This window comes from Colwellia sp. BRX10-9 (assembly GCF_014077405.1).
Classification (GTDB): Bacteria; Pseudomonadota; Gammaproteobacteria; order Enterobacterales; family Alteromonadaceae; genus Colwellia_A.
In genome coordinates this window covers 57,672-115,342 of the sequence record NZ_JACGVV010000001.1, presented here as the reverse complement: position 1 = coordinate 115,342, position 57,671 = coordinate 57,672, and the positions used below count along the sequence as shown (strand labels likewise).

Below are 57,671 nucleotides of genomic sequence, written 5' to 3'. Positions count from 1 at the left end.
GCGAGCGATGCCGCTAACTGGACTTTCTACTTTGATGATTTTACCACCCCTGCTGCTGAAGAAGTCTCTGCAGGTAACTTTGTTGCCGTTGGAACTCCATATGACTTTGAAGCCACAGGTTTAGGCAGTGATTTTGTTTGGGCGGTATTTGAAAATGATGATAACCCTGCACTCGAATTTGTTGCTAACCCGGCTTCATCAACAGTGAATGACTCAACAACAGTTGCTATGTTTACCGCTAGAATGGCAGGTCAGCCATGGGCTGGTACTGAAACAACGGCGGCCAATACCACACCATTTACGATGGACGCAACCAATAGCATTGTTAAAATAATGGTTTATAAGTCTGTTATCAGTGATGTGGCATTAAAGTTCTCTGTAGGCGCTGCGGCACAAGCAGAAATCAAGGTACCTAATACTAAAATCAATGAATGGGAAGAGCTTACTTTTGACTTTTCTAGCCGTATTGGTATGGCTGAAACCATTAATATTGACTCGGTGATAGTTTTCCCTGAATTTACTGACGGCAGAGCTGCAGATACCGTAAGCTATTTTGATAATATTACTTTCGGTCATAATGAATAGTGTTGATAAAAAAATAAAACTTAGCTTGTGTTTTAATTAGCTAAGTTTTACATTAATTGTTAGTAAAATAAAAAGGGTTCTGGTTTACATTGCTAAGCCCTTTTATCTCGTTTTAATAGACTTATTTGAATAAGCGGAGAGGTTTTATGAAAATATCAAAAATGTTACTCAAGAGTGAACTCGTGTTGAATATAGGATTTGGCTTAACCGTATTGTTAATTGGCAAAATAACCCTATATTTTATCGCCTAAGAAAAGCACTAAAGGTCGTACATAATGGACAAAGCCTTTAGTAACTTTTAAATAACCCCTTTTAATCCCCGCAAAAAAAATAGAATCTAGCGATGTAAAAATCTTTCAGCGATGATGACTCTTCCCAAAATAAACAGTAAACCCAATATTTTTACCGTCAGCTAAGATATAAAATTCATTACTTTATTAACAGATAACAGCTTAAATATTATTGACTCGTCTTTATCGCCCAATGAATATTAAGTGAAACTATAGCATTTATCAGCAAGTAGTCAGCGTTAGGCATTTAATGAAAGACTGACTTAATCAGTTCGCATTATCTCATCATTAATTTATTTAGTTTTAATTGAAAGTAAACCATCATCCAACACATCTCGTACTACTTAATAATAACTTCTCGACACTATTTATTAATAATAATTAATGTTGAGGAGAGAATAAAGTTATTCGAATAAGTGGAGAGATTTTATGAAAACACTAAAAATGTTACTCAAGAGTGAACTCGTGTTGAATATAGGATTTGGCTTAACCGTATTGTTAATTGGCAAAGTAACCCTATATTTTATCGCCTAAACAAAGCACTAAAGGTCGTACATAATGGACAAAACCTTTAGTAACTTTTGCTTAAATAGCGTAAACAGCCTATCTCTTTTATTGTTTTATCTGATAACCACTTTTAAATATCCAAGTAACCGCTAATAAGCAAAAAGCTAAAAAGCCACTCATCACAAAAAAGCTTGTTAGTAAACTTACGTCAGCCACTTCATAAAAACTCCATCGAAAGCCACTAATCAAATAAAAAACTGGGTTAAATTGCGTTACTGTTTGCCAAAACGGCGGCAGCATACTGACAGAATAAAAAGTGCCCCCTAAGAAAACCAAAGGCGTAATAACAATAAGTGGGATCACTTGTAGTTTCTCAAAATTATCTGCCCAGATGCCAATAATAAAACCAAACAAACTAAAGGTTATAGCGGTCATCACTAAAAAGAACAACATCCAAAATGGATGGGCTATTTCCAGAGGCACAAAGAAATGTGCTGTTGCGAGAATAATCAATGCTAGCAAAATGGATTTTGTCGCTGCCGCACCGACATAACCGAGCAGCACCTCAAAGGAAGATACCGGAGCAGAAAGTAGTTCATAAATAGTGCCGGTAAATTTAGGAAAATAAATACCAAATGAGGCGTTGGAAATACTTTGTGTTAATAACGAGAGCATAATTAACCCAGGTACAATAAAAGCACCGTAGCTCACGCCATCTATTTCAGTAATTCTAGAGCCAATGGCAGAACCAAAAACAACAAAATAAAGTGACGTCGAAATCACTGGAGAAATAATACTTTGAAAAATAGTACGTTTAGTCCTGGCCATTTCAAACTTGTAAATTGCCGCAACAGCATAACGATTCATGTTTTTTCCCTTACTAATGAAACAAATATATCTTCTAACGAACTTTGATCTGTTTTGATATCTTTAAAGGCAATACCCGCTAATGACAATTGCTGAAGTAAAGCAGATATTCCTGTGTGTTCATTGGTGGTGTCGTAACTATAAATTAATTGCATCCCTTCATTTTGTAGCTGTAAATTGAAATCAGTCAATTGCGCAGGCATTTCAATTAACGGTTCTTTTAAATCGAGGATCAATTGCTTTTTACCCAATTGATTCATTAACGCTATTTTATCTTCAACTAAAATGAGCTGGCCGTTTTTGATCACACCAATACGGTCGGCTATTTCCTCAGCCTCTTCAATATAGTGTGTCGTTAAAATAATGGTGACACCGTCGTTGCGTAATTCTCTAACCAGTTGCCACATATCTTTGCGCAGCTCTACATCGACACCTGCGGTTGGTTCATCTAAAAACAAAATAGCAGGTTCATGAGAGAGCGCTTTAGCTATCATCACTCGTCGTTTCATACCACCGGATAACTCAATCATCTTGTTATCTTTTTTATCCCAAAGTGATAATGATTTTAGCGTTTTTTCTATAAAAGCTGGATTCGGTTTTTTGCCGAATAAACCTCGACTAAATGAAACTGTTGTCCATACTGTTTCAAAGGCGTCAGTGGTTAACTCTTGTGGTACTAAGCCAATAAGACTTCGGGTATGTCGGTAACCGGTGACGATATCTTTGCCATCAACGGTGATTTGCCCAGACGTGGCATCAACTATGCCGCAAATAGCACTGATCAGTGTAGTTTTACCTGCGCCGTTTGGTCCTAGCAAGGCAAAGATTTCAGCAGGTTTTATTGATAAGTTAATATTATTAAGTGCTTGAAAACCACCCGCATATACTTTGTTAACATCTGTGATTTTAATAATGGGTTGCAAGGTTATTTCTCATCAGTATTTGAATACTACTAAGGTATACGACATACCCTATTGATGGCTAGGAAAATCAATAAATTAGTTGCCCCGTTTTTGTATTAGCTGTATTCAGGTCTTGTTTGGCATAGCTAATATCAAACGCTTGGTTAGGTGTTACGCTAAAACGGGTTAAATAAAGTGAAATTTATATGAATAAATGTCGCTTGTTAACGTTTATATTTTTACTACTTTGTCATCATTGATTAACGTATCTGTAATCTTTATTTTATGCACTATACTGGTATAGAACAAAAAACAAGCAACTGACTTAGTTTCTTGATCATCGCAACAAAAGGATTTCACCCATGATAAAGTTTCCGCTATTGATTACAATAATTTGCACAGGACTATTACTCTTTGCCTGTTCTAAACCCGTCGAAGAGGTAGCTAAACAAGCCGTTATCGAAGAAAAAAAACCTGTCTTTGAGACCTATAGCGCAGAAGAGTTCTTTAAAACAACCTCAGTCTCTGGCTCATCAATTAATGCTGATGCCAGTGCGGTTTTGATCAGTAATGATAAAACAGGTATTTTTAATGCCTACAAAATGCCACTTGATGGCTCAGCCCCAATACAGTTAACTCAGTCAACAGTTGACTCTGTTTTTGCAGTAAGTTGGTTTCCTAAAGACGACAGAATTCTTTATACCGCAGACAAGGGCGGTGACGAATTAGATCATTTATATGTAAGAGAATTATCAGGCAGCATAAAAGACCTTACCCCAGGTAAAGACTTAAAAGCTTATTTTGTTGGTTGGCATGAAGATAATAAACAGTTTTTTGTTGCCTCTAATGAAAGGGACCCTAAGTTTTTTGATGTATACCGTTATCAAAATGATGATTATTCAAGGGATCTTATTTATCAAAATTCTGCCGGCTATTCAGTCGAAACTATCAGCCCAAATGGTCAGTATATTGCTTTGAGCAAAACGAATAGCAATGCAGACTCCAATTTATATTTAGCCGACTTAAATAAAGCAGACGAGTTAACTGCACTTATAACTGAGCATCAAGGTGATGTTGAACACAGTGCCTACACTTTTACTCGTGATAGTAAGCGGCTGATATATTCAACAGACGAATTTGGCGAATATAAACAGGCTTGGGCTTATGATATAAAAGCAAAAACACAAGCACTAAACTACGCTGCAGATTGGGACGTTAGTTTCACTTACTTCTCTAAAGATGGCCGTTATCAAGTCACTGGTGTTAATGCCGATGCGCAAACTAAAATAGAAATTATCGACCTGAAAATAAAGCAACCGTTAACACTTCCTAAATTGCCCAGTGGCGATTTACGTGGCGTAAACTTTTCAGCTGATGCCAGTTTAGTTATTTTTTATATCAATTCAGATACGTCGCCTTCTAACCTCTATGTTCATCAATTAGGATCAAAGCGTATTAAGCGCTTAACTAACACAGGTAATCCTAATATTATTGAAGAGAACTTAGTTGTTGGCGAAATTGTCCGCTTTAAAAGTTTTGATGGTTTAGAAATTCCTGGGATTTTATATAAACCCAAACAAGCCGCTACACAAAAAGTCCCTGCTTTAGTATGGATACATGGAGGCCCAGGAGGTCAAAGTCGTAAGGGTTATTCCGCTACCATTCAGCATTTGGTCAATAACGGCTACGCTATTTTTAGAATAAATAACCGTGGTTCAAGTGGCTATGGTAAAACCTTCTTTCATTTAGATGATAAGAAGCACGGTGACCATGATTTAAAAGATGTTGTCTATAATAAATATTATTTACAGACTTTAGATTGGGTCGACAAAGATAGAATAGGGGTTATTGGCGGAAGTTACGGTGGCTATTTAACCATGGCCGCAATGGCATTTACCGATGAATTTACTGTCGGTGTCAATATCTTTGGTGTCACTAATTGGGTCAGAACGCTAGAAAGTATTCCACCCTACTGGGAGGCATTTAGACAGTCTCTTTATGATGAGTTAGGAGATCCCAGTACAGATAGAGAACGTTTACGCAGTATTTCTCCAGTATTCTTCGGTGATAAAGTCAAAAGTCCGGTACTTGTTGTACAAGGTAAAAATGACCCTAGAGTATTAAAAATTGAAAGTGATGAAATGGTTGAGTCTATTCGAAGCGGTGGGACTTTCGTTGACTATTTGGTCTTTGACGATGAAGGTCACGGCTTTAGTAAAAAAGCTAATCGCATTGAAGCATCTAATAAGTACTTAAGCTTTTTAAAAACCTACTTATAGTCTGTTAACCTAAAACTCGTATGTAAAGGTAAAGTCTGTTGTAGACTTTACCTTTTTTATAAGATGTTATTGCTAAAAAAAGCTAATACAGCCTTAGCCGTATTAGCGATATAGTTTAAAAATAAACAAGCTTACTTTAAATCAAAGCGGTCTAATTGCATCACTTTAACCCAGGCTTTAATAAAGTCATTAATAAACTTTTTGTCAGCATCATCTGAGGCATACACTTCGGCAATGGCTCTTAATTCAGAGCTCGAGCCAAAGATAAGATCAACCGGTGTCGCTTGCCACTTTACCTTGCCTGAAGCGCGGTCAGCACCGATATAAATTCCAGCTGTAGATTCATCTTTAGTCCACACGGTAGACATATCTAATAAATTTACAAAGAAATCATTCGTTAAGACACCAGGAGTATTTGTGAACACCCCAAAAGATGAACCATCATAGTTTGCATCAAGTGCTCGCATACCGCCAACCAACACGGTCATTTCAGGGACATTTAAACCAAGAGAATTGGCTTTATCCACTAACATCTCTGTTGGCGATAGGTAACTTTCATCCGTATAAAAATTACGAAAGCCATCCGCTTTTGGTGCTAAATAATTAAATGATTTAACATCAGTTTGTGCTTGTGTTGCATCAGCACGGCCAGGCATAAAGGGTACAGCTACTGTTGTGCCTGCTTTTTTGGCTGCACTTTCAATAGCTGCTGCGCCACCTAATACGATTAAGTCTGCTAGTGATACTTGCCTTTTAGCTGATTGCTTATTGTATTTAGCTTGAATAACTTCAAGTGTTGTTAATACTTTATTAAGTTCGGCTGGATTATTAACCGTCCAACTATTTTGTGGCTCTAGTTTAATGCGAGCACCATTAGCACCGCCGCGCATATCGGTGACACGATGACTCGATGCTGAAGCCCAAGCCGTTCTCACTAACTCAGCAGTGGTTAAATCTGACTGTGTAATTTGCTTTTTCAGCTCAGCAATATCTTGCTTGGTAATCAGTTGATAGTTGACCGCAGGAATAGGGTCTTGCCATGTTAGCACTTCACTCGGCACTTCACTGCCCACGTATCTTGCACGAGGTCCCATATCACGATGTGTTAATTTAAACCAAGCTCGAGCAAAAGCTTTTTCAAATGCTTCAGGCTCTGCTCTAAAACGTTCAACAATTTTACGAAACTCAGGGTCTTCTTTTAGAGCAAGATCTGTAGTAAACATAATGGGTGCATTACGTTTATTAGGGATATGGGCATCCGGTACTAAGTTAACCGCAGCTTTGTTTTCAGGTGTCCACTGTTTAGCTCCAGCAGGGCTTTTCGTTAGAACCCAGTTGAAGTTCATTAGGTTATCTAAGTAATTCGTTGACCATTGTGTTGGCGTCGTTGTCCAAGCACCTTCTAAGCCACTGGTTATCGTATCTGCGCCAACACCGCTGTCACATTTGTTTTTCCAGCCTAAACCCTGTGCTTCAATATCAGCGGCTGCGGGCTCTGCACCAACACAATCACTGGGTTTTTTCGCTCCATGTGCCTTACCAAAAGTATGACCACCAGCGCTTAAAGCAACAATTTCTTCATCATTCATCGCCATACGACCAAATGACATTCTGATGTCTTGGGCAGCTAAGAGAGGATCAGGTTTACCATGGGGCCCTTCTGGATTAACATAAATCAAGCCCATTTCTACTGCAGCAAGAGGACCTTTCAATTTACCCTTTTTATCGCGACGTTTATCAGTAAGCATGGTCGTTTCAGATCCCCAATAAACTAAATCAGGTTCCCAATCATCCGTTCTGCCACCAGCAAAACCAAAGGTTTTAAAACCCATCGATTCTAGCGCTACATTGCCCGAAAGCACCATCAAATCAGCCCAAGAAATTTTACGACCATATTTTTGTTTAACCGGCCATAATAATCGACGCGCTTTATCTAAGTTAGCATTATCAGGCCAGCTATTAAGGGGTTCAAAACGTTGTTGCCCACCCGACGAACCGCCGCGCCCGTCATGTACTCTATACACACCAGCACTGTGCCAAGCCATGCGGATCATTAATGGGCCGTAATGCCCCCAATCTGCAGGCCACCAAGATTTTGAGTCAGTCAGTGTGGTTTGAATATCTTTTTTAAGTTGGGTTAAATCAAGACTGGCAAATTCTTCAGCATAATTGAATTGTTCGCCGTATGGATTAGATTCAGCGCTATGCTGGCGTAAGGGGCTAAGATTTAACATATCTGGCCACCAAAACTGATTGGTTTTTGCTTCATTGGCCGCGAATGCAGTTGTAGGTATTACCATTGCAGATAAAGCAACAGAGATTGCCGCAGCAATCGGAAGGGTTTTATTAAACATGTGCAGTCCTTTTTTATAATAATGGGTTTATAAAATGTCATCGTTAGCATAAGAACAATAAGGAGAATTGAATAGTTGATTAAATTGAAGATAATGTTCTATTTTACATAATGACTGGTTTAATATTTTCAATTAAAAATTATTGAAGACCTATCACATAGACTTGTTGAAAAGGTACCTGCCAGTGAAATTGATGCCGATATTCTTGCATTACCCTACTCTATTGAGGGATTGATCAGTTTCAATTTTTGGCAAGAAGGCTTTTATTGGGTCTGTCATAAAGATGAGTGTCCAAATAAAGTTCAGGGAATTACCAGTGAAGCGTTAGAAATTGATAAGCTGATGTTTTTAAAAGAAGGCCATTGCTTAAAAGGTCATGCCATAGCAGCTTATCGCTTGCAGCCTTCACACAAAAAGCAAGACACTGATGTTGACTCGGCGAGTCCTCATACTTTGATACAAATGGTTGCAGGAAAACTTGGTACAACACTTTTGCCACAGATAGCCTTAGAGCCATTGACCTTGAACGAGTCAGAACTTCGGGCGATTCATGTAAATGAACCCGGGCCACACCGCACCATTGTCTTAATCATTAGACTTAACTATGTCCGAACTAATGAATTAACTCTACTTAAAGATATTTTCACCAAACAATTAACTAACAAGTATAGTTAAAGCGAAATGCTGTTTAGTTTCATTAAATTAACGATAATTCGCTTCTGCTAATAACGCCAATATCTTATACTAGGCAGTCATCATTATTGAGACTGAAATGACAAATAGACAACTTTTACCACTGCTGATTTTAATGGTTATTTTTAGCCCTTTAGCCATAGATATATTTTTACCCGCTTTACCCATTATGGCTGAAGAACTTCTTGTTCCCATGAAGGAAATTCAATGGAGCATAACGATATTCATTCTAAGTATGGGCTTTGGTCAACTGATAAGTGGCCCACTCGCTGATAGATATGGTCGTCGCCCCGTTGCGATGGCTGGTATAATTATTTATGGCTTGGCTTCTCTTCTTTGTGCTTATGCAGATAACTTAACGTTTTTTCTCCTTAGTCGTTTAGTACAAGGCTTTGGTGCTTGCGCCATTGTTGTAGCCGCCTTTGCCAGTGTCCGTGATAAATACAACGCAATAGAAAGTGGCGTGATGTACTCTTATTTAAACAGTGCTATATGCTGTATTCCTGCGCTTGCACCATTACTGGGTAATGTTTTAACCGAGTATTTTGGCTGGCGAAGTAACTTTCAATTTATGACAGGATATGCTGTTTTTGCCGGTTTGATTTTGTTTTTTACCCTCAAAGAAACCAGGCCCACACATACCATACCCTCTAAAAATCTTATCAGCTTGGGGCATTTTATTACGGTGGCGAAACACCCTGTCTTTCTTTTTAATGCTTTAGTAGTAATGTTATCAATGGCAATTATTATTGCCTATGTAACGAGTTCACCTGCTTGGTTAATGGTGAGATTGGGGTTAGATCAGCAAAGCTTTGTTTATTGGTTTAGTCTCAATGCTGTCATTAATATTGTCGCTTGTTTTTTGGCTCCTCAGGTTTTAGTTAAATTTGGTGCCCGGGTGACCATAGGTTTTGGTATGGTTTTGCTGATTGTAGCCGGATTGTTAATGTTAGCTTTATTAACTTGGCAAACACCTGTCGCTTTTATGTTACCAATAATGATCAGTTCACTTGGTTTTTCATTACTGATGGGAGCTTGTGCAGGACAAGCTCTAGCACCTTTTGGTGAAAAGGCAGGTTCAGCTTCAGCGCTGTTAGGATTTGTACAAATGAGTGGTTCAGCAGTTATTGTATATTTATTACAACTATTGCCACTCAATGAAGCTGAGCAATTGGTGTTATTAATGTTGTCAATAATTCCAGTGTATTTCATCTGGAAGTTGCCTAAAGTAAAAGCCCGTATCATGTTAGATGGTTAGCAATTGGTGGTGATTTTTGATTTATTACCACGATTACCACTAAATTTAGATATACGTGACTTGAGACTCTGGCACAAGAAAGTGTAATCGCTGACAAGTATTGTATTCTCGATCAATATCAATATTTCACAGAGTAGATTAATTTTGACTTTGATAAATATAAACTAACCTTTCTTGTTATTTTTAACTACTTGCATAACGAACGCTTAATATTCGGGTAGCCAGCGTTTCAATGCCTCTTGTAGCTTGTTAGGGTTCACAGGTTTAGCAATAAAGTCGTCCATTCCTACGGCTAAGCATTTCTCTCGGTCACCTTGCATTGAATTGGCAGTCATGGCGATTATCGGAATATTGCTATTAAGTACCTTAGATTGAGGAAGACGAATTTTTTTAGTCGCTTCATAGCCATCCATTACCGGCATTTGACAATCCATAAAGACTAAATCAAAAGGTAAGTTTTGTAACGAATTTAGTGCTTCTTCACCGTTAGCCGCTATGTCGACTTGCACACCAAATTTTCTCAACAAACCTTGTGCAACTCTTTGATTGATAGCATTGTCTTCTACAACAAGAACCCTTGCTTTGAACTGCGGAAGTGCACGAGCGCTAAACGCCGTGATCAAAGGTTGCTGTTGGGAATTAACGCCAGCAATGGTCATTAAGGTATTGTAGAGAATCGACTGATCAACAGGTTTGTTTAGATATCCGTTAAAGCCAGCCGCTTTTAATCTTTCGACATCGCCACGTTGCCCTTGTGAGGTCAACATTAATAAACGAGTCGTTGAAAAAATATCGCTATCGGCTTTAATCTTAGTTGCTAGTTGAAGCCCATCCATTTCAGGCATTTGCATATCCAAAATAGCAATATGGTAAGGAGTTCCTTGTATTCTAGCTTGGGTCAGTTTTTCTAATGCCTTATCTCCACTATCTACTAGGGTATGCTCCACTTGCCACTTGGTCAGTAATAAACCTAACAAAGTCCGGTTAGTTAAATTATCATCAACCACCAGTATCTTTTGATTCTGTAAATTGTCATAAATTTTCTTGGGTCGCATGTTATCAGCATTAGCAATATTTATACTAAACCAAAATGTAGAGCCTTCTCCGTCAACACTTTTCAGTCCGATCTCGCCGCCCATCAATTCAACTAATTGTTTACTTATAGATAGCCCCAATCCGGTGCCACCATATTTACGGGTCGTTGAACCATCGGCCTGGCTAAAACGTTCGAATAGCTTGTTTTGATCCGCTAACGTTAGACCAATGCCTGTATCAGATATCTCAAAGAGTAATTTAGTGTGCTGCTTAGTCTGCTCTTGTACTTTGCAATGGACTGAAACCTCGCCTTGCTCTGTAAACTTTATCGCATTACCGATAAGATTATTGAGTATTTGTCGAATACGCCCAGAGTCTGCAATAAATGACTGAGCGGGTAAAATATTAGCCGGACAAATTAGCTCTAAACCCTTGTTATGCGCTTGAAAAGCGAGACTGGTAGCAAGGTCATGGAGCAATACTTCTAAATCAAATTCAAGTGGTTCAAGCGCTAACATTCCTGCTTCAACTTTTGAATAATCAAGAATATCGTTAATAATACTCAGTAATGACTCGGCACTATTTTTTACTGTTTTCGCAAAATTGTGTTGTTCTGGATTAAGAGCCGTATCAAGTAAGAGGTTAGTCATGCCAATAACGCCATTCATCGGTGTACGGATTTCATGACTCATGTTAGCTAAAAAAGCGGTTTTTGATTCATTAGCAACATCAGCTTGTTTTTTGGCTTCAGCTAAGCGAATAATCGTCTCTTTTTGATGGCTAATATCAGTACTGATATAAGTATAACCACTGAGTAATTTATTTTTATCGTAAAGTGGTACAATCGTAGTGTCTACCCAATAGCATTGTCCCTCTTTAGCTTTAATACGCACCTCATCATGCCAATATTTCCCCTTAGAAATCGCCGCAAAAATCTTATGCCAATAATTTTTTGACTGGTTATTAGCATTGAGAATACTATGACTTTTACCGATGAGTTCATTACGATTGTAACCAGTAATGGCGCAAAACTTATCATTGGCGTAGCTAATAATACCGTTAATATCGATTACAAGGACCAACGAATGTTCGTCCATCGCTTTTTTTTGTGCAGCCAAATCTTGTTGGGCGGTAATGCGTTTTTCTTCATTGATCACTCGTGCATCAATTTCTATTTTTAGTTTTTTATTCATGCGAAAAAACACTAAAATAATAAAAATGAGCAATGAGGCTATCGGTAATGCCCAGACGAGAATAGTTGATAATTCAGTACCCGATTGAACGTGTACCGATAACCAATTATTTGCAATAGCAGAACGTTTTTTTTCATTCATCGCAGCAAAGGTTTTATTTAAAATAGGAATAAGGGGTTCAAGCCCTTTTCTTACCGCCATCGATATTTCAAGTGTATATGGGGTAAAGGAGGTAATAATTAGATCATTAATTTTATTTTTGTTTATTTCATAATTAATCGCAGCAATAGAATCAACAAAGGCATCAATTTCACCCAACTGTAATTTTTTAAGTCCGTCTTCAACCGATAAAACATCTACAATTTTAATACTGGGGTGATCTCGACTAATCAATTCATTATAAACATAGCCTTTAATTAGGCCTAACTTCCTGCCTTGTAATGACGATAAACTTTCAGCATAGAAAGCGTTTTTCTTGCTAACAATGACGAGAGAAATTTCAAAGTAGGGTTCAGTAAAATTTATATATTCAGCTCTTTCTTTTGTATAAAAAATTGAAGACATGACATCAATATTGCCAAGTTTAAATTCCTCTAGCGCTTCCCCCCAACTCTTACCTACTGTTGGTGTTAAATTTATTTGTAGTTGTTGTTTGGCATGCAACATGTAATCTGCTGATATTCCGCTATGTTCACCCAATTCATCATTAAATTCAAAAGGAGGAAATGCAGAGTCAGTCCCCAAACTAAAAGAATTATTTTCTGACAGCCATTTTTTTTCGTTATCCGTTAAACTAGCAACAGATGATGATTTTTGAAAAAATGGTTTTAAGGTGGGGAGCCACTGTTTTTCTAATTCAATAATTTTATTAACGGGCATGTTTTCAATACCAGCATTAATTTTAGCTAATAATTCAGGTTGACCTTTTGCTATCACCCCAAAGACATTATTAGAAACAATAATCTCTTCAGAAATAGTGAATACTCCACTTAAGCCTTTTTTCGCTATTTGTGCAAAGGCATTAGGTAACTCAGCAACAACAGCCTGAACCTCATTATCTAATAACTTCTCAAGAGCATCATCAAAGTTTTTATACGTTGATTGCTCAAAACTTGCAAAGTTTTCCTTAAGGTAGGACTCTTGAAAGCTAAAATATTGACTGATTATCTTAATATCACTTAATTCTCTTAGCTTAGATTTTTTGTCAATTGAGCGATTATAAATGATACCGGTTTGTACATTATGGATAGGTAAGGAAAAATCAGCCCACTGTTGTCGTTGCTGATTCTGAAAGAGCCCAACATGTAAGGTATTCTTTTGTTTGAGCAAGGCTATACTTTCTTCAAAGGGCAATAAAACAAAGCGAATAGGAATATTGTTAGTTTTAGACCAGAGCTGCCAAAACTCAACATAAAGCCCACTAGGATTGCCATTGGGAAGCTTAAAACTAAAGGGCAAGTTATCTTCAGTGGCAACAACAGTAATAACACCTAACGGCTCATTGCCCAGCTCTTGTGAAACTGATGGAAAACTATGAATAAATGCAAAAGTTAATAGCAGATAAAAGGTAATTCTTAATTTCATATTATTAATTTTTATTCTTCATGTCGTGAGTATAAGTTAAGTATTATCTTGAATATCTTACCGGGAAATTAATAAATCTCAGTCAATAGCATTACCCGTAATATATCCATAATAGAGTCGTGTGTTGAGAACACATTTCATTAACTGATGATTAGAAAGCTTATCGTTATACAAGCGCATTCTATCAACAAAACTTAGCACTAAGTCGCTTTAAAATCAATCAGCACTAACATCCCTCTCCGTCTAAAATGTGCGCTTTGGCTATCCAACTACAGATATTAAAAACTATTTTTGCAATTCAACACATATCAGTTTATTCACGTCGTTTAATATCACCAACCGTAAAATTAGTCTTTGCGATGATAGCGCCAACTTAATACCTCATAAGCTTGACGAATTTCGATAAAATCCGCCGCGCAGCCACCTTTATCGGGATGGGTAATGGCAATTTTCTTCTGATAGGCCCGACGTATCCCAAACCAATCAATATTTTTATCTACCTCTAACGTCGTTAGAGCAGCAGCAACCTTATCTACTGCACGGTATCTTTGCCAAAAACGGGAAAAGAGTGACTCCACTTCTGCAAGGGTAATGTTATTCAAGTTAGACCAGCTTAAATAGTAATGGGCTAGATCAGTATCGCGCATAGCCAAGGTACCTTTTGCTGCAGCATGATTTGGTACTAAACAAATTTCTAATGGAAAAATAGTCAGTAAAAAACCCTCACTTTTAATATCTCGTTGAATTTGATAAAGCGCATTCATAACAAAAAAATTCTTTTGAAATATGGCAATTTGAGGGTCAACATCCTTTTTTATCAGTAGCAAAAAATCCTGTTGGCAAAGATTGACTAAATCAATTATGGAACAAGCACAGTTTTGTTTTTTTAAATATCCCAGTATGTTAATAATCAAAGGATTGGTCATGGGTTCATTCCTTGTTGATTTAATACTTTTAAGCCAGTAGATAAATTAAAAGCTAACGTTAAACGGTTGTCTTCTGATGACAAGTTACCTTAACGGCTACGCGATCACTCGCGGGTAAGTTTAGTAACACACCTGCAATTGAAGACATAAACTATTTTCATCTCTTTTCAAGAAAATAAGTAATAGCTCACATGTAACGTCAAAAAATAATAACTAAAATTAATGATAGGCGCGTTAGACTGATTTGTTGATATTAGGGATACTATTTATCTACTAGACAGCAAGAATCCACAAAACTTTCTGTATACCTTGTTCACCAAAGCTCTGCAATTTATTATTGTGCAGCAGTAAAGTATTAAACAAGTCATTACCTCTCACATATCAGGAGTAATGACTTGTTAGTATTATCTATCTTAAATTTTTTCGAATACAGTCACTCTTAACTTCCGGTCAACATTATCATCGGGAAAATCACACTCACTGGTAAAGCGTTCTGACATTTTCAAACTATGGCCAGATGATTCAATAATCTCGGCATCTGACTCATCCCACGTTGCATCATAACGATGAAATAAACAAATCAACCAACCGCCCTGACTTAAAAGCTTTGAACACATACTCACCAATTTAGAAAAATCTTGCCCTTTAGGCTGATGCTCTGCATAAGGTGATTTATAAACGGTTGGCGGTGGATCTAAAATAATGCCTTCGAATTGTTGACCACTTTTTATTGCCTTAGGTAAATGCTTATAGATATCACCCTTTATAAAACTGCGAGTGCCAAATTCCATAGCATTTTTTTCGTAGCTTTTTTCAATACGTGGTAATAACGCTTTCGATCTGTCCAGGTGAATTGCTGCCTTCGCGTTCCCCTTTAAAGCCGCTATACCCAAACTGCCCGTGAATGAAAATAAATTCAATACGCGACGGCCTTCACTATTATTAGCTAACCACTTACGAACGGGACGTGCATCCAGATATAAACCACAATTATGCATCGTATCGGCAAGCAAACTATAATAGACCCCGTATTCTTTGGTAAATTCTGGCGCATCAGCAATATCGCCATGAAGCGAGAACATTCTATTCTTCAAGCGTAACCCGAGAGTTTGATCACCTTTTGCCATAATAAGCGTGAAGGGAAAACACTGTAATAGTGCATCTTTGATTACATCAAGGTCATCACGAATATCGTCTTTAAATTCGACCAAGGCCATAGTGCCAAATTTTTCAATAACTACACCCGGCGCTCCTTCGGTGTAACCATGGAAAACACGCCAAGAATCAAATTCATCTGATTCATTTAAGACTTTTCTATCATTCCATGCTTTTTCGATGAGATCTTGCCACTTTATAGTCAAATCTATGTCCTGCCCTTAGGTATATTTCTAGTGTGGATTGTCTATATTCGTTAGATAATAAGTTAACAAAGAACACACTATCGCTTAAAACTTGTCAGTACGAGTTACTTTGAAAGCAGAACATCAAATAAATAAAATAATATAATGCTGCATCAGCAACTTATTCAATCAATATTATAACTAACCACTGCCGGTGTTAATACTGATATCCTAATAAATCAACCTTGTTATTAAAAGTTCTCCTAATTGAACATATTTTGTTTAAGATACTTCTGCCTAAATACTATCAACATCAGCAGTAGTAAATAACTGAATAAACCACCACTACTTTTTTCCCTCTTATCATCACCAGTGTCAAGCGGCATGTTGTTAACGCTAAATTTAATAGTGTTGCTTACTGAAAGTCTTGGGTTACCGTTGTCAGTTACGGTCAAGTCTACTTGATATGAATTCCCGCCGGCCATTGAAGAGGGATCAAAACTAACAAGACCACCGTCGATAATAGGTGATGGAATAGTACCGGATATAAGCCAAACATAAGAAAGGATATCGTCAGCATTTTCATCGGTGGCGTTAGCAGATATTGTGACTAAACCTCCGCTAATATCAACTGATGACACAGCCACATTATTCTGTGTTATCGACAAAGAAACTTCAGGAGATATATTAACCATCTCTTCGAAACAGCCCTTTTCATCAACACTTTCTCCTGATGGAGTATTTGGACACTGATCAAGGTTGTTCTCTATGCCGTCGTTATCATCATCAGCATAAACAGCGGGCGTATTTTCATTACAGCGCTGGGCATTATTTTGATTGGTAGCAGTACAATGCGCCAAATAATCCACTTCCATGGTGACTTTACGCAGACTTGGGTCTATCGCCCCACCTAGATTTCCCCCCATAGCAACGTTGAGTAAAACAAACATCGGTTCTTTATATTGTGGACAGTTCGATACATTATGCGCAGTGACTAAGGTATCATCCATATAAAATGATATGCTATTTTCATCCCATTCAATGGCGTAATCATGCCAATCGAGTACATCATTAGCGCCATTTGGATAAGTGAATCTCACTTCACTACCACAAGATCCCCCTCCGGTATTAAAAAAGTTAGTTATATAAGTGCTAGGACTATTGGCAAACCATTCCCAGACATCAATTTCGCCAGCGCCTGGGTTGGGCCAGTTAACAAAGTCATCATCATTTTTACGGGGGCTTTCAGCGATACGATTCTCTAACATCCAAAACGCCGGCCAAGACCCCCTTTCAAGGTTATGAAAACGAATTCTTGACTCTATTCTGCCATAGAGAAACTCACGTTTATCTTTACCGTTAATTCGACCGGAGGTCCAACCTCTAGATTGATTATTCAAGCCTGCACAATTAGTTTGCTGCTTTCTGGCGATTATTTTTAAGGTGCCATTAGAAACATCAAAATTCTTATTAATGGAACTGTCATCATCGGTATAACATTGAACTTCATTATTAAAGTTAGCATCGACTTGGGCCGTCCAATTTTGCCAATTAACACTGTCCCCTGAAAAAGTATCTATATAGTTAACTTCCCAACCTGCCATAGTAGGTGTCGTTATTAACAAACTCAGCAAACTCATTAAAAACAGTCGACTTTTAAAGCTGATATTCTTTAGCATTGAATTAACATTGCACGGATAAACTGAATATTGGTTCATTATTATTCTCTTTTTTCTTAAAAGAACTTATTAAATCAATCGACAATCGATTTAATAAGTCACTAATTTTATAGTGATTTTAAAAAGGCTATTAATGAAGCTTCGTCAGCATCAGAAAGTGCTTCATACTTAACTTTAGAAGCTTCTGATTCCCCACCATGCCAGAGAATTGCTTCATCAATTGTTCTCGCACGTCCGTCATGTAAATAACTATGCTCGGGCGTACAAACTTCATTACCTTGGCCGCCGACTGGGTTTTCTACACCTCCAGTAACGCAAGCCGACAAACCTATGCCCCATAGCGGTGTTGTTCGCCATTCAGCCCCTGTAGCGTTGCCCTCACCTAAGTTGTCAGCAAGACCTTCACCCATATCATGTAACAGTAAGTCGGTATAAGGATGAATAGTTTGATCTCTTAGTTCTGTAAACGGATGATAAATACTGGTTTGCAGTGTTGCGGTATGACAATCCACACAGCCAATACTTGAGAACAACGCTTGTCCTTGTTGTACCTGAGGATCATCAAGGCCACGTTGCGCTCGTACACCCAACAATGCGATGTATTTCACTAAATTGTTCAAGTGCTGGTCGCTTATTTCAGATTGGTCATGACCACATTCATTTCTTTCTTGTTGAGCAGAACCACAATCTGGTGATGGTAGTACAGAGGTCATCACCCCCATATCAGTATTAAACGCTGCCGCAACTTGATGCTTTATGCTTGATGTAGCGGCTTTCCAACCAAAACGTCCAAGGCGAATATCTTGGGTTTCGGGATCGATAGCACTTTGCGCTTTACCTGAAATACCAAAGGGAGCAAATTCATCATTGACATCAGCCATCGCTAAAATAGTTTCTTCAGGAATTGCTTCTAATAATCCTAGGCCAACGAGTTGAGGTGCAATGCGTGCTGAGAATTTTTCTGGCGTACCCGTTGAAAACTTATAATTAGGTGAACGTAAACCATTCACCTCAGTCCATGATTCAATAGCTACCGTTCCTTCACTTTGTACGCTTCCCGTATTCGATGGCTGTAAAACATCGCCACGCTGGGCATCGGGTTCACCATCAGCATCAGCAATTTTAAAGACCCATTTGTCTAATGCCTCGCCAATTGGTGCTGGAGCTGCCCTACCATTACGTTCATGACAACTTGCGCAACTATGATTAACAAAATGCGTACCTGACTTACCTACCATTTCTGAAAAAACACCATTGGCTGGGTCTTCATCATGTTTACCATCAACAAAAGAGGTATGATGAATACGTCTTCCTAAAACGAACGCTTGCCCATTTAAACTTGATAAATTAGTCGCCATTTGCATGAAATGGTCATTAGGTTCATTAGTATATTGATAGGAAAGCGTAGTATTACCGCCTAACCAACCTTGTTTAGCGATAGGATGTGAGTTTTCACGCTCTGATGATTTATCATCAAAATCTCCGACTGTTTTCCAAGGAGCCATGCCACCTTTACCGACTTGGTAAAGATAAGTTGTGCCGTAATAATTTGACCGCCCCTCTGGAACGCCTAATAAAAACTGACTGACTTCAATTTCCATGTGTTGGCCAATACTGAGGGTTTCTATGCTGCCATTAAGTCCGCGAAACTCATTAATGGTTACTGAATATTTATATTGATCGCCATTTGTACTTGTTTGCACAAGGTCGTCGTCGTAACTACCGTGACCGACCGTCACAACGTTAGGCTCATAATTACCATGGTATTCAGCAACAGTATTCATTCCTGAATACCATGCTCTAAATTCTAACGCCTCAAGCTGCCATTGTGTTACCCATTCAATTAAAATAGATGAGCCGCCTTTAGCCACATAATCGGTGAATTTATAACGTGCTGTTCTATGAGTCCAATAATGAGAAAGGTAATGGTCGTATTGCTGAAATTGATCTTCTTTAGCATGACGATCACGTCCTCTGTCAGCAAACTTGGTGACCACAGCATCATTAGTTTCATAAATTAAAGCATGTTCTTGTGCCGTGCTAGAGGTATAAAGTGGCACGATATCACCAAAAAGTCCGTATGCTTGAAGGTTCCAACCCGCTATAGCCGCACCTTCAGTGGTTCCTTTTTCGGTGTCACCTTTATAAAAGTATAACGGTTTACCCTGATAGGCAGCTTGTGTTGTGCCATCATTTCGATTAATGATTGATAAATTTGGCACACCAGAAGCGACACCATCAGCCACTAAAAGTGGAGGCCAATTAACCGCACAACCGTCGTTGCAATTACTGCCGTCAGATCCAATGTCATTATCAAAGGTATATAAACTAAAACCTGGCTTTTGGCTGTCTTCACCACCAACAAGAATATCGTTGTTAAACGCCACTTCAATTAACTGTTCTACGGCTTCACAGCCGAGAAAATCCACAAAGGTCCCGATAGGTGTATCTGGACAATTATCCAGATTATTAAACACGCCATCACCATCTGAGTCAGCGCACCCGACCTCATTAATTTCTGCATTTTCAAGCGTATCAGGACACAAATCTAGGTCGTTACCAATACCATCTAAATCATCATCAATAACCGCTGTTATTTGCAGCCAATTAATATTGAATGAACCTGCGTTTATCGCTAATCGTAAGGTAAAAGTACCGCTTGTCGTTAAAAACGAATTAACCACATGGGTTTCAAAGGTTTGCCATCCCCCCGTGCTAGCAACATTGTCACTACCAATTGTATTGCCATTTATCGACAGCGTATAATTACCACCGCCTGAATCTGAAGCCACGCGGCTGCTAATGGTATAAGTCCCAGCACTTAAGGTTACCGGGTATTCTAGCCATTCTGTTGCTTGGGTATAACCAATATTGTAACCGCCGCCCACATCAGTGGTAACTTCGATATCTACAGCGTCATTACGGTAACTTGCTCCGCCTTCATTGCTCGCCGTGGTATCAAAATAGCTGATGTAATCTTCTGCTTGAACAAGCACATCAGCAACCTCTTCAATGACCGCACAGCCAGAGCTGTCTACCCTTGTATTGTCTGGAGTTTCAGGACAAGTATCATCTGCATCTTTAACACCATCATTATCACTGTCCGTATCGACACTAACAATAATGATTTCGCAACCACTCGCGTCTACATTGGTATTGGCTAATGTATTAGGACACGAATCGACTTGGTCGAATACTCCATCATTATCAGTATCTACATTGATAGTCTCTTTTTCTGTTGGAGTTGACCCACCTCCACAACTTATTAGCGTACTGAGTAATAACAATGAAAGCATTTTTTTTGAAAAAACACTTAAAGCTCCTGTTAGTGCGCTAAGATTTAATGTTAATTTGCTCATTATTTTATTATTCTTCTCTTAAAATATTCAATTAAGTCACTGATTAACCAGCTTAATGAATAATTTGGTTTATAACGATCCCAAAAGATAAACAGTACTGCTGCACTTATATCAATAAGCGCTAACTCTGCATTTTTGAATTATCTTACTGTCTAGCATCCTATAAATAGTCATGTTCAGACTTGACTATTTTTAGCACAATTATTGGCCAAACAGCATCGAAATACGGTCAAAGGGGGGGTAGAAAAAGTTGAAGTGGATAAAGGAAATGAACGAGTATTAATGATAAACTTTTGTTATCACCCTCACAAAAGCTTGCTTTGTTTTCATTTAAAACAATAACTTAAAAACTTTTACATTTATTTTATTTCGTACTCATATTTAATAAAAGTATAAAGATCTCACGAAAATAAAGCTCATTGTATATCTACATAGTTAACTATGTAGATATACAATTTATAAGTGCCTTAGGTAGGCGTAACACCGTCAGTACTGTCATCTAAGTCATTCACTTCAGCCGCCATTTTTCCTCGACGTGCCTCAAGTTTACTGCGGGTATCATGAGCCATTTTCTCAGTAATCGGGTAAGTAGCGACCATCCAAATAGCAACCACCGAACAAAGTACAGGCACAAGTACATCAGCTAAGCGCATATAAAACAGTGTATCAGCAGATTGGGCTCCAGCTAACGCGACATCAAAACCTGTTGCATGAAGTAAAAATCCGCCAGCTGCCATCGCCGCTGCCAAGCCTAATTTAACAACCCACCAATAAATTGAGCCAAACATACCTTCACGTCGCTCACCGGTTTCCAATTCATCAAGATCACAGACATCAGCAACCATAGATCCCATTAAGGTGAACAAACCGCCTAAACCAAAAGAGAAAAATATTGGTGGAATAATCACTAGCATTGGATTATCCGGTGTAAAACAAATCCATTTAAGTGCATAACCAAAGATAGAAATGGCAATGGTTATGAAAAAAGCATTTCGCTTCCCTAACCAGCTTGATAATTTAGTAACAATAAAAATAGCACAAGACGTTGAAATAAATGACACCGTACCCGCCCAACCGACATATTCAGCACCTAATGCTTGATCGCCGCCAAAGACATAATAAATAATCACGTAACTTTGGAAAGCTGAAACCATCATAAAGCCGTTGAACACTAAAAAGGTTGCGCCACATAAACTAAGGAAAGGCTTAAATTTAAGTGTAATTAAAAAGCCCTTAAAGAAATCAGTAACGGCATAACTCAAGCTTCTTGGTTTTACTGGTGGTGCATTCGGGTCAATAATTGTTTTTGAAGTTGCTATGGGTGTAAAGCGTTCAGTAAGAAATATTGCCGGTAAAATACCAACAATAATAGTAAATAGCCCAATAATTACGGCCAACCAACTGGCGCCTTCAATCATATCGCTAAACAGCGATTCATTTTGCATAAACAGTAAGAACCAAGGTGCAAATAACCAAGCAAATTGGCCCATAAAATTCTGCACAGCCATGATGCTGGTACGTTCATGATAATCAGGCGTTAATTCATAGCCTAATGCGACCCAAGGTGTTGCAAAAATAGTATAGGCTAGATAAAAAATGATAGAACCAATTAAAAAGAACCAAAAGTAAAATTCTTCACTCTGGCCTCTCGGTAATTGCCATAACAAGGCAAAAGTAATACCTGCGACAATAGCGCCCCAAAATATATAAGGTCTGCGTCGACCCCACTTTGATCTTGTGTGATCGGAAATATACCCCATTAGCGGATCGGTAAAGGCATCGACCAAACGAGGTAATGCACCTAACAAACCCACTAAAGCTGGATTCATACCTAAACCCAAGTTAAGCACTATGGTCATAGTACCAATTGCCGCACCTAATAAGTTATTTACGAAAGCGCCGAAGCCATAGATAATTTTTCTTAGTGTGGAAATTTTATCTTCAGTCGCGGTTTGATAATGTTCTTGCGTACTCATAAAGCGCTATTCCGTTAAAATGATTATTGAATGAAACTTTAGCCTAATTAAAATTTAGTGAAAGGTTTCAATTATAAATGTCATTTGACACTATATAATTGTAAATCTTAAACAATATAAAAACGATGAGTCGGTCATTGTGGGGCGATGAAATGGTCACAATGAGCTTTTTAAATTGATATAATTTTTTCTACTAGCTCAATAGTCCAATAAAAGTATTTACTGAAAAATTGATAAAATCCCAATAACCTCGAAATAAGTCCACCCTACCGTATTTTAGTTGTATCCATTTACATTCGTAATAGTCTGTTAAAGTAAACTAATTTATAAATAATATGGCTAAGGTTAATTAACCGTTTAAATTTATATTTTTAATTTCATTTGAGAGATGTAATACCTGTAAATATTTGTCAGCAACTAAGCAACGCTAAGGATGTAGATATAGCGTTTTACGTGCCTGCTTAGCTCACTCAAATGACATTAAAATAAAATTGGCAAAATGAAGAAATTAAATAATGTCAGGATAACTCAATACTATGCAGCCACTACTTAGTCAGCCGTCAATAAAGGAACAAGTTGATGAGCTAATGTCAAAAATGACATTAGCACAAAAAATTGGACAAATGACCCAAGCTGAACGACTGAGCTGTACGCCCGATGATGTCAGAAAGTACCATTTAGGTTCGGTATTGAGTGGCGCAGGTTCATTACCCGAAAATAATGATCTTAACAGTTGGCTAAAAACAACCGATAGCTATTGGCAAGCATCAATGGTTAGTGACGAAAATCATTTAGCAATCCCCTTACTCTATGGTGTTGATGCCATACATGGTCACAATAATCTTAAGGGAGCAACAATTTTCCCACACAATATCGGTTTAGGTGCTGCCGCCGATGCTGATTTAATAGCACGTATTGCACAAGTAACACGAAAAGAGGTATTAGCGAGTGGCGTCGATTGGGTCTTTGCACCCAACCTAGCTGTTGCACAAAATATTCAATGGGGTCGCAGCTATGAAAGCTACGCTCAAACCCCAGAATTAATTAATCAATACGCAAGTGAAATTATCAACGGTCTTCATGGAAAGCTTGCTGGTGAAGGCGTTATCGCTTGTGTCAAACATTGGGTTGGCGATGGAGCTACAACGCATGGTATTGACCAAGGTGATGCTAATATTTCTTGGCAAGAACTCAACAATACCCATATTAGCCCCTACATAAGCGCTTTAAAAGCGGGGGCAATGACAGTTATGGCGTCATTTAATAGTTGGAATGGCAACAAGTGCCATGGCCATAAGTATCTGCTCACGGATGTACTAAAACAACAATTGAATTTTTCTGGTTTCATTGTTTCTGACATGAATGGTATTGATTACCTCTGTGATGATTTTTATCTCGCGGTTGCTCAAGGCGTTAATGCTGGCATCGATATGTTTATGCTCCCCGAAAACTGGCAGCAATTTATTCACCATCTTCATAACCATGTTGAATTAGGAACTGTGCCTATATCAAGAATTAATGACGCCGTCCGCCGGATATTGTCAGTAAAGTTTGCCAGCGGATTATTTAATTCGCCTCGTCCCAGTGAAAGGATTTGGGCAAATAATGTTAGTTTTGGTGCTAGTGCGCATAGGAATATTGCACGAGAAGCGGTCAGAAAGTCACTTGTGCTGTTAAAAAACAAGAAAAACACACTGCCTTTAAAAAAGCAGGCTCGAATTTTAGTTACGGGTAAGAATGCTGATAATATCGGTCATCAGTGCGGAGGGTTTACCATTGATTGGCAAGGTGTATCAGGAAACGATCAATTTGAAGGAGCCACTTCTGTCTGGCAAGGTATTTCAGCGGTTGCGCCCAATGCGGTATTAAGGCGTGATAGTGATGTTTCAGCAATATCGGCAAAAGATCATGATATCGCTGTGGTGGTGATCGGTGAGTACCCTTATGCAGAAGGCCATGGTGATATCAGAGATTGTGAAAACCTTATAATAGAGGCAGGATCACAAATAAACGGTCAAGTAAATATTTCAGCGCCCTATGGCAACTCACTAGCATTAAAACAGTTACACCCAGAAGACTATCTATTGATAAAAGATATTAGTGATAAGGGCATACCCCTGGTTGTTATTTTGATCTCAGGGAGAACATTAATCATTAATGACGAATTAGATAAGTCAGCAGCATTCATTGCTGCTTGGCTTCCTGGCTCGGAAGGCCAAGGTGTTAGTGACATGCTCTTTGGCGAGTTTAACTTCCAAGGTAAACTGTCTTTTTCTTGGCCTAAAAAAACCTCGACAGAAAAGAAGAAAAACAACACTAAACCACTCTTTCCCATCGGCTATGGTTTACGTTACAAAAAATAAAGTAATGATACTTACTGGCAATAAATACTGCAATGATAGCACACCCAGAATTAGTAAGCACTTACCACTATTTAGAGCAACTGGCAATAGGATGGACTAATGCTTTAGTGATTTTTCCCTGTTGGTATTTAACCAGTGGTTGATTAATATAGCCAGTAAATTTAGCTGACTTACGTTCAGATATTAAGGTAGCGCCTGAGCTTAAATTGGCAATAAACCCCGTAGACTTTTGTAGTTTATCCTTCTTTTTATTGGCATTTTTATTGGCGTTATCACTAAGTAAATCAACCGATAGGCAGCCCGCAGCGAAGCTCTGTTCACGACTCGCCGCAAGAATACAAATTCTATGTTCTGCGGCACGCGATAACAAGCAATATTCAACCTCACCTGGCTCTTGAATTTCAAAAGGCACCAGTAATAAGTGAACCTGATTCAACGCCGCTACGTTAACTATTTCAGGTATGGTTGCGTCATCAGCTGTTAGCATAGCAAGCTTGATATTGCCTTGCTCTAACGGTAAGTCTACAAAAATTAACGCATCTCCAAGTGGTGTCCACTGGTATCGTTGGCAAAAGTGTAATTGCTGCTGTGTTGCCAATAAGCCTTGTTCGCTTATTAACACTGCCTGATGTGCGCCATCAATCACTAAACTAGTACACACATATTGATAAGGTCTCAGTACTGAGCTGATTTGTATAATGAGTTGTTTACTCAAAGAGGCTATATCGGCGAGTTGCTCAGCATTATTCGTTATGGTTTTATCTGCAATAAAAAATAACTCAGGCAATTGAATAATGTCACTGAGGTTGTTTTCAATATAAAAACAAACATCTTCAATGGCTTGTTCATTAGACTTATAGGTTGCAAATATTGCGACATTCGCCGTTTCGGGAACCTTGTCATTATTCACATGCTTAGCCACCTTTTTTATCGGTAATGTTAGCGCTTGATAAAGTTCAGGGCGTCGTTGCATAAAGACATCGCTGCCATCAGGTCGGCATTTGTTATTGGGTGCTATCGCAGAGTTTTCTAAATCAAGATCAGCAAACACAAAACCTGCTTCATTATGGTTCATTTTAGCGAGTACTTTACCCTCAGGAGAAACTATTTGGCTTTGGCCTGCGCCACTTAGAGAGCCCGTTGGTGACAATCGACCAATTTTATTTGCCGTGGCCAAAAACACTTTATTTTCACACGCTCGAGCTGGGTCATGTAAGTGACTTTGATCGTAGGAAAATGTGCTTATTGAATTACAGAATAATTGCCCACCTTGCAAAGCTAATTCACGAGAGGTGTTAAAGGTCATCGTGTCGTTACCCATTAACAGTCCAATTTTTGCAAGCGGCGTTGAAGTTAACGTAGACGCCTGACTTGCATTAATAAAAAAATCATTTTCATAACCTTCTAATTCTTGTTTATCTACTTGGTCAAGGCGTTGCCCATACGGCGAAAATAAACAAGTGGTTATACTAACATCCGCTTTAATCGCATCCATTTTTTGCTCAGGTGAGCAGTTACTTGCAGCGTCACGTCTTAAAGTAACGTTAATTACGATGTAGCAGTGATGCTTTTTGGCTTGCTGTGCGATAGCCAGTAGAAAAGGACCGTCAATGTCTAAAGCTTGATGCCATGCCTGATTACGGTCCTTGTACCCTGGTTCGGTATGACAAAAAAGTGTATTACAAAATTGAGGTAACACTATGAGTGCTGGCTGACAGACGGCCGCCTCATTTATCATACGCAGGCAGGTTACTTGATTTTCTTGAACATCCAAAGTGGTGGCAAATTGAGAAACGGCGACTCGCATGATATGTTTTTCCGGATAATGGGCTGGGCAATGATGCAAGCTTAAAGTTACAACTTTAAGCGAGGGGATATTATACTTTTAAACATTGCAGCCCAAACTTTCAATAAAATTAAGGGTGGGCTAACAATTAAGGGGTTAGCAATAGTAGGTGATTAAACCTTATAACGTTGCGTTACTTATAAAAATTTCATTTGCATGCCTAAACTAATGCGCTGTTGATGACGGTCATAGTCGATAAGTGAATCCCCATAACCATTAAAGTACTGTATCAATAAGTCATAACCTTCAGTGAATGAATAAGAGAGATTTAGTTCGACACTACCTTTATTATCACTCAATTTAAGATTATTTCGCACTGCAGTGAAAAGGTTGAATTTGCCTAGCTGAGTACCAACACCAAATTCCATATGCCCAAGATAGTCTGTAATATCTGGATTGTCATCACCAATCACAGAAAGTGGTGTTTCTTTTTCATCTTCAGCTAGTCGATGCCAAGCTTTTATATAATAAAAAGCACTTTCGTCACTAAACACTAACGACGCAAAAATTCGGTTCCAACTGCGCGATGAAAGACCACTTTGACCATTGGATTGATGATTGATGCCAAACTGAACTTGATTAAACTTAAAGCCTAATATGCTGTGATTCTGTTGCCAACTGTAAAATAATTCAGGTTCGTAATTGGTTTCTCGAAAAGGTTTAGATGCCTCACTGTTGTACAATTGCCAATACGATACTGCGGTAAAACCAAAGTACAGACCTGAAGCATCAGTCGTTGGTAAATATATAGGAAACTTGATGCTAATTTGATATTTAGCTTCTACATTATCAACATTATCATTATTTAACTCTTCAACCGTACGGGTACCTGGCTTACTAATATAGGAGACTGGCAGTAGGTAATTTAATCTATGTTGCGAAATAGCAAAGGGGTTAGCCGTTGTTTTCAAAAGCGCTTGTTCTCTTTTCTCTAGAATAGATTTTTCTTTTTTTGTGGCGACACTTACTTCTTCAGCCATTAATAACTGAGGTAAACAAAGCAGGATTAAGCATAAGGTTTTAGTTATAACTGTTAGTATATGGACGTTGTTCAAGTGTTATTTCTCATAAAAATTTAGTATAGGATCGACTTATCAATCAATGTTTAAAGGCATTGTGATAATCGCTCGGTTTATTTTTTCGTCATTCACTGTTTTGTTATTAAGTACTTAAACAGGGGGTGATTAAGTACATTGTTAACTAAAGTTCATAATAGCCATAATAACAGGTAAATCCAATTGGGTCAGTCAAACTTATTTGTAAAAGTAGTTTACATAAGCACCAGGGTGCGGCTTATTGGCCTTTTGCTGATGATTAAAACAAGGCTAATTAAATCAAAATATAAGTCGCAGTCCCTAAAAAGATTAAAAAACCAACCGCATCGGTTATGGTTGTTAAAATAACACCGCCCGCAATGGCTGGGTCTACACCCAGTTTTTTCAATATTATAGGAATAAGCGCACCTGAAAGCGTACCGGTAAGGCTCACAACAAAAAGAGCCAGCGCAAAAACGACCCCTAACTGCCAATCGTCATACCATAAAATAGTAATTAAAAAGACCACTGCAGCCCATAATATGCCATTAATAAAAGAGACTTTTAATTCATGAATGGTCAGCGAAACAATATTGGCACTACTGACTAAATCGCGCGCAATACCACGAGTAACGACAGTTAACGTTTGGCTACCTGTAACGCCTCCCATGCTTGCCACTACGGGCATGAGTACCGCGAGCGCGACAAGTTGTTCTATTGATGCTTCAAAAAAGCCAATGACCCAAGCGGCCACAAAGGCGGTGATTAAATTGGTGCCTAGCCAAATAGCTCGATTAAAAGAAATATGAGAAACAGGGGCAAACATATCGAGCTCTTCATTAAGGCCGGCGGAGGCCAATAAACGCTGCTCTGAATTATGTTTTAGCACATCGATAACATCATCAACCGTTATTCGACCCAACAAAAAATTATTTTCATCTACAACTGGCGCAGAGATTAAATCATGGTCTTCGAAAATTTGTGCAACCTGAATGGCCGATTGTAACGAGTCAATCAAGGGCACATCGTTTTTCATTACGTCGCCAACAGACAAGCTATTGTCCATTGAAACCAAGTCACTAAGATATAAGGTTCCTTGTACCTTGTTATTTCTGTCAACAACAACCAGTTGGTCAAGTTGTTCGGGCAACATACCTTCTTTTTTTCTTAGCTTACACAAATACCGATAGACGGCTTTAAGACTAACATCCTTTCTGACCGCCGTAGCGTCAACATCCATCATACCACCGGCTGTATTATCAGGAAAAGAGGCCACTGTCTGGTAACGCTCTTTTCGCTGACTATCCATGGCCTCAACCATAGCGGTTACTACAGGTAATGGTAAATCAGCATCAATGTCGGCTAACTCATCCATTTGAAGCGTCGATAAACATTTAAGTAAATCAGCTTCGCTGGTTTTTTTAATCAGAAATTGGCGCAGTTCGCGGTGTACAGAGAGTAAGACTTCACCCTTGTAATTTACCGGGATCAAACTCCAAAAATCATCGCGATATTTATTGGGTAGTGATTCGAGTAATCTACCCAATTTAGCCGGATGGTATTTCTCTATTGAAATCAGCAGCTCTTGATCGTCTTCTTGCTCTAATGAATGCGTTAATTGGCTAACAAGTTTGGTAAAAGTATTGCTCATAGGATCTACTTATAGTGATTAATTCAATCATTTACTGGAAAAGGCGTGCTTAGCAAGTTGCTTGAGCGTAATTTAGTCGCAATCACCACTGACATCAAGGCTTATTAATAGGTCAAGCTATTGCTTGAAAAGCCCGGCTAAATTTATGTAAATAAAACACTTACTTTAGGCGCTTAACAATAAGTCATCGCTAAAAGCGCGAGCCAGTCACTAGATATTAAAATAACGAGGACAAAAATAATTTTAACAATATGCATATAATAATGTAGACAAAGCAGTGCATTGGCCTTATAAAAACATTAAAATTGTACCATTTGCTAACTTTACTGGACCACCACTTTTTAGCCTTTAAATAATAGATAGAAGTAAGGCTTTCTCTATTTCTTGTTATAGAAAGCCTTAATGTAAACACTGAGTGCCAGTAATGCTAACCGGTAAGCTAACACCTACAAATCGTCAATAGGCCTAGTAATAATAACGTTTAAATATCGCCTGAGGTTTTTAATTACTTGGCTTACCAAATGATAATGACTGCAATAATTTTATTATTTTAAAATACCACACAACAAAACAATTAGAGTATACACTGAGCCAATTATTTGTATTAAACAAGGGTTACAATGAAGGAAAATATGCAGACATTCATCGCTTTATTGTCAGCAGATGACGATAATGATTTACGCCAACATTATTTAGCTTCAAGTGAGTCGGAAAATATCATTCAATTAGCTTATCTATTTCAACAAGGAATAGCGCAAGTCGCATCGTTTGATTTTTATCAACAATTAACCACGACATTAATAGCCAGTAAAATTTTACCTGTTGCGCTTATCGCACAAATTAAAACCAACGACACATTGAGTTTTTTTACCCCTGCCCTTCAGGTACAAGACAACTTTACAAAAACAGATCGCAGACAGCGCAATGCTTTACATTATTTATTCGCTGGCAATAAAGTAGTCGCCAGTACCCCACCCTTTATTTATTTACGTTCAATGATGTTATTTGGCAGCAATAATACCTTACGTGATGCACTCTGCCAGCGTGACCACGAAAACTTAACTCCCATTGAAGTTTATTTATCGACTAATCAAAATTTAATTTCGCTAGCGCCGCACGAACTTACCGCATTATTGGCCTTAATAGAGATCGAAAGTAAACAACAGCCCTTAGCCACAACCAACTACTCAAAGGTAATTAAAGTGCTTGCTGAATTATGTTCTCGTCAAGATAAGCACTTTGACAGTGAGCTACAACGTCTTATCTTGGTCGCTATCTACTACAAAAAAGCCATTAACGATATCGTTAATGGCTTACACTAAATTCCAGTTGGCGTTATCGCAATGATTATTGAGACTTGTTATCTTGTAAAAATTGTTTAACAACTAATACTGTTGCCTGAGGGTTTTCTTCGTGAGGTACATGCCCTAAATCATCAAAGATAACTAATTGACTGTTGATAATATCTTTCTTAAATTTCATCGCAAGCTTGATGGGGATGAGCTTATCCTTTCTTCCCCAAATGATAAGCGTTGGTACATTTATTGTTGAGATCTTTTTGGCTAAATCCCCGGGTACCGTCTGCTTAAAGCGTTCTTTTAGAGCGTTACGATTTCCTTCACGAAGCGTCAAATCATAGTATCTGTCAACTAATTCACTGGTGACTAAGTCAGGGTTCCCATAAACATTCTCAACACTTTTTTTCACCAAAGATTTAGGTAAAACGTTTTTTAATAACCGGCTCGTTATCGGATTTTTAGACAATTTAAAGGCTAAGGGTAAAGATTCAGACTTAAAAGGATAACCACTCGCGTCGACTAAAATTATTTGAGAGACTCGCTCTGGATATAACACTGCGGTAGCCCAAGCAATATACCCGCCTAAAGAGTTACCTGCTAATACACTTTTTTTAACCTTTAACTCATCTAACACAGCAATAACAACTTCAGAATAATGCTCAATAGTATAATTATTTTTAGGATCGGGGCCGGTTAGACCAAAGGCAGGTAAATCAAAGCGAATAACTCTGCGTTGTGTTTTTAGTTGGTCAACCCAGCCATCCCATGTGTGTAATGACGCGCTCGTACCATGAATTAAGACAATAGGATCTTCATCAGACTTTGGTCCTTCATCTCTAAAATGTATATTCATACCAGCAATCTGCATAAATTGTGATGGCTCAGCAGCCCAGCGCTTGCTGAGTTCAGCGACAGACTTATCAGGTGCTTGATTAACATAAAGATAACTGGCAAATAAAACGACTACGCTTAGTAGTATAAACAGACTGATTTTTAAAATTCTCAAGAGATTATTGGCCTTTTTCTCTATATATTGTTGATGAAGATTGATTGTAGCTGAATTTATTCTATCAGTAACAGCTACAATGAATAATCATCCCGGGTAAATATCCAAACATTAACAACGCCATAATGATAAGTCGTTATTAAGCATAATCGTAATGACCTCCAGACTTAAGGGCTTTTTGATAGGCTGAACGGGCTTGAAAACGCTTAACGTAAGCGGTAATTTCTGGGTAGTTATTGTCATTTGAACTTTTGACAACCCAAGCCTCTAGAGGAAAACTCATTTGAATATCAGCACCAGACAGTTCTTCTCCAGCAAACCACTGATTGTTTTTTAAATGGCTTTCGATAAAGTCTAAGTTCCCGGTAATATTTGGCCCAACATAGCCTTTCATTACTTTGTTCACAATCCCTCTAGCAATTGGCTTAACAAAAAATGGCATCGTACTTTTCAATATTTTTTCAAAGATAATTTTTAGTAATAGTTGTGGCATCAATGTTCCCTCAGCAAAATGTAACCAGTAAATATACTGGCGATGTGCTTCTGTGCCAATATCGGGAGTAAAATCATCACCACCATAAGTTTGTGCAAGGTATTCAATAATGGCTCCAGACTCGGCAACAGTAATGCTACCATCAGTGATCACTGGAGATTTACCCAATGGATGTACTTTCTTTAAGGTGTTAGGCGCTAAATTTGTTTTTAGGTCTCGCTCATAACGCTTAACTTCATAAGGGACGCCAAGCTCTTCTAAAGCCCAAAGCACCCGCTGCGAACGTGAGTTATTAAGGTGGTGTACAACAATCATAGTTTTCCCCATTAAGATAAAAGCCTAAAGCCAACTATTGTACTATAAATTGCTATCATGATTTATTCGTGATGACCGCAATCAATAGTACAATAGTGCTAAGTAAATATTATTTTAATAGCTTTATTGCCTGGCGTCGCATACGATTGAACCACATAATTATACTATCGGACTATTTTAATGCTTTGGACATCCAGTGTTGTATTACGTCGAGATATCGAACAGCACCAGCATAACCTGCATGAGTTTGTCGTTTGTTTAAAAGGTGCTGTAAGCATAACGATTAATGACGAAAGCCATCAAATTTTAAGCGGACATTCCGTTTTTATCCCTGCTGAATATCAACATTCAATCACGATAGATAAAAACACCGAAACAAAATTACTGTTTGCATGTATTGCTCCCCCGTCCTTTGATAACTTGTCAACACCCGCCAACAGTTTGTATTTAAAAACGTTATCTAAAGGAGGATTTTTAACTAACAATCTCAATTCAAGCAGCCAGCACAGTACGCAAGGAATGCAAAAAATTGCCAATGAACTCGAAATACAACCCATTTCGAGCTCACCATTAAATGTTTGTTTAAAAGAGAACCTCTACTTACGACTATTACTGATCCATATCAGCAACGCCGGTTACGAGCAGCAAGCAAATGCACAATCATCTTTGCGAATGACCAATGCTCAAGATTGGATCAACAATAACTACACTATGGATATCACTTTAGATAAGGTGGCAAAGCAAGTTAATCTATCAAGAAGTCATTTTGCTCGCCAATTTCGCCAGCATACCGGTTTCAGTTTTATTGAATATCTTTTAAAACTGCGCTGTGATGCCGTTGCTAAAAACCTTGCTAGTTCCAACACCGATATAACCGAAATTGCTTTTGCTTCGGGCTTTAGTAATCTGAGTCATTTTTACCGACATTTTAAACGCCGCTACGGGATAACTCCTGGTGCTTTTAGGTTAATGATTAAACACCAAGGGATAACACTGAGACCTTAGGCCGCTGTAATAATTTTCTAGCTAAGGAGTGTTTTACCCTAAGTGTTGTCATCGATATGTAAGCGCAAATATATACTTCAAAACCCTGTAAGCTCAAATATAATAAAGTTCCCCTTGCAAGGGGGCGAGATAGAGTGACACAAGATTCATGCAATGTGTTGCCGGAATACTTTTTTCAAAGTAACCACAGCAGGAATTTGTCTATGCCAGATAAGTTTATCGCTTGAGAGCCTGCTTAGATTCAAGGTTAAATGAGTATCTATTATCAGAATTATAAAGGGGAGCTAAGATGTAAACTTTGCTGAAGTCTTTACGGGTAATGGGGATAACGTTGAGCAGGTATTATGCAGGATAACAAAAAATAAAATCGAGCACGATGATGATAACGAACACCTACTTCAGCATGCTTTAAATCAGCCTTACTTGAGTGAACTACTCGGCACTTAAGTACCGAGTTTTCTCGACGACACTGATAAATTTAACCGAACTTTAGTCATAAGTATTAAATTTATTAAACTTTATAATAGAGGTTAATTCATCACCATATTCTGCACCCTTTTCAGAATAACGGTCTAACTTTTTAACTAAAGAGTAGGGGTCATCAGTTTTTAGTCGTAATTGCCTAAATTTCTGAAAGGCGGCGCTGCGTCCAAGGGTTCGATAGTAGCCTCTTACCGAGGCTTTAATAGAAGGGTATCTTTTTAGCCAAATGGTTTTATCACCCCTTTTTTTCAGTGCCGCGATTCTAGGTTCATCTTCATCGAATGACCAAACACCAAAAATATTATTAGCTTCATTAAAAAAACGAGAGGTTGCCCAAGAACTCTCCATTGCCGCTTGTGCAATAGCAATACTTTTAGGGTGAGGTTTAAGTGCCATTAACAGCTCGTTATCAGTTTTGGCTTTATATTCTATTTTCAGTTTTTCTATCATATCGTTATCACTACCTAACTTAAGTGACTCTGAAACGTCAAGATATTGAACCATAAGTTCATCATAAACTTCGTCTATTGCAGGAATAATTAAATTTTTAAAGCGAGCCTTTTTCTCTTGTACTGTCATTTTTGGCAAAGTAGGTTCATTTGCGCCATAGAAATAAATCGCTGTCGATAATAATAATATTAAGGGGATAAGTATCAATAATGTTTTTGACTGAAAAGCAGTTAATTTCATGGCAAGCCTTGTAGTTAGAAATATATTGTTAAGTATAAAAAAGCGGTTAACTTTCAGGAAGTATAGCATAAAGTCCGCTAAAATTTTAAAAGTAAAGTTATCTAGTTCTGCAGTCTCGTGTCATAAAAAATTTACTTGTTTGATAAACAGCTGTGAAAAATTATTTTTCGTCTATTTTTCGTCTATACTTATTTTACTTATTTATTATCCTATTAACTAACATATGCCGCTAAAACTATTTTTATTAATCATCAGTTTGTTATTTACTCTGCCATCCTTTGCCCAACAAAAAATCACTATTGCCTTTGGTGATGCTCTTGCACCTTGGGTGATGCCTGAAACTAACGACGGTATAATAATAACCTTAATAAGAGAAGCCTTAGAGCCCGCTGGCTATGAAGTAAAAGCAATTTATTATCCATACGCTCGCCGGATAACATCATTCAGAGCTAAGGATGTTGATGCGGCCTGTGACATGAACTTAAGAACAATGACCAAAGAAAACCTTACCGGTTTCTTATCTGATGAAGCTTATGCTTACGAAAATTTTGCCTTCGCATTAAAAAAGCATAATTATAAATTTACTCACTTGAATGAGCTAGCTTCATACTCTTTATTGTCTTGGCAAGGCGCCAAAACACACTTGGGTGGAGAGTATGCCGTAATGGCCAACAAAAACCCGCTTTATCTAGAGAATCATGATCAAGAATTACAGGTTAAAATGTTATATCTAGAACGTTTCGATATCATTCAGTTAGACCTACAAATATTTAAACATTACCGAGCTAAAATTCAAAAAGAAGGACAAATCAATACCCATTTATTAGTGGATAAATTTCCACTTTTTGGAGCAAGCCCTAATAATATTCTTTTTCATGATAAAAAAGCCAGAAATGCCTTCAATAAAGGCCTTAAAGAATTAAAAGCGAATGGTCGTTATGAAAAAATATTCGCATCGTATACCTTAGGTAACTAGTGAGTTATTTACGGATTATAGTCTCGACTCTAAGGATGACGAACCATTAGCGAAAAGTGCTCAACGTTTAGTGGTTTATTCTTATCATCCTCGCCTCAATATTACTCATCAATTTTGCACAAAGATAAAATGCCTCCGCTATTTTATATCCGTTAGCTTAAACAAAAATATTACAAGGTTAGCTTCATAGCTACTTATGCTCTATATTTCACGTAAAAAATACCGTTAGTTTAATCTGATCTTGACCAGAATATTAAGCTTAATGTAAAGTTAGTTTAAATGAGCTCGTCGTTCATCTTAACCATTATTTCACTCAACTATTTTAAAGGGCAATGCTATAGCGAAAGCATTTTTTTTACGCTAATAGCCACTTAAGTCTGGACTAAATGACTAAAATTAAAAACATACAAGATGTCTCTTTTGGCACCCCTATCGGTATATCGATGGGCAATGTAACCGCTTATTCTAGCGATTATGATACCGTAGACCCATTAATCTATAAATCGCGTAGTCACTTTAGAAGCTATGTAGATGATATTTATATGGGACATAAATGGCAATGTGTTGAATTTGCTCGTCGATGGCTTTACACCAACAAAGGTTATATTTTTAACGATGTAGCTATGGCTTACGAAATATTTAATTTACGTTCCGTGAGAGATATTGTAAATAATAACGAACTCGCCTTAAATGCCTTTGAAAATGGCGCAAAGAGATTACCTGAAGTAGGAAGTTTACTAATTTGGGATGAAGGTGGAGAATTTGAAGAAACGGGTCACGTAGCTATAATCACTGCAGTTTTTAACGATAAAGTGTATATCGCCGAACAAAACATGGCCTTTGCACCTTGGCCAAATGGGCAAAACTATTCGCGTGAAATAAAAGCAAAATTAGGCAGTAACGGCGACTACTGGCTACACTGCCCCTCTGATGGGTCAACCATTTTGGGGTGGTTAATACAAACTGATGATGAAACAGATGCGCTGATTTCTTCTCTGCCAGAACCCGAAGTGTTTAATATTGAAGCTTGTACTGCGCCAGCACAAAATAAAGCCAATACCCCTTGGTTAAACCTCGCCAATGACGACGAATATGCATTTTTTCAAATGATGGCTGGCCATAGACTGTCATGTGATGATGCAAGCGCTTTACGCTATTACCGTATATCACCCCAAGCTCATTTAGCACTAGAAACGGCCACGGATGAACTGCATCAAATGTTTATGCATACTACCGATTACGTGCTGGAACATCCAGAGCTATTGGAAAAATTTGGCTTACCCAAAAACCTAAATGAAAAAATTAAGCGCTCATGGTCTAACCGCGCTAATCAATTAGTAACAAGTCGTTTTGATTTTTCAATGTCTGAACATGGCTTGAAGGTCTACGAATATAATTGTGATTCGGCATCATGCTATATGGAGGTTGGAAAAGTACAAGGTAAATGGCTAAAACACTTCCAAGTGAAAGGTGGAACTGATGCAGGCACAGCCTTATTTAGCCTTTTAGTTAAAGCTTGGCAAGCTCGTGCTATCGACTCCGTTATTCATATATTACAAGATGATGACCCCGAAGAAACCTATCATGCACTCTTTATGAAAAACGCCATAGAAGCGGCGGGTCATCAATGTAAAATATTGGTAGGGATTGATTCATTAACGTGCAATAAAAATAATGAAATTGAAGATTCAGCCGGCATAAAGCTTCAATGGATATGGAAAACATGGGCGTGGGAGACTGCACTTGACGAAATAAGAGCAAATCAAGATGATGTCATTAATAAAGCTCAGCATAAAAAACCGCATAAACCTAGCTTATCTGACGTACTACTAAACGATAATATTATGGTTTTTGAGCCACTTTGGACACTTATTCCTAGCAACAAAGCGATTTTACCTGTGCTATGTATGCTATTTCCAAATCATCCCTACTTGTTAAATACCAGCTTTGAATTAACGGATGAACTTGAGCAAACTGGCTACGTAAGCAAGCCAATCGTTGGCCGCTGTGGTGCAAATATAAAGATAATAGATGAAAACAAGCAAGTGATTGCCGAAAAGTCAGGTAATTTTGAAACAAGAGAGCAAATCTACCAAACATTGTTCCCCTTGCCCTATGTCGAGGATAAATATGTGCAAGTTTGTACTTTTACCGCAAATGGCCATTATGCCGGTAGTGGTGTAAGAGTGGACTCGTCAATGATTATTGATAAAGATAGTGATTGTTTAGCATTACAATGTAAACATGACGTATAAAAATGTTTCTTGCGCTAACATTCAGCATATCTGCGCTTATTTCAACCGTATCTAGGATATTAACTTGCAATTATTAAGTATATTAAAAAATATTAAAAACTTTTTATTAACGGCATTTATTGGTGGAATGGTTATATTATTGCCCGTTGTTATTGTTTTTAAAGTCGCTTTTTGGCTATTAAATTCACTTTCAATGGCCTTTGAACCGATATCTACTTTTTTCTCAACACAATTTGTCTCTCACATCCCTTTAGCTGAAATCCTTGCGTTTACTGCAGTGTTTTTATTGTGTTTTATCATAGGACTACTCGTACAAACAGTATGGGGACGCTATGTTCATGGCCAATTAGAACAACGCTTACTTGTTCCAATTCCTGGTTATACGCTGATAAGAGATATACTGAGCCAGTTTAAAAATAAAGATGGTGGTTCTTTTACGCGCCCAGTAATGCTTAAAGCATTTCAATCTGAACAATTAGTTTTGGGTTATATTACTGACGAATTAGAGGATCATTTTGCGGTATTTGTGCCTACTAGCCCTAGCCCATTTAATGGTTTTGTTATTTTTGCTCCTAAAGCAGATGTTAAACACATTGAAGGCAGTGCTAAAAGCGTGATGAACTTAATCGTCGGCTGTGGTGTTGGCTCAGCTAAAACATTAACAAAAGATCATTTTAAAACCCCTTAACTTTACCATGTGTTAATGCGCCAATTTACAGAGTAAAACCAATAAGATAACAATTTATTTTTGGTGCTAACGCAATTTTTGTGAGTTAACTCAGTAAGTAACTCGTAATGACTATGGAATTTAAAGACCCATGAATACATTAGAAGTGGAAAAAGAACGGATATGCCAGATAAGTTCTATTCTATATAGCGCGAGCCAACCGATTAGAATACTCACCCATTTAGAATGGAACAGAGATATTAAACAGCAATTCTTTGCGGATAAGTGCAAAGAGCTACCTAAGGTTAGCTACCCTACTTTTGATCCCAGTAAAACCTTAAGTTTAGTGAGTGAAGCTAGAAGCTTGATGGGGAATTCAGACATAGATGAATGGCTAAAGCGCATTTCAACTAAGCTTGAACATGGTGCTTTGATGATGGGATCGGTAGGCACTAAAAAGTTTTATGAATTTTCTGAGGCGCTTTACGGTAAACCTACCAACCCATTTACTGACGGTAAATCAACACCGCTTGAATTGGCAAATATTTTTGACAAACAAATTAGTAGTTATGCTAGTTACAACTTTGGTAGTCCACCACCTATGTGTTATCTAGCTTCAGATATCGCTGAGCAAATGCAAGCAGCCGTGACTAAAATGTTTGGTACAGATGCGCCAAAAGTTGAAGTGGTTGACGAGCTATCTGCCAACGCGCTAGCAAACCCAAAGTTAATACGGATTAGGAAGACAGCCTGTTTTACTGATCTTGACGCGCAACAACTCATTAATCATGAAGCCCATATTCATGTTGCCACCTCAATTAATGGACTTAATCAGCCGCACCTTAAAATATTAGCCGCTGGTCATCCTGGGACCACTAAAACACAAGAAGGCTTAGCGGTATTTTCTGAATATATCACTAATTCTATCGATTTGGATAGACTGCGTAGACTAGCTGACCGTATTATCGCGATACAAATGTCGATTGAAGGCGCAGACTTTTTAGAAGTGTATAACTACTTTTTAGGTCGTATTGGCAATGAATCACAAGCTTATGAAAATACTCGAAGAGTTTTCAGGGGAGGTGTTTTAACTGGCGGCGCTCCCTTTACTAAAGATGGTGTTTACTTAGAAGGACTTATCCGCGTGCATAATTTCTTAAAAGCTATCGCCGCTAATGGTCGAGCAGATTGTCTTAAATTATTATTTTGTGGAAAATTAGATATTGAAGACATTCCTGTACTATACAAATTAGAGGAAATGGGGCTATGTCAGCCCGGTAAATACTTACCACCATGGGTTGAAGACGCACGCTATTTATTGGCTTACTTAACCTGCTCTGAGTTTCTCAATAAAATGGATATGCCTAAAATTTATAGCCATTATGATGAGTTGCTGCACAGCATTCCAAAAACGTTCAATTAACGTTGCGAAATACATTAGCTACTAGCTGCCATCAGGCTTATATATGATAGCGGCTAATGCTGCCATTTAACAACAACTACTAGCTGCCATCAGGCTTATATATGATAGAGGCTAAAGCTACGGTTTAACAACAGCTACTAGCTGTCATCCGGCTTATATATGATAGAGGCTAAAGCTACGGTTTAACAACAACTACTAGCTGCCATCAAACTTAAATGCAATAGCGGCTAATGCTGCCATTTAACAACAGCTACTAGCTGTCATCCGGCTTAAATGCGATGGCGGCTAATGCTGTTGTTAAAACAGCGTTACTTATGCAAAAGTTAGTGGTCGTCCTTATATTTTTCATAGACCTTTTCAAAATTCCCTGGATGTGCGGCAAAAGCAGCAAGCACCTTAGGGTCGAAATGCTCAGGCATGGTTCTACCATCACCTTCAATAATTATTTTTACTGCCTTTTCATGACTAAAAGCAGGCTTGTAAGGACGTTTTGAACGCAGCGCATCATAAACGTCACACAGCGCCATAATACGAGCAGATAATGGAATATCTTCACCAGAAAGACCATTAGGATAGCCAGTGCCATCCCATCTTTCGTGGTGATTTAATGCGATTTCAGCGCCCATTTTGATAAAAGGAGAGTCACCCTTTTGCAGGATTTTTGCGCCAATAGCACTATGCGTGTTCATGGTCTCACGCTCTTGAGGTGTAAAAGGCGTTGTTTTGAAAAGAATAGCATCTGATATACCAATCTTACCAATGTCGTGCATCGGGCTCGCATAAAACAATGCTTTATTCATTTTTTTACTCAGACCAAGCAATCGTCCTAACAGATATGAATAGTGTGCAATACGGCGTACGTGTGCCCCGGTCTCCTCATCCTTAAATTCAGCAGCGCTGACCATAGTGATGATAGTTTCCTTATAAGCATTTTCAAGCTTAACCGTACGTTCTTTAACCTTGTCTTCAAGTTTATTGTTGTAATCTGAAAGCAGATCGCTGTAATCCTTTAAGCGCAACATATTCCTAACTCGTAATATAAGTTCAGCTCGGTCGATTGGCTTAGTAAGAAAATCATCAGCGCCTACTTTAAGTGCCGTCAATTTAGCCGCATGCTCATCTATCGAGGTCACCATAATAATTGGAATATACATGGTCTCAGGATTAAGTTTTAACCTTTCAGCAACTATATTGCCATTTAGCCCAGCCATCATGATGTCGAGTTAAGGTTTGATAGCATCCTCAATAAACAAAACACTTAATATAGCCAATTCATTAATACTCAGCTTGGGGTAAAACATAAGTAGCTTTAATCGCTAACCGTTGCGGTGCAATATCATCGAAGGCCTTTTGATATAGTGCTATCACGTCATTGGCTGTGTTTATATTGAAAGCAAAGTAGTTACCTACCTTATTGACCTGCCAGACCTGTTCATAGTCAGTTTCATCAAAGCCAAGTTGTTCTGCTAAATGAGCGAAACCATGTATAGAGATAACAATCATGTCGACACGATCTGATTGCATCATTAAAAAAGCTTGTTTTAAGGAGGAGACTTTTGCCAAGTTAGAGGAAGGGAAACCCACTTGATTAAGCGAAATTTCTGAGATATCGCCTGCTACGGTGGCAACTTTACGATAAAAAACTTGCCCTAAATTAGCGAACTCAAAGTTTTTTGATTTTTTGGCCATTAGTACATGAGTAGAGTGAAAAATAGGCCCGACCCATTTAAATAAACCTTCGCGAGCTTGTGTTCTAGAAACGGTAAACAAAGCGGTGTTGGCTTTATCTAAGGTAAATCTATAGCCACGTGCCCAGGGAACAACCAGAATTTCTTGTTCTGCAATGTCTAAATGTTTCCATAACGCTTTTAAGGTCTCTACTGAAATTCCCTTAAGCTTATCATTAACTAAATAATTAGCAGGAGGATAGTTTTCAGTATAAAAAGTAATATTTTTTGTTGGCGATAATTGTTGAAGTGCTTGTAGCGGAGCAATCACAATAAAAAATAGTAAAATAGACTTAATAATAAATTTATTCATTAAAACTGAATCCTCCACCACGATAAAATAAAATTAACAGACTTTATTATCAATTAACGTCAACCTTATTTATAGTCAATATATCTTCCCATATCAACGTTATTAATGGTGGACTGAGCTATGTGCTGTAAATAAAGTACGGACTGCATTTATCAGCTGACTATAAAACTATAACTAACTTAACATATTGTTTGAGTTTATTATTTTAATTAGTAACTTTTTTAGTGTACAGGCATTACTGGCTATAATCCTCGTTGCCATTCTTGACGAAGCGGAATTTCTGTAGAATGCGCTAATGCCATTTGCACCGTATTAACTAGTTTCTCTTTATCTTTGCCTAAAATGCCCTTTAAGACTAAGTAATTTGAAGCATGATCAGACCTAAAAATAGTTTTTTCTAATTCCAGAGCGGATAACAATGTTGCCATTTCAATAAATAACTCTTGCTGACTTAGCAGTCGATAGGGTTGATATTGTCGGTCAGTAAAGTTTTTAGCAAAACGTTCTTGCCCTAAAGGAAAGCTAACCACGAGTGTCGATAAGTAGTCGGGTTGTGCTTCATTCATTAATTTAGCTGAGTTAATGGCATGCTGTTTGGATAGCTCAGGTCCGCCAAGTCCATTTAAGATCATCACTGAACTTTTAATACCTGCTTGCTTAATTTTGTTCAGCGCAATTAAAGAGCTTTGATAGGTTTCGCCCTTGTCAATTAATTGTAAGACCTCATCGTCACCGCTTTCACAACCAACATACAAGAGAGACAAGCCTAACGCCTTTAACTCTGCTAGCTGTTCAACCGTTTTATTACTGACGTTTCTTGGTAGACAATAACTTGCAACACGAGTGACTTGCGGAAAATATTGCTTTATTAGCTCAAGTATTTCTTTTAAGCGTTTAAACGGTAACATCATTGCGTCACCGTCGGCTAAAAACACCCGACCAACCGGTAAGCCTGAGTCGACAACTTTAATCATCTCTTCTTCAATTAATGCGACTTTTTTCGGTTTAAATTTTTTATTTTCGGCCGTATACATTTCACAAAAAGAACAATTATTCCAAGAGCAGCCATTGGTAACTTGCAAAATAAGGCTCTTCCACTCACTGGGCGGACGAAAAACTGGCTCTATATATTTAAGGGGATACATTGGTCACTCACTTTTTAGATCACTTTAGATAGCTACACATCATCGAAAAAAAGTAGCAAATTCAACCTGAAAATATTCAGTTAAATCTTACGACCAATCGCCTCTATCTTTAAAGACTTTCGCTTCACTGGTGCTATGGGTTTGGTTGTAAGTTTTTATCTTTTGATTTTTACCTAACATAACTTTTAATTGATAATAAGTTTCACGGGCTAAGGTAAAACGGTCACTACGCCACCAAACATGATTATAAAGTTTTTTAACACCTGCAACCGCATCCGGTGATTGCTGGCAAAGTTTATCTGCTAAGCTTTTTGCTGACACTAAGGGATCAGCACAAATATTGGTAATTAACTTGAATTCAAGTGCTTGCTGCGCAGAAATTTCTTGACCAGTCATCGCCAACAACTTCGCTTGATCTGCTGGCAAGTGTTCTTTAAGTGCCAAAGTGCCGCCCATATCCGGAATGAGTCCCCACCTTGCCTCTAAAATAGATAAAGTAGCACTGGGCTCAACAAAGCGAAAATCGCCACCGAGTGCTATTTGTAAACCGCCCCCCCAAACTCTGCCATGTAATGCCATGATCACCGGAATAGGAATTTTACGCCAGCCCGTTGATACACGTTGTGCTAAATTTGATTGACCGGGTAACCATTTAAACAGGAGTTTAAAGATATTAACCGGTGCTTTCATCACAGACTTAACATCTAAACCACTACAAAAATCGACACCCTTACCATGAACAATTACTGCTCGCAGTGATTTATCTTTTTGTAATTGTTTAATAATTTTATCAAGTTGATAAAACATCATCATATTAATAGCGTTATGTTTATCTGCACGATTAAGGGCAACATAAGCAATGTTGTTTTCGATAGTTAACAATACGGTTTTTTCTGGCATACTGACCTCTGGTTAGACCAGAATAAAATAACCTTGTCGACATGAGATGTAAATAAATAAAACAAATAAAAACAAATGAAACTGGAAGCATAAAGATGGAACATTATTTTCAAGGTAAAACAGTCGTTATTACCGGTGCATCTGCAGGTGTTGGTGCAGAAACTGCCCGAGCCTTTGCCAAATTGAAAGCTAATTTGGTTTTGTTAGCGAGAGGACAACAAGCACTCGACGAGATTGAAAAAGAACTTAGTGTTGAAACTTCGGTGTTAACGATCAAGATGGATGTCGCTAATTCAGCTGATTGCCAAAAAATGCTAGAGAGTGCTCAAGAGAAATTTGGCAGTATTCATTATCTTATTAATAATGCTGGCTATCATCAACGCGGTAATGTTGAAGATAATACCGCTGAACAATTAGCAAAAATGGTCGATGTAAATTTACGTGCGCCAATAGCACTGTCGGCATTAATTTTACCTTATATACGCAGCAGTATAACTAATGGTGGCTTTGGCGGCATCGTTAATGTTGGCTCTTTAGCTGGTCGAACACCATTACAGGGCGCTGCAACCTATTGCGCAACTAAGTCTGGGCTGCGTGCATTTACCTATGCCCTTGCTGATGAATTAAGCGGTTCGGGGATTAGTATTGGTTTGGTTTCTCCGGGGCCAATCAATACTGGCTTTATTATGTCTGAAATAGATGAAGTAGAAGATATTGTATTTTCGCAACCCATGAGCAGTCCACAGCAAGTCACTGAGGCAATAATCCGCGTAGCTAAAGGTGAGCAAATCGAGATTACATTACCTTGTTCGAGCGGTTGGTTAACTACTGTTTCTTATCTATTTCCTTCACTAAGACGCTTTCTAAGACCGGCACTTTATAAAAAAGGTCGAAAAGCAAAAGAGCGTTATCGAAACAAAAAATAATAAAGGCAAGTACATTGTCCGCATATCCGTATATAATATGGCTATAACTGTTTAGTAAAAAAGAATCTCATGACGCTAGAAGACGAACAACTCAATAATCCCTTGCACGGGCTTAAATTAGATACACTTTTAAATGAAGTGTATGATCATTATGGTTGGGAAATTCTAGCGGAATATACCAATATTAATTGTTTTAAAAACAAGCCTAGTATTGAATCTAGCTTAAAGTTTTTGCGTAAGACCGAGTGGGCACGTGAAAAAATGGAACGTTTTTATTTATATCAATTTAAGAACTTGCCTAAAGCTGATGATGAACAATATGAAATTCCACCGCGTCTGCGAGTGATACCCGCACGCCAGAAACCTAAAGACCCTGCCGTACTCATTTTAGGACAAGCCCCTATCCCTACAATCAGATCATCCAATTTTTCTGATAACAAACCTTCATCACAAGGTCGAGATAGCAGAAGTAATAGCAGTAAGGGTAGCTATAAAGATAAAAGTGAACAGGGCTTTGCTCGTCGTACAGAAAAACCTGAACGCTCAAAGCCAGCTAGTGCATCTTCAAATCCTTACTCTGATTCTCCTAAGTAACATCAATATAAGCATTCAAGTGACAGATTTACTACAGGGTTAATCTGTCAACATATCAATAAATCTCAAACTAAAATTATAAATATCTCCAGGCCATCGCGCCGATAAGTAGTTTCTATCTTTAACGATAAAGCCACGTGACAAGTGCTGTAAATCATCACGAGCTAATGGCAAACTGCCGTTAACAAACTGAGTTTTACTGGCAAGTGCTGCCACTAATTCATCTTCTGTGGTTGTTTCTGGATACGTTAAATAATAATCATCTAACCAAAATCGAGTTAATTGGAAAGCCATAAGCTCTTGACGCTTTAATAGCCCGGTACATTGATAATTATAGATGACCGATTTTTGACTTTTGGGATCAATACTTCTCGCTGGAATTAATACGCCATGACAAACAGCCGCGACGGGTTTATTTTCATTAAAAAAATCAACCACCAATCTTTGTAATACCTCTGACTCTAAATATTCTTTTACCCCTTTGTCATGCCCACCCGGTAATAATAATCCATCGAAGTCACTGGCTTTCACATCGGTGTAAAATAAAGGCTTATTAAATTCAGCTGATTGTTCCAGTTGACGATAGGCATTTATGGCATCTTGTCTAGCCTGTAATAAGGGTTTGAGCAAGCCCAAACCTTTTCCAGTCAGCATAATATCGTCAGCCGTCGCGACCTTGCCATCAGGTGTTATAAAGGTCATTTCAACCTGCTGTTCTTTTAGCAATAACCAAGGAATAGCGACTTCTGAAGGATCGCAACCATAGCGCGGTAGCGGGATCAGTACTTTTTTGTTGTGCATCTTTATTGACCCTATTTAAGATTTATTTGTTAGCCTGTTCTTGTTGCAGGAAATAAGTCCATTGCTGCTCGTAGGCAGACATTTGCTGATGTTTCTTAGTGGCTAAATGCATTTGCTTGTCGTGCTCTGTGGCGAAAGCGCCTGTATGACAAGCTAAGCATTTTTTATCTTCAGGCACCCTACTTTTACGGTTATAGGTAATATAGTCGTCGCTGTTAGCATCAAACATCGCCTTACAGTTTTCTAGAGGCGCTTGGCTGTATATATAAGTTGTACCTTGAGTTGATTTAACATGTTTATCTCTGTTTACATTCCTGACTTTATAATCTGGAAATTTAGTAATATCAAAGAAAAAACGACCAATATAGTTGATATCGGTATCAGTGATTAATGCTTTTTCAATATTCCATTGCAGATAAGGTTTAACATTCTTTGAAGTGATCAACGCAAGTTTTGCACCGTTTTCATCAAGAAAGTATTGAAAGCAGTTCAACAGATATTTTCTCAGTAAAGCTCTGTTTAAGGTATTAACACTTAATTGCTGGCACTGAGCTTGAAAAGCTTGTTCAGAAGGAAAAGCGGGTAATAATGGAAATTGAAAGATCACCAAATCAAATGATTTTTCAGCTAACGTCCCCCAAGTATTTTCATCAGTGACGTCAAAATCAGTGATGACTTGGCAATTGTCCTGCTGTAACTGCTGATAATAAACATCACCGTACTTTTCCTGTAAACAAGCCATGCTGTCAAAGATGGTTGCTGTCAGCTGCTGGGGTTGATGATGTTTAAGTAAAGATGCAGAAAAAGATAAGTCGCCATCGCCAACCGTTAAAACACGCCATTTAGGATCAATATGCATAATGAGATTTATAGAATAATAAAATTAGCATTGTATACCCGTTAACGCGTAAAGTGCAGAATTTCAGTGCTAATTAAAGTGACAATAACAATCGCCAGCTTTTGTCTAAATTGATAACTACTCGCAATTAAGGTACTAGCTTTGTACTTTACTTACGGCATTTTGCCACTGTGCATAAAGACGATTTTTTTTCTGCTCGCTGATTTGTGGCGTAAAACTTTTTTCACAGCGCCACAAGGTTGATAATTGATCAACAGAAGAAAAAACGCCTGCTTGTAAGCCGGTTAAATAAGCAACGCCTAACGCTGTGGTTTCAACGATATCAGGGCGTTCAACCGTTATCGATAACATATCGCTGATAAAATTAAGCAGCCAGTTATTTTCCGCCATACCGCCGTCTACTTTTAAAAATGAGAGCGCTAAGCCATCTTTTGCCATAGCATTTTGTAAATCTTTGCTTTGAAAAGCAACCGACTGCAAAGCAGCAGAAATTATTTCATTTCGACCTGAGTCACGACTAAGGCCTGAAATGACAGCGCGAGCATTAGGATCCCAATACGGGGCACCCAAGCCTGTAAATGCTGGGACTAAAAAAACACCATGCTCAACAACCGTATTTTCAGCAATTTTTTCACTGTCACTTGCTTTATCAATGATCTTTAATTGATCTCTTAGCCATTGAATAGTTGCCCCTGCCATAAAAATACTGCCTTCAATAGCATAAGTAACGTCACCGTTTAAACGATAGGCAATAGTTGTCAGTAGGCGATTAGTTGACTTTAAAGCTTTATTGCCGGTATTTAGCATTAAAAATGCGCCTGTACCATAAGTACATTTCGCCATGCCCTCAGTAAAACAAGCTTGACCAAATAAAGCCGCCTGTTGATCGCCAGCCATCGCTAAAATGGGGATTTCACCATTAAATAAAGATGATTGCGTGACACCAAATTCAGCGGCGCAGTCCATCACGTCAGGCAACATACTTTTGGGTATTGAAAATAAAGCCAGTAATTCATCATCCCAACATTGTTGGTGAATATTAAATAACATAGTGCGAGAAGCATTAGTTGCATCGGTTTTATGAGATTTCCCCGCCGTTAATTGCCACAATAAAAAAGTATCAACAGTGCCAAAAAGTAACTGACCTGCGTCTGCTTTTTCTCTTGCGCCGGGTACATTATCCAATAACCAATTAATTTTGGTCGCAGAGAAGTACGCATCTAAAATTAAACCCGTTTTATCCATAATGCTATTTTTGATGTCTTGACAATCAATTGAATCACAAAAAAAAGCAGTACGTCTATCTTGCCAAACAATCGCATTGTAAATAACATCGCCAGTATTTTTATCCCATACGAGGGTCGTTTCTCGCTGGTTTGTTATGCCAATACCTAAGATATCGCTAGCACTCAACTGATTTTCATCTAGCACTTTTTGACAGGTACTTAAGACACTCTGCCATAGTTCGTTGGGGTTGTGTTCGACCCAACCATCTTGAGGAAAATATTGCGGAAACTCTTCTTGGGCACTCGCGTAACGTTCACCTTGGGTGGTGAACAATATCGCTCGTGAACTTGTCGTGCCCTGGTCTATCGATAAAAGATACTTTGCCATAAAAAAAGCCGTCTCCGCTGAATGAATAAAGTTAAGCAGGTTAAACAGATCATGCCACAACTTGCTTGTTGAGCAATTATAAAGGTTTTATCGCCACAACTTGCGTTATTGCTTGGCTATTATTACCCGCGTCTGAAATTGTTATCCCTTAAACATATCGATAAAAGATACTTTGCGGTAAAACAAAACAGTCTCCGCTGAATGAATAAAGTTAAGCAGGTTAAACAGATCATGCCACAACTTGCTTGTTGAGCAATTATAAAGGTTTTCTCGCCACGACTTGCGCTATGGCTTGGCTATTATTACCCACGTCTGAAATTGTTATCGCTTAAACATATCGATAAAAGATACTTTGCGATAAAACAAAACAGTCTCCGCTGAATGAATAAAGTTAAGCAGGTTAAACAGATCATGCCACAACTTATTTGTTAAGTAATTATAAAGGTTTTCTCGCCACGACTTGCGCTATGGCTTGGCTATGATTTCCCGTATCTGAAATTATTGTCCCTTCAAAAGAATGAATAATTTGCCAACCAGCAAAATGCTCAAGTAATTCTCCTTTTTTTAATAAAAAATCAGGATTTTTGGGGCGACCAAGAACCGCTTGTCCTAAGGTGAACGTTTCATAAATAACGAGACCATTAGGAACTACTGCCGCTTTAATCTGCTCGATAAGTGGTCGATGTAAGTAGCGAAAAACCATTACGGCACTATAACTATTTTCAACTAATGGCTGAGAAAACCTTTGTTCAAAGTCAATAAGCCAAAAGGTGGCTAATGTTGATTGATATTTATCTGCATCATGACTTATTGCTTGCTGAACATTCGCTAATGACTGCGTGTTAATATCAGCAAAAGTCACCGCTAAATTTTTCTCTAGGCAAAACAAACCATTCCTGCCATTGCCACAAGCCAGATCTAAGATGGGTAATGAATTTTCATGAGGGTTAAGTTCAGGTAAATACTTTTCTAGCAAGGAGGAATGCATAATTTTAGCTTTTTGACTTTTTTCTATGAGTAATAAAAAAGGCTGCAATCAATTTGCAGCCTTCATTTAATTCAATACTCATCATTAATAAGTATCGTTATTTAATCGCTTGATGACTGAGTCACTTAGCTACTTAAAACTGAGATACTGGCGCCGCTATTGCTTTACGGGTGATCTCAGCATTAACTTTTAATGCTTCAACAAAGCTTTGGTAAGCAGATTGTGCAAGTTGTTGCGTTTGTTGTTGTGCCATTCTTGGGTCAAGTGCTTTTTCAACATTACTCGCTATAACAGCTTGAACTTCTAATAAGGCTAAATCACCGTTATTTAATGTTACCGTCGTTGCTGAAATCTGACCTTCACTTGGATGAGGTAATTTAAAAGCCTCACGACTTAAGCTAGGCGCAATATCACTACCTGAGCGTGTAACATCAGCTTTTTCAATAAACACGGCGTTAATCGCTGTTAACTGCTCGCTAATATCATTACCTGCTTTAAATGAAACAAGTAAAGAGTCAGCTGTTGTTTGTGCTAGCTCTGTTGCTTTCTCGCTAATCAAAGTATCACTAATTTGTACAGTAACTTCAGTAAGTGGCTTAACTTCTGCTGGTTGGTACTCTTCTAAACGAATAACAATCGCTAAAGTATCGCTAACTTCAATAATGTCTGAGTTTAAGTTCTCTTGAAGGACTAAATCAGAGAAAGCAGCTTCGATTGCTTTAGGGCTATCAAATGGCGCTACGTTGCCAAATTTACTTAACCAGTCTGTCGTCATTATTTTTGAGTTAACGGCTTCAGCAGCTTCGTCTAAACTATCAGGAGCTTCAAAACTTAATCGTGCCATTTCCTGTTGTAAATCAAAAAACTTATCTTGTGCTTTTGATTGACTCACTTTTGCTTGCAGTTCTACTTCTACGTCAGCAAAAGCCTGAACTTGTTCAGCTTTTAGGTCGGTTAATTTAATGATATGAAAACCAAAGTCACTTTCGACAACATCACTTACGCTATTAATCTCGGTTAACGCGAAGGCGCCTTCGTCAAACGCATCGCCCATGGCACCACGTTCAATCCATTCTAAATCACCACCATTTTCACCGCTAAAAGTATCGTCTGAACTTTCTTTGGCTAAAGTAGCAAAATCTTCACCGGCATTAACACGGGCTAATAAAGCTTCTGCCGTTACTTTTGCCACAACTTCATCATCACCAAACTCAATTAAAATATGAGCAACACGACGCTGTTCGTCTTGACGATAGCTGGCAATATTCTCTTGGTAGTAAGCTTTAACATCAGCGTCACTAACTTCAATTGTTTTTGCAATATCGTTAACATCAAGTGCGATGTAGTTAAGTTTTACTTTTTCTTCGTTTTCAAAACGGCCTTGATTAGCTAAGTAGTATTGATTGATTTCATCGTCAGTTAACTCAATACCAGCTTTAAACTGTTCAGCATTAATGGTCGCATAGCGGACGTTACGCTTTTGGTTTTGTAAAGCGCTTACCCGTTTTTCTTGGTATGGCAAGTTGAACTCGCTGGCAACAAGTGCTTGTGTTAATTGACGACGAGTCATTTGAACACGTAAGTAATCACGAAAATCTGAAGATTGATAAAAACCGGCTTGGTTAATCATCGCTAAATAACGATTATTATCAAAAACACCATCGACCTGAAATTCAGTCATCGTGCGAATAGTTTGCTTAATACGTTCATCAGAAGCGCGAATAGACATATCAACTGTACTTTGATCAATCAGCTTTTCATTGATTAGGTTATCTAAAATACCGTTACGAAAGTTAGCCATATAATTTTCATCTGCTGATAATGTTTCGAACATATCACCAAATTGTTGTGCCATACGATTACGTTGCGCTTGATAAGCTTTATTAAAAGCATCTTGTGATATTTTTTCACCGTTAACGTCAGCGACAGATGTGTCTACTGAGTTGGTATAAGTACCAATTCCCGCTAAAGCAAAAGTTAAAATAACTAAACCTAGGATTGATTTTGCAATCCAGCCCTGTGAACCTTCTCGAATATTTTCTAACATCTTTTTCTCTATTTATTACGACAGATATATCTTTGTTCAGGATTCTATCAGAAGCATCACTGACCTTGAAGTAGCAGACGAAGATTTAATTATTTTATAGTGATATAAATGAAGCTATTTATGGGATATGTAAAATAAAAAAAGCCTTCGTTTAAAAAGGCTTTTCTGATTTATCTACAAAAATTGAAGCAGATAATTATGGATTAACTGAATCTTTTAATGCTTTACCAGCTTTAAATGCTGGGATTTTAGCTGCAGCGATTTGAATAGTTGCACCCGTCTGTGGGTTGCGGCCAGTGCGCGCAGCACGGTCACGTACTGAGAAAGTACCAAAACCAACTAGAGCAACTTGCTCACCATTTTTCAATTCGTCTGTAACAGCTTCAATAAATGAATCTAACGCACGACCAGCAGCAGCTTTAGAGATGTCTGCACCAGCAGCGATTTTTTCGATTAGTTGAGATTTGTTCACAAGTATTCCCCTTCAATTGTTATTATTCAGTGCCATCATTTGTTTTAGCGTCCTGCGGAAACTTTTATATTGAGCTTCTTTTGAACATCAAGCACTGTGTTTAAGAAAATAAAATTTATTATTTATTTTTATCTTAACCAAACCCTAATCCTATGTATGGATAGGGGTCTAGCGTTATCAGCGACATTAACTTAACACAGTTTCAGTGTTTGAAAAGCAAAAATCACTGTTTTTTGTTAATTTTTTGCAATTTTTTCTTTTATTTACTAAAAAAACAGCAATTTTTACAAATTAGTTGCCTAATTTGAATTTTTCTACTGGATGCTCTAAGGCAATATCTAATACCTCTTCTATCCATTTTACCGGATGAATAACCAAATCACCTTTAACATTGTCAGGAATTTCTTCCAAATCACGCTCATTATCTTTTGGAATAATGACTGTTTTAATACCACCACGATGCGCAGCCAAGAGTTTTTCTTTTAAGCCGCCAATAGGAAGTACTTCACCTCGTAAAGTAATTTCACCTGTCATAGCAACATCTGCTCTGACCGGATTACCGGTTAGGCTAGAAACTAATGCCGTACACATACCAACACCTGCGCTTGGCCCATCTTTTGGTGTAGCACCTTCTGGGACATGAACATGGATATCACGTTTTTCATGAAAATCAGCATTAATACGAAATTTATCGGCTCGACTTCGTACAACGGTCATCGCTGCTTGTATCGATTCCTGCATCACGTCACCTAATGAACCGGTGTAAGTCAGTTTACCTTTACCTGGAACCGAAGCTGTTTCTATAGTTAATAACTCACCACCTACAGATGTCCATGCTAAACCAGTCACTTGACCTATTCTATTTTCACTATCCGCTTTACCATAATCAAAACGTTGCACACCCAAAAATTCAGATAAGTTATCTTGATTAATAGTGACTTTTTTAATGGTTTTATCTAATAAAATCGCTTTTACCGCTTTACGACAAAGTTTTGATATCTCTCGCTCTAAGCCACGTACCCCAGCTTCTCTTGTGTAGTAGCGAATGATGCCCATAATAGCGCTGTCTTCAATTGAAATTTCTTTCTCTTTTAGACCATTACGACCAACTTGCTTATCGAGTAAGTGATTCTTGGCAATATTAAGCTTCTCATCTTCGGTATAACCCGACAAACGAATAACTTCCATGCGATCCAATAAAGGTCCAGGGATATCCATACTATTAGAAGTAGCAACAAACATCACATCGGATAAATCGTAATCAACTTCCAAGTAATGGTCGTTAAACGTCGTGTTTTGCTCAGGATCAAGCACTTCCAGTAAAGCAGATGCAGGATCGCCACGCATATCAGACGCCATTTTATCTATTTCATCTAATAAAAATAGTGGATTCTTAACCCCAACTTTAGCAATTTTTTGAATCAACTTACCTGGCAAAGAACCAATATATGTGCGGCGATGGCCTCGAATTTCAGCTTCATCACGCACACCACCTAGTGCCATACGCACGTATTTACGTCCGGTTGACTTAGCAATAGATTGTCCTAAAGACGTTTTACCAACCCCTGGAGGGCCAACTAAACAAAGAATAGGTCCTTTTAGCTGGCTAACACGTTGCTGCACCGCTAAATACTCTAAAATACGTTCTTTAACTTTATCTAAACCGTAATGATCTTTATCTAAAATATCTTGAGCAAGCTTTAAGTTACGCTTTAACTTACTACGCTTCTTCCAAGGTACACTGATCATCCAGTCGATGTATGAGCGAACCACGGTTGCTTCTGCCGACATCGGTGACATCATTTTTAATTTACGTACTTCGGCTAAAGTCTTTTCTTTAGCTTCTTCGGGCATTTGCGCATCTTCAATTTGCTTTTCAAGCTGCTCAACTTCGTTTGAACCTTCTTCGTCATCGCCTAATTCTTTTTGAATGGCTTTCATTTGCTCATTCAAATAATATTCGCGCTGACTTTTTTCCATTTGTTTTTTAACACGGGTACGAATTTTCTTTTCAACTTGCAATAAGTCAATTTCGCCTTCCATCAGTGCCATTAAATATTCTAGACGTTGAGCAACATTCTCTATTTCTAGTACTTTTTGTTTTTCAGCTAACTTTAATGGCATATGTGCAGCCATCGTATCCGCTAATTGTTCTGCATCATCAATACCTGAAACTGAAGTTAACACTTCAGGTGGTATTTTTTTATTGAGTTTGACATAACCTTCAAACTGAGAGATAGCCGAACGAACCAAGACTTCACAATCGTCTTCGTTAACGGTTTCTACGTCAAGAAACTCAATATCGGCAGTGAAGTATTCTTGTGTTTCAACAAATTGAGTTATACGCGCTCTACGCGCTCCTTCAACTAACACTTTCACCGTGCCGTCAGGTAATTTCAACATTTGTAAAATAGTGGCAATCGTACCCGCACGATAAACATCATCGGCTGTAGGGTCGTCAACTGCGGCATCTTTTTGTGCAACAAGAAAAACCTGCTTGTCGTTTTCCATCGCGATATCTAAACAGCGAATAGATTTTTCGCGACCTACAAATAATGGGATCACCATTTGGGGATAAACAACAACGTCGCGCAAGGCTAGAACAGGAATTTCATTGATACCAGATAACTCTTCGGTCATAGGTTACTCTCTCGAAAATCAGTAGGGAAAAAATTGTAGTTAAAAAGTATATGGGGATTTTAGTAAAGCTTTCAACGGATAGACAAAAAAAAAGAGCTAAATGATCAATGTCATCTAACTCTTTTTATCGAAACACCTAAAATCTTAGTAATGAACGGCTATTCGCTCGCTACTTTTTCCTGTGGTGTATCGTAAATAATAATCGGTTTTGACTCACCTTTTATTACTGTTTCATCGACTACAACTTTTATCGCATCATTCATTGATGGCAATTCATACATGGTATCAAGTAAGACGCTTTCAACGATTGAGCGTAAACCACGCGCGCCCGTTTTACGCACCATTGCTTTGTGTGCAATAGCAATTAATGCATCTTCTCTGAACTCTAATTCAACGTTTTCCATGTCGAACAATGCACCAAACTGCTTAGTTAGCGCATTTTTAGGCTCTTGCAATATTTGGATTAATGCGTCTTCATCAAGTTCTGTCAATGTTGCTACAACAGGCAAGCGACCAATAAATTCAGGAATTAAACCATACTTAATCAGATCTTCTGGCTCAACATCTTGTAAGTGTTGAGTTAGCGTTTTCTTGCTATCTTTGCCACGAACTTCTGCGCCAAAACCTATACCTGCACCAGTATGTGAACGTTGCTCAACAACTTTATCTAAACCGGCAAATGCACCACCACAGATAAATAAGATTTTTGAGGTATCAACCTGCAAAAACTCTTGTTGAGGATGTTTACGCCCACCTTGTGGTGGAACTGAAGCGATAGTGCCTTCAATAAGCTTTAACAAAGCTTGCTGAACACCTTCACCTGATACATCACGCGTGATTGATGGATTATCTGATTTACGTGAAATCTTATCAATTTCATCGATGTAAACAATACCACGCTGGGCTTTTTCAACATCGTAATCACATTTTTGTAAAAGCTTTTGAATGATGTTTTCAACATCTTCACCAACATAACCTGCTTCAGTTAATGTCGTTGCGTCGGCCATAGTAAATGGCACATCAAGTAAACGCGCTAAGGTTTCAGCCAGTAATGTTTTACCACTACCCGTTGGGCCAATAAGTAAAATATTACTTTTACTTAACTCTATACCATTGTGAGAGTCACCATTGCGTAAACGTTTGTAGTGATTATAAACCGCTACGGCTAATACTTTTTTCGCGTGATCTTGACCAATAACGTAGTCGTCTAAACTTTCACGGATCTCTATCGGTGTAGGTAAGCTTTCTTTTTCTTCTTTCGGGGAAATTTCTTTTATTTCTTCACGAATAATATCGTTGCACAGTTCAACACACTCATCACAAACAAATACTGACGGACCAGCAATAAGTTTACGAACTTCATGTTGGCTCTTGCCACAAAACGAACAATACAAAAGCTTGCCGTTATCACCGTCACCATTTTTAATATCGGTCATACGGAACCTCAATTTGTTTAATTTCTAATACAGATACTGTTAAGTATTTCATAAATTATCTAGATCACAAAGTTGTGAAATTATTTATCTAATCGTTCTGTTAATATGGAGTCAACTAATCCATATTCAACCGCACTTTCTGCACTTAAGAAGTTGTCACGGTCGGTGTCATGAGAAACTTTCTCTAATGACTGACCTGTATGCTCGGCCATTAAACTGTTCAATTTAGTTTTAATATAAAGAATTTCTTTCGCATGAATTTCAAAGTCAGATGCTTGACCTTGGAAACCACCAAGTGGCTGATGAATCATCACACGGGCATTGGGTAGACAGTAACGTTTACCTTTTTCACCGCCTGACAATAAGAATGCGCCCATGCTAGCCGCCTGACCAATACATACTGTACTAATGTTTGGCTTAATAAACTTCATCGTATCGTAAATAGCCATACCTGCAGTTACCGAACCGCCAGGTGAATTAATATATAAGTATATATCTTTATCAGGACTTTCAGACTCAAGGAATAATAACTGAGCAACAATCAAATTAGCCATGTGATCTTCAACTTGACCACACAAGAAAATAACACGCTCTTTTAAAAGTCTTGAATAAATATCGAACGAGCGCTCACCCTTAGGTGTTTGCTCAATAACCATTGGCACTAAAGCACTATCGATAGTGCTGGTGATTTTCTGAGAATTATTTTGAGAAGTAAACAACTAAAATTTCCTTTCTATATAAAAAATGGCTCGTATGTCCCCATACCAGCCATTTAAGCGATTGCTTGACATAATGTCAATCTAAAAGGTCTACCAATTCAAATTTGTTTCACTAAAGTGCTACAAATTTAAGCAAATGGCAGCAACTCAGCCGATTA

At 38.1% G+C, this 57,671-nt stretch carries 41 protein-coding genes (1 of these 41 only partly in view); 13 read left to right on the top strand and 28 right to left on the bottom strand.

What is annotated here, in order from left to right; genetic code table 11:
• Nucleotides 1-585: the 3' portion of a putative Ig domain-containing protein gene (locus tag H4J69_RS00485; RefSeq protein ID WP_182221604.1), read on the top strand. Its footprint begins 1,575 nt before the window's first position; 585 of the gene's 2,160 nt are visible here — the last part of the coding sequence; its start codon lies beyond the left edge, outside the window; its stop codon occupies nt 583-585.
• A gap of 902 nt (nt 586-1,487) precedes the next feature.
• Here the strand turns inward: H4J69_RS00485 and H4J69_RS00480 are convergent.
• Nucleotides 1,488-2,249: an ABC transporter permease gene (locus tag H4J69_RS00480; RefSeq protein ID WP_070374125.1), complete on the bottom strand. Its 762-nt coding sequence runs from the start codon at nt 2,247-2,249 to the stop codon at nt 1,488-1,490.
• A complete protein-coding gene (locus tag H4J69_RS00475) occupies nt 2,246-3,172 on the bottom strand; it encodes an ABC transporter ATP-binding protein (protein ID WP_182214908.1) in 927 nt (308 codons plus the stop codon). Before H4J69_RS00475 ends, H4J69_RS00480 begins: the two co-directional genes overlap by 4 nt.
• A 341-nt stretch (nt 3,173-3,513) precedes the next feature.
• On the opposite strand from H4J69_RS00475, the gene H4J69_RS00470 reads away from it, so the two are divergent.
• Nucleotides 3,514-5,430, top strand: a complete 1,917-nt coding sequence (locus H4J69_RS00470) for a S9 family peptidase (RefSeq protein WP_182244072.1) — start codon at nt 3,514-3,516, stop codon at nt 5,428-5,430.
• 131 nt (nt 5,431-5,561) lie between these two features.
• Here the strand turns inward: H4J69_RS00470 and katG are convergent, their stop codons facing one another.
• Nucleotides 5,562-7,784, bottom strand: coding sequence for a catalase/peroxidase HPI (katG, locus tag H4J69_RS00465; RefSeq protein ID WP_182244071.1), 2,223 nt, complete (start codon nt 7,782-7,784; stop codon nt 5,562-5,564).
• A 138-nt stretch (nt 7,785-7,922) separates the two neighbouring features.
• Between katG and H4J69_RS00460 the strand changes: the two genes are divergently transcribed.
• Complete coding sequence (locus tag H4J69_RS00460) at nt 7,923-8,459, top strand: LysR substrate-binding domain-containing protein (protein WP_182244097.1); 537 nt, start codon at nt 7,923-7,925, stop codon at nt 8,457-8,459.
• A 97-nt stretch (nt 8,460-8,556) separates the two neighbouring features.
• Nucleotides 8,557-9,735: a multidrug effflux MFS transporter gene (locus H4J69_RS00455; protein ID WP_182244070.1), complete on the top strand. Its 1,179-nt coding sequence runs from the start codon at nt 8,557-8,559 to the stop codon at nt 9,733-9,735.
• A 206-nt stretch (nt 9,736-9,941) separates the two neighbouring features.
• On the opposite strand, the gene H4J69_RS00450 is transcribed toward H4J69_RS00455, so the two are convergent.
• The 6 genes from H4J69_RS00450 to H4J69_RS00425 form a co-directional block, all read right to left on the bottom strand.
• Nucleotides 9,942-13,547: a response regulator gene (locus H4J69_RS00450; protein ID WP_182244069.1), complete on the bottom strand. Its 3,606-nt coding sequence runs from the start codon at nt 13,545-13,547 to the stop codon at nt 9,942-9,944.
• A gap of 347 nt (nt 13,548-13,894) precedes the next feature.
• Nucleotides 13,895-14,473, bottom strand: a complete 579-nt coding sequence (locus H4J69_RS00445; protein WP_182214899.1) for a DNA-J related domain-containing protein — start codon at nt 14,471-14,473, stop codon at nt 13,895-13,897.
• A 413-nt stretch (nt 14,474-14,886) separates the two neighbouring features.
• Complete coding sequence (locus H4J69_RS00440; RefSeq protein WP_182244067.1) at nt 14,887-15,834, bottom strand: class I SAM-dependent methyltransferase; 948 nt, start codon at nt 15,832-15,834, stop codon at nt 14,887-14,889.
• A gap of 242 nt (nt 15,835-16,076) precedes the next feature.
• On the bottom strand, nt 16,077-17,531 hold the full coding sequence (locus H4J69_RS00435; RefSeq protein ID WP_259367686.1) for a glycoside hydrolase family 16 protein: 1,455 nt from the start codon (nt 17,529-17,531) through the stop codon (nt 16,077-16,079).
• Between the two features lie 68 nt (nt 17,532-17,599).
• Nucleotides 17,600-20,851 (bottom strand): di-heme oxidoredictase family protein, encoded by a 3,252-nt coding sequence (locus H4J69_RS00430; RefSeq protein ID WP_182244066.1) that lies wholly within the window; start codon nt 20,849-20,851, stop codon nt 17,600-17,602.
• Nucleotides 20,852-21,318: 467 nt separating this feature from the next.
• A complete protein-coding gene (locus H4J69_RS00425) occupies nt 21,319-22,827 on the bottom strand; it encodes an MFS transporter (RefSeq protein WP_182244065.1) in 1,509 nt (502 codons plus the stop codon).
• Between the two features lie 536 nt (nt 22,828-23,363).
• On the opposite strand from H4J69_RS00425, the gene H4J69_RS00420 reads away from it, so the two are divergent.
• The gene (locus tag H4J69_RS00420; protein WP_182244064.1) at nt 23,364-25,190 is read left to right on the top strand and encodes a glycoside hydrolase family 3 protein; all 1,827 of its coding nucleotides are present in this window, start codon (nt 23,364-23,366) and stop codon (nt 25,188-25,190) included.
• A gap of 67 nt (nt 25,191-25,257) precedes the next feature.
• Here H4J69_RS00420 and H4J69_RS00415 read toward each other — a convergent pair whose 3' ends face one another.
• The 3 genes from H4J69_RS00415 to mgtE form a co-directional block, all read right to left on the bottom strand.
• Nucleotides 25,258-26,997, bottom strand: a complete 1,740-nt coding sequence (locus tag H4J69_RS00415) for a nitrilase-related carbon-nitrogen hydrolase (protein WP_182244063.1) — start codon at nt 26,995-26,997, stop codon at nt 25,258-25,260.
• A 176-nt stretch (nt 26,998-27,173) separates the two neighbouring features.
• Entirely contained in the window at nt 27,174-28,016 is an 843-nt protein-coding gene (locus tag H4J69_RS00410) for a phospholipase A (protein ID WP_182244062.1), read from the bottom strand.
• A 349-nt stretch (nt 28,017-28,365) separates the two neighbouring features.
• The gene (mgtE, locus tag H4J69_RS00405; protein ID WP_182244061.1) at nt 28,366-29,721 is read right to left on the bottom strand and encodes a magnesium transporter; all 1,356 of its coding nucleotides are present in this window, start codon (nt 29,719-29,721) and stop codon (nt 28,366-28,368) included.
• A 632-nt stretch (nt 29,722-30,353) separates the two neighbouring features.
• Between mgtE and H4J69_RS00400 the strand changes: the two genes are divergently transcribed.
• On the top strand, nt 30,354-31,043 hold the full coding sequence (locus H4J69_RS00400) for a hypothetical protein (RefSeq protein ID WP_182251915.1): 690 nt from the start codon (nt 30,354-30,356) through the stop codon (nt 31,041-31,043).
• Nucleotides 31,044-31,068: 25 nt separating this feature from the next.
• On the opposite strand, the gene H4J69_RS00395 is transcribed toward H4J69_RS00400, so the two are convergent.
• Both H4J69_RS00395 and H4J69_RS00390 read right to left on the bottom strand, forming a co-directional pair.
• Nucleotides 31,069-32,025 carry an alpha/beta fold hydrolase gene (locus H4J69_RS00395; protein WP_220467851.1) on the bottom strand — a complete coding sequence of 319 codons (957 nt, stop codon included), beginning with the start codon at nt 32,023-32,025 and terminating at the stop codon, nt 31,069-31,071.
• Nucleotides 32,026-32,164: 139 nt separating this feature from the next.
• A complete protein-coding gene (locus tag H4J69_RS00390) occupies nt 32,165-32,833 on the bottom strand; it encodes a glutathione S-transferase family protein (protein ID WP_182244059.1) in 669 nt (222 codons plus the stop codon).
• A 180-nt stretch (nt 32,834-33,013) separates the two neighbouring features.
• Between H4J69_RS00390 and H4J69_RS00385 the strand changes: the two genes are divergently transcribed.
• Entirely contained in the window at nt 33,014-33,838 is an 825-nt protein-coding gene (locus H4J69_RS00385) for an AraC family transcriptional regulator (RefSeq protein ID WP_182244058.1), read from the top strand.
• A gap of 489 nt (nt 33,839-34,327) precedes the next feature.
• On the opposite strand, the gene H4J69_RS00380 is transcribed toward H4J69_RS00385, so the two are convergent.
• Nucleotides 34,328-35,011, bottom strand: a complete 684-nt coding sequence (locus H4J69_RS00380) for a glucosaminidase domain-containing protein (RefSeq protein WP_182214882.1) — start codon at nt 35,009-35,011, stop codon at nt 34,328-34,330.
• Nucleotides 35,012-35,234: 223 nt separating this feature from the next.
• On the opposite strand from H4J69_RS00380, the gene H4J69_RS00375 reads away from it, so the two are divergent.
• The 4 genes from H4J69_RS00375 to H4J69_RS00360 all read left to right on the top strand — a co-directional run bounded on the left by H4J69_RS00375 (nt 35,235) and on the right by H4J69_RS00360 (nt 40,332).
• Complete coding sequence (locus tag H4J69_RS00375; protein ID WP_182244057.1) at nt 35,235-35,987, top strand: ABC transporter substrate-binding protein; 753 nt, start codon at nt 35,235-35,237, stop codon at nt 35,985-35,987.
• Between the two features lie 386 nt (nt 35,988-36,373).
• Nucleotides 36,374-38,242: a glutathionylspermidine synthase family protein gene (locus H4J69_RS00370; protein WP_182230120.1), complete on the top strand. Its 1,869-nt coding sequence runs from the start codon at nt 36,374-36,376 to the stop codon at nt 38,240-38,242.
• A gap of 64 nt (nt 38,243-38,306) precedes the next feature.
• Nucleotides 38,307-38,930 (top strand): DUF502 domain-containing protein, encoded by a 624-nt coding sequence (locus tag H4J69_RS00365; RefSeq protein ID WP_182214877.1) that lies wholly within the window; start codon nt 38,307-38,309, stop codon nt 38,928-38,930.
• 130 nt (nt 38,931-39,060) lie between these two features.
• Nucleotides 39,061-40,332, top strand: coding sequence for a flavohemoglobin expression-modulating QEGLA motif protein (locus tag H4J69_RS00360; RefSeq protein WP_182230121.1), 1,272 nt, complete (start codon nt 39,061-39,063; stop codon nt 40,330-40,332).
• A gap of 323 nt (nt 40,333-40,655) precedes the next feature.
• Here H4J69_RS00360 and H4J69_RS00355 read toward each other — a convergent pair whose 3' ends face one another.
• The 4 genes from H4J69_RS00355 to H4J69_RS00340 all read right to left on the bottom strand — a co-directional run bounded on the left by H4J69_RS00355 (nt 40,656) and on the right by H4J69_RS00340 (nt 44,417).
• A complete protein-coding gene (locus tag H4J69_RS00355) occupies nt 40,656-41,546 on the bottom strand; it encodes an HD-GYP domain-containing protein (protein ID WP_182244056.1) in 891 nt (296 codons plus the stop codon).
• Between the two features lie 61 nt (nt 41,547-41,607).
• Nucleotides 41,608-42,372 (bottom strand): ABC transporter substrate-binding protein, encoded by a 765-nt coding sequence (locus H4J69_RS00350; protein WP_182244055.1) that lies wholly within the window; start codon nt 42,370-42,372, stop codon nt 41,608-41,610.
• Nucleotides 42,373-42,614: 242 nt separating this feature from the next.
• Nucleotides 42,615-43,517, bottom strand: coding sequence for a radical SAM protein (locus H4J69_RS00345; RefSeq protein WP_182221621.1), 903 nt, complete (start codon nt 43,515-43,517; stop codon nt 42,615-42,617).
• Nucleotides 43,518-43,604: 87 nt separating this feature from the next.
• On the bottom strand, nt 43,605-44,417 hold the full coding sequence (locus tag H4J69_RS00340; RefSeq protein WP_182244054.1) for a crotonase/enoyl-CoA hydratase family protein: 813 nt from the start codon (nt 44,415-44,417) through the stop codon (nt 43,605-43,607).
• 95 nt (nt 44,418-44,512) lie between these two features.
• Here H4J69_RS00340 and H4J69_RS00335 point away from each other — a divergent pair, with 95 nt between their 5' ends.
• Together H4J69_RS00335 and H4J69_RS00330 are read left to right on the top strand one after the other, a co-directional pair.
• Nucleotides 44,513-45,343, top strand: coding sequence for an SDR family oxidoreductase (locus H4J69_RS00335; RefSeq protein WP_182244053.1), 831 nt, complete (start codon nt 44,513-44,515; stop codon nt 45,341-45,343).
• A 69-nt stretch (nt 45,344-45,412) separates the two neighbouring features.
• Complete coding sequence (locus H4J69_RS00330) at nt 45,413-45,937, top strand: VF530 family DNA-binding protein (protein WP_182230126.1); 525 nt, start codon at nt 45,413-45,415, stop codon at nt 45,935-45,937.
• 39 nt (nt 45,938-45,976) lie between these two features.
• On the opposite strand, the gene H4J69_RS00325 is transcribed toward H4J69_RS00330, so the two are convergent.
• The 9 genes from H4J69_RS00325 to clpP all read right to left on the bottom strand — a co-directional run bounded on the left by H4J69_RS00325 (nt 45,977) and on the right by clpP (nt 57,483).
• Nucleotides 45,977-46,738, bottom strand: a complete 762-nt coding sequence (locus H4J69_RS00325; RefSeq protein ID WP_182221625.1) for a type 1 glutamine amidotransferase domain-containing protein — start codon at nt 46,736-46,738, stop codon at nt 45,977-45,979.
• A 22-nt stretch (nt 46,739-46,760) separates the two neighbouring features.
• The gene (locus tag H4J69_RS00320; RefSeq protein ID WP_182221626.1) at nt 46,761-47,597 is read right to left on the bottom strand and encodes a class I SAM-dependent methyltransferase; all 837 of its coding nucleotides are present in this window, start codon (nt 47,595-47,597) and stop codon (nt 46,761-46,763) included.
• A gap of 135 nt (nt 47,598-47,732) precedes the next feature.
• On the bottom strand, nt 47,733-49,211 hold the full coding sequence (gene glpK, locus H4J69_RS00315) for a glycerol kinase GlpK (RefSeq protein WP_182221627.1): 1,479 nt from the start codon (nt 49,209-49,211) through the stop codon (nt 47,733-47,735).
• Nucleotides 49,212-49,647: 436 nt separating this feature from the next.
• Entirely contained in the window at nt 49,648-50,247 is a 600-nt protein-coding gene (locus H4J69_RS00310; protein WP_259367685.1) for a methyltransferase domain-containing protein, read from the bottom strand.
• Nucleotides 50,248-50,332: 85 nt separating this feature from the next.
• Nucleotides 50,333-52,246, bottom strand: coding sequence for a SurA N-terminal domain-containing protein (locus H4J69_RS00305; RefSeq protein ID WP_182214855.1), 1,914 nt, complete (start codon nt 52,244-52,246; stop codon nt 50,333-50,335).
• Nucleotides 52,247-52,442: 196 nt separating this feature from the next.
• Nucleotides 52,443-52,718: a nucleoid-associated protein HU-beta gene (gene hupB / locus H4J69_RS00300; protein ID WP_070374161.1), complete on the bottom strand. Its 276-nt coding sequence runs from the start codon at nt 52,716-52,718 to the stop codon at nt 52,443-52,445.
• Between the two features lie 291 nt (nt 52,719-53,009).
• The gene (gene lon / locus H4J69_RS00295; RefSeq protein WP_070374162.1) at nt 53,010-55,358 is read right to left on the bottom strand and encodes an endopeptidase La; all 2,349 of its coding nucleotides are present in this window, start codon (nt 55,356-55,358) and stop codon (nt 53,010-53,012) included.
• Between the two features lie 158 nt (nt 55,359-55,516).
• The gene (clpX, locus tag H4J69_RS00290; protein WP_070374163.1) at nt 55,517-56,794 is read right to left on the bottom strand and encodes an ATP-dependent protease ATP-binding subunit ClpX; all 1,278 of its coding nucleotides are present in this window, start codon (nt 56,792-56,794) and stop codon (nt 55,517-55,519) included.
• Between the two features lie 80 nt (nt 56,795-56,874).
• Nucleotides 56,875-57,483 carry an ATP-dependent Clp endopeptidase proteolytic subunit ClpP gene (clpP, locus tag H4J69_RS00285; RefSeq protein WP_182214969.1) on the bottom strand — a complete coding sequence of 203 codons (609 nt, stop codon included), beginning with the start codon at nt 57,481-57,483 and terminating at the stop codon, nt 56,875-56,877.
• Nucleotides 57,484-57,671: the final 188 nt, after the last annotated feature.

Excerpts from the sequence above, each read along its gene's own strand:
- H4J69_RS00420 (WP_182244064.1), top strand. The coding sequence starts at position 23,364 with ATGCAGCCACTACTTAGTCAGCCGTCAATAAAGGAACAAGTTGATGAG.
- H4J69_RS00330 (WP_182230126.1), top strand. The coding sequence starts at position 45,413 with ATGACGCTAGAAGACGAACAACTCAATAATCCCTTGCACGGGCTTAAA.
- H4J69_RS00305 (WP_182214855.1), bottom strand. The coding sequence starts at position 52,246 with ATGTTAGAAAATATTCGAGAAGGTTCACAGGGCTGGATTGCAAAATCA.
- mgtE (WP_182244061.1), bottom strand. The coding sequence starts at position 29,721 with ATGAGCAATACTTTTACCAAACTTGTTAGCCAATTAACGCATTCATTA.
- H4J69_RS00325 (WP_182221625.1), bottom strand. The coding sequence starts at position 46,738 with ATGCACAACAAAAAAGTACTGATCCCGCTACCGCGCTATGGTTGCGAT.
- katG (WP_182244071.1), bottom strand. The coding sequence starts at position 7,784 with ATGTTTAATAAAACCCTTCCGATTGCTGCGGCAATCTCTGTTGCTTTA.
- H4J69_RS00355 (WP_182244056.1), bottom strand. The coding sequence starts at position 41,546 with ATGATGGCTGGGCTAAATGGCAATATAGTTGCTGAAAGGTTAAAACTT.
- H4J69_RS00320 (WP_182221626.1), bottom strand. The coding sequence starts at position 47,597 with ATGCATATTGATCCTAAATGGCGTGTTTTAACGGTTGGCGATGGCGAC.
- H4J69_RS00375 (WP_182244057.1), top strand. The coding sequence starts at position 35,235 with ATGCCGCTAAAACTATTTTTATTAATCATCAGTTTGTTATTTACTCTG.
- glpK (WP_182221627.1), bottom strand. The coding sequence starts at position 49,211 with ATGGCAAAGTATCTTTTATCGATAGACCAGGGCACGACAAGTTCACGA.
- H4J69_RS00345 (WP_182221621.1), bottom strand. The coding sequence starts at position 43,517 with ATGTATCCCCTTAAATATATAGAGCCAGTTTTTCGTCCGCCCAGTGAG.
- H4J69_RS00470 (WP_182244072.1), top strand. The coding sequence starts at position 3,514 with ATGATAAAGTTTCCGCTATTGATTACAATAATTTGCACAGGACTATTA.
- H4J69_RS00385 (WP_182244058.1), top strand. The coding sequence starts at position 33,014 with ATGCTTTGGACATCCAGTGTTGTATTACGTCGAGATATCGAACAGCAC.
- H4J69_RS00340 (WP_182244054.1), bottom strand. The coding sequence starts at position 44,417 with ATGCCAGAAAAAACCGTATTGTTAACTATCGAAAACAACATTGCTTAT.
- H4J69_RS00410 (WP_182244062.1), bottom strand. The coding sequence starts at position 28,016 with ATGGCTGAAGAAGTAAGTGTCGCCACAAAAAAAGAAAAATCTATTCTA.
- H4J69_RS00480 (WP_070374125.1), bottom strand. The coding sequence starts at position 2,249 with ATGAATCGTTATGCTGTTGCGGCAATTTACAAGTTTGAAATGGCCAGG.
- H4J69_RS00370 (WP_182230120.1), top strand. The coding sequence starts at position 36,374 with ATGACTAAAATTAAAAACATACAAGATGTCTCTTTTGGCACCCCTATC.
- H4J69_RS00350 (WP_182244055.1), bottom strand. The coding sequence starts at position 42,372 with ATGAATAAATTTATTATTAAGTCTATTTTACTATTTTTTATTGTGATT.
- H4J69_RS00415 (WP_182244063.1), bottom strand. The coding sequence starts at position 26,997 with ATGCGAGTCGCCGTTTCTCAATTTGCCACCACTTTGGATGTTCAAGAA.
- H4J69_RS00435 (WP_259367686.1), bottom strand. The coding sequence starts at position 17,531 with ATGAACCAATATTCAGTTTATCCGTGCAATGTTAATTCAATGCTAAAG.
- H4J69_RS00335 (WP_182244053.1), top strand. The coding sequence starts at position 44,513 with ATGGAACATTATTTTCAAGGTAAAACAGTCGTTATTACCGGTGCATCT.
- H4J69_RS00445 (WP_182214899.1), bottom strand. The coding sequence starts at position 14,473 with ATGACCAATCCTTTGATTATTAACATACTGGGATATTTAAAAAAACAA.
- H4J69_RS00450 (WP_182244069.1), bottom strand. The coding sequence starts at position 13,547 with ATGAAATTAAGAATTACCTTTTATCTGCTATTAACTTTTGCATTTATT.
- H4J69_RS00390 (WP_182244059.1), bottom strand. The coding sequence starts at position 32,833 with ATGATTGTTGTACACCACCTTAATAACTCACGTTCGCAGCGGGTGCTT.
- lon (WP_070374162.1), bottom strand. The coding sequence starts at position 55,358 with ATGACCGAAGAGTTATCTGGTATCAATGAAATTCCTGTTCTAGCCTTG.
- H4J69_RS00455 (WP_182244070.1), top strand. The coding sequence starts at position 8,557 with ATGACAAATAGACAACTTTTACCACTGCTGATTTTAATGGTTATTTTT.
- H4J69_RS00400 (WP_182251915.1), top strand. The coding sequence starts at position 30,354 with ATGCAGACATTCATCGCTTTATTGTCAGCAGATGACGATAATGATTTA.
- H4J69_RS00425 (WP_182244065.1), bottom strand. The coding sequence starts at position 22,827 with ATGAGTACGCAAGAACATTATCAAACCGCGACTGAAGATAAAATTTCC.
- clpX (WP_070374163.1), bottom strand. The coding sequence starts at position 56,794 with ATGACCGATATTAAAAATGGTGACGGTGATAACGGCAAGCTTTTGTAT.
- H4J69_RS00430 (WP_182244066.1), bottom strand. The coding sequence starts at position 20,851 with ATGAGCAAATTAACATTAAATCTTAGCGCACTAACAGGAGCTTTAAGT.
- H4J69_RS00360 (WP_182230121.1), top strand. The coding sequence starts at position 39,061 with ATGAATACATTAGAAGTGGAAAAAGAACGGATATGCCAGATAAGTTCT.
- H4J69_RS00380 (WP_182214882.1), bottom strand. The coding sequence starts at position 35,011 with ATGAAATTAACTGCTTTTCAGTCAAAAACATTATTGATACTTATCCCC.